Here is a 54,657-nt window from a genome sequence, read left to right as displayed (position 1 = left end):
GCGATGGTCAGATATCCGTGTTCCAACAACGCTTCGACGTTCCAGCTTTCATCGAGTGGCGGAGCATCGGCGGGTTGCGCGGTGCTGTAGCGGAAATACGCAAGGCCCAATGTTCTCAAATCTCTGTAATCGTCTGGAATTTGAGTGAACGCCTTTTCAAGATGCTGCCCATATGTCGCAGGTCCTCCACCAGCACTGGTGTGTGCGGCCTTGGCTTGGGTGAGAAGTTGGTCATACAGTTCACGGCCTTTGCGGGTCAGAGCGATCCCCCGCTGTTCAATCTCACCGAACCGGGCAGTGTGTCGGCCCTGTGCATCGTTCTGATCGGTAAACGCGACTGCCTCTTCCAGCGCTTTGAAGCTGGTCTGACGCAGCAGGATTGGGCAACGCCGCAGCGGCGGGCCCTCGATCAGTGCTTTTGCATCGATGCCGTAGGAAGGCATCAACGCCTGTACGCGGTCGATGTCTAGGGTACGAGGCGTCAAATGGTTTATATGCGGTCCTTTGAACGCGGCGATATCCGCAACGAGTCTGTGCTCCGCATTCAGGCGGGAATACTGCTCACTGGTGACAGTCGACTGACTGTGCCATTTGAAGGTTTGCAGTGCTTGCGCTACGAATTCCCGTACTTGGGGCTCAGTCAGCCCACCGCAGGCTTCGAACGCTGCGACCAACTCCCTTGCGCGGTCAGTAAAAATGTCGCGTTTTTCGATCAACTCGCGCGCAAGCTCCCGGGATTCCGGGTCGCTTATCAGTTCAAGGCGCAGCAACGATGTAAATAATCTGAAGGGGCAGGCATGCAAAGCGGCGTCAGTGACAGGGCGAAATGCAGTCGCATGAACAGGGACGCCCGCAACGCTCAGATCGTAATAGCTAACCGGATGCATACCCATAACTGCCAGCAATCGCCGCATCATGTTGAGTTCCTTGGAACTCCCGAGGCGAATGGCGCCGTGACGCTCGACTGACAAACGACTTAAATGATCATCGTCACTGAGCTGGCTGGCCAACAGAGGCTGTTCGTCCAGCACTTGAGTATTGGTTGCGTTGACCAATTCCAGCAGGTCACCGTAAAGCGGGACCTCCTGCTTATACATATCGGACATCGCCTCGGAAAATTGCAGGCGGATGGAATCAGTGCTCACAAAGGCACTTTTTGTCTCGGACATGGCTAACCTCTAGCGCCTCTACATAGGCTGGGCGATCGTTCAGCAGTTGGAGATAACGGATTAGGAAACGAATCACTCGACTTCAAAAATCGCTTCGATTTCGACACTGATTCCACCGGGCAGAGACGTAGCACCCACGGCAGAACGAGCATGCCCTGGCGTTTGGGGCAGAGCCTTGTTGAACAAAAGGCTGCAGCCGTCTACTACCTTGGGGTGGTCCGTGTACTTGGGTACGCAGTTGACCAGCCCCAATACCTTGACCACGCCCTTGAGCCGATTCAGGTCGCCCAATGCAAGCTTGGCGGTGGCCAGCAATTGCAGGGCAATACGCTGAGCATCCTGAGACGCCTGCTCGGTGGTATATCCGGCACCTACTTTGCCCTTAAGGAGAGTTCCCTGGTCGTCGCGGGGGCCTTGCCCGCTAAGGAACAGCAAACTGCCGGCCAGGTAATAAGGCTTGTAGCTGCCAACGCCTGCGGACAGTACGGGCAACTCAAGTCCTTGTTCTTGCAACAGTTGTTCGATTTTGCTCATAGGTAGTTCCTGCTGACAGGTGTATCGGACCTCAATAGACGACTGATTCCACGATGGGCTGGTTGTTACGAATGCGCTGAAAACCAAGCGGCGAGAGATCCAGCGAGGTGAACTTGCCGTGGGTAATCAATTCGGCGACTCCACGGCCAGTCGCGGGTGAATGCATGACGCCATGCCCGGAAAATCCAGTCGCCAGCACGAAATTCTTCAGAGTGTCGTGGGCACCGACGATTCCGTTGTGGTCCAGGAGATTCATCTCGTAATGACCTGCCCATGCACGGCGCAGACGCAATTGCTCCATTGCCGGAATACGGTGGGCAAGTAACTCCCACAATTTGCCTTCGAGTAGCCCATGTGCGGGTTCGAAATCGTCGTTGGGGTGAGCATCGTCGATCTCGTCCGGTGCGATACCAGCGATGAAACCATCACCCTCAGGACGCACCCACAATCCAGAGTTGTCGAACAGCATCGGGAATCCCTCGCTGGCGACGGGCGAAGTAAAGTGAAAGACCGTACGTTTGCGCGGCTCGACCGGGATTTGCACCCCTGCAAGCCCAGCTACTTGGCCGCCTGCCGGTCCAGCTGCATTGACACACCAGTCGCAGGCAACTCGACTACCGTCAGCGAGCCGAACTCCTACGACTGCGTCTGCTGAAGTCTCAATGCCAGTAACCTCGCCATTGATGTACTCAGCGCCGAGTTTGCGTGCTTGCTTACGCACCAGTTGCAGGAGTGCCCAGGCATCGAACCAGCCTTCGTTGGCACTGCCATAAGTCGCGATGCCTATATCGTCGACGTTCAGCCAGGGATAACGAGCGCGGATATCTTGAGGTGTCAGAATCTCGATACTCGCGCCTTGCTCGCGCTGCATCATCGCGTTTTCACGCTGACTCTGCGCCGCATCATGCGACCCCAGCATCAGATAGCCGCGCTCATCGAAGCCGATGTCGGCGTCGTCACCGAAGTACTGTTGGACGTTCTTGAACACATGAACGCCAAACAGGCTCATTCCAATGTTGAATGGGCAACCAAACTGAGTACGTACTGATGCGGCAGACAGAGCAGTAGAAGAAAACTGGTAGGTGCTGTCCTTCTCGATGATCTTGATCTGTCCTTTGAAACCTTCCTGCCTCAGAAAGTACGCAGCAAAGCTTCCAATGATGGCGCCACCAATGATGACGACCGTTTCTGATACCTGGCTCATCACGTCCTCTCCACACTTCTCTCTATTGAGCCAATAGTGTGCAGCTCGCCTTGTTTTATTGTCTTGCAGAGGCTCCGTCGATAATCACGGTTTACTGCATAGTTTTCGCAGCCAGACGGATATTTGAACGATGATGATTTTTGCGCTATGGGCTTGCACTAGCTCTGTTAATCCACGCACAAACGTTCGCTTTTAGCGCGGAAAAACTACCAGGTGCGCCCCTGAACTGATGAGCCAGATAAGGCGTGGATCCGTCAAAAAAGCGGCAATAGCACTCATTCTGGCGAGCATAACTGTGCAAAAAACCGAGAAAAGCCACCACAGAGGGTGCAAGCCAGCTAGAGGCTAGCTCCGTAGCATTGAGACAGTTGCCCTGAGCCAAAACCCAGGGAAGTTTCAATTCATCAACGGAGATGGCAGGTAATGAAGCATCAAAACAAAGTTGCGCTAGTCACAGGTGCCGCTCAGGGGTTGGGTCTCGCATGTGCCGAACGGTTCCTGGCAGATGGTGCAAAAGTGGTATTGGTGGACGTGCAGGGCGAGAAAGTCAAAGCACAAGCCGAGCGTTTGGGTGAAAAAGCTACCTGGTATGCGGCGGATCTCAGCGAAATTGATAGCGCGATGGCAGCCGCGATTGTCGCTAAAGCAGTCGATCACTTTGGCTCGATTGATATCGTGCTCTGCAACGCGGGCGTCATCCATACCGCCGACTTCGTAGATTTCCCTGAAGATCAGTTTGATCGGATTCAACGCATCAACCTCAAGTCGCCTTTCCTGATCGGGCAAGCAGCGGCACGCGTCATGATCGATCGTGGCATCAAGGGTGCCATCATCAACATGTCGTCCATCAACGCGATCCTCGCCAATCCGAGTGCGGTGGGTTACGCCGTTTCCAAGGGTGAAGCAACTGACGGCCGTTATGGCAGTGGCGCTGATTAAACACGGTATTCGCGTCAACGCTCTGGGCCCAGGCACCATCGGAACCGAACTGGTGATGAACTCGGTCATGGCTAGTGAAGAACAGCGTAAGACAGTCCTGTCACGTACTCCGATTGGCCGACTGGGCGATGCCTCCGAGGTGGCTAGTGTGGCCTCGTTCCTCGCCAGCGATGATGCTTCGTACATAGTTGGGCAGACCATCTATCCCGATGGCGGCCGTCTGATCCTCAACTATACAGTCCCTGTTAACGAGTGATCGGCTTATGCCTAGCCTCAATCTCCAACCGGTGTTGAGCGTTGCAGGAACTCGCGGCATTTTTCTGAATGCCGCGCAGGCGCAGTTCAATGATCAGGTACAGAGCAGAATCCTGTCCATGGCCAGAACGGTCGACACTCATCCGTTTGTGACTGAGACGGTGCCTGGCGTGAACAGTTTGTTGGTGGTTTACGAGCCACGCAACATTAGCGCAGGCGATCTGATGAGAAAGCTCTCTGCGCTATGGGATCAGACCGATTCCGTTAACTCGCCGGGTCGCCTGTTTGAAATCCCCGTTCAGTATGGGGGAGCGAAAGGTTGCGATCTCAAAACCGTCGCCGATTACTGCAGCGTGTCGGTGGAAGAGTTCGTCCGTATTCACAGTGAGGCTGAGTACCAAGTGGCTTGCTTGGGTGCCATGCCAGGTTTTCCGTATCTCACGGGACTCGATGCGCGCATTCAGGTGCCGAGACGTTCATCTCCGAGGCTGAGCCTCGACGGAGGGTCCGTCACCATCGGGGGCAGTCACGCCGGTATCACGCCATGCGCTGCACCGTCTGGATGGCATGTCATTGGCGGTACGGCAACCCGACTGTTTGATCCGAGCGCTGAACAACCGGCTCTGCTGCAACCAGGCGACCGGATTCGTTTTGTCATTGAAGGAATCCAATCGTGATCGAGATCCTTACTACGGGTGCTTTGAATTCGGTTCAGGACACCGGTCGGTTCGGCTATCTGAACCTTGGCGTCGCGCAGTCCGGCGCTATGGATGCTACTGCACTGGCGGTTGGTAACTTGGTGCTGGGCAACGACCCAGCTTGCGCGGCGCTTGAAGTGGCAATGTACCCGTTCAAATTAAGGTTCACCAAGGAGCAGACCTTCGCTGTCGTAGGCGCACATTGCCAGATCACGTTAGGCGAAAGAGTCGTGCCACCTCAATGGGTATGTCATGCCAAAGCCGGCGACACTCTTGTGCTGCAACCACCGAGCGTCGGCGTGCGCAGCTATGTCTGCTTCGCCGGCGGGCTTGATGTTCAGTTGGTCATGGGATCGCGTTCGACTGATTTGAAAAGTGCATTGGGTGGGCTGGAGGGTCGTGGTCTGAGGCGCGGAGACACGATTGATGTGTATCAGTCTGCTGCTTTTGAGTTCAGCGGTGGCGTGTGCGCCCCCACTTCGGTTGTCACAGGGGAAGCTGAAATCCGAGTGACCGCTGCTTCTGAGTACAGCGAGTTCTCAGACGAAGAACTACGACGTTTTTTTACAAGCAAATGGACAGTCACCCAAGAGTCCAACCGGATGGGTATCCGCTTGGCAGGTCCAACAATCGCCCCCCGGCAGAAAATGGAGATGCTTTCACATGGCATCTTGCCTGGAACGGTTCAGGTCCCCCCCGCCGGGCAACCCATCGTGCAAATGGCCGATGCGAACACCTGTGGAGGCTACCCGAAAATCGCCAACGTGATCGACGTTGATATTGCTCGCCTAGCACAGCTTGCCGTGGGATCGACGTTCCGATTCGTCGAAGTCACGCATGACCAAGCGCTGCAGGCGCAAATCCAGCTTGACGATGAACTGTACCGGCTGCGGCGAGTCGTCGGCACTGCGTACAAAAAATTAGTCTAAAAACGAGGAACAAGCCGTGTCGAATTCATTCAAGGTCGATCTCAATACCGATATGGGCGAAGGGTACGGCGCCTACAAGATGGGCGATGACGACGCCATTCTGGATGTCGTGACCTCAGCCAACATCGCCTGCGGTTTTCACGCCGGTGACCCTGAGATTATGGCGCAGACGTTCGCTATGGCCAAAGAGCGAAACGTGGCTGTCGGAGCGCATCCAGGGTTTCCGGATCTGTGGGGGTTCGGCCGGCGAGTGATGGCATTCACGCCAGGGCAGATTGAGCGCCTCGTTGCGTATCAGATTGGTGCGGCGCAAGCGATGTCCGCTCTGGCTGGTCATCCAATTACTCACGTGAAGGCACATGGTGCCCTGAGCAATCTCACCGCACAGGATCCGCAGGTGGCGGCCGCGGTGTGCCGCGCTGTGAAAGCAGTCGATCCCACACTGATCTGTTTGGTCATGGCCGTCGGCGACCACGCGAAGATCGCCCAAGACATGGGGCTGACCACCCGCGCTGAGATCTTCGCTGATCGCGCGTATACCGAAGACGGCCACTTGCAAAATCGCAAGGTGGCGGGCGCGGTCATTCACGACCCGCAGCTCGCAGCAGAGCGTGTTATACGCATGATTCGCGGTGGGGGCGTTGAGACTGTATCGGGGAAAATCTTCAGTTGCCCAGTGGATTCCATTTGCGTCCACAGCGACACGCCTGCGGCAGTAGAGATCGCCCGGACGATCCGTAAGCTTTTGGCGACCGAAGGCATCGAAGTCACCAATTTCAGTTGAATCGTGCTTTATATAAGAACAGGTGCCTGTATGAAGATTGAGTTCATCGAGCGGTTAATCCAGCTCGCGGAGCGTACCGGATTGGGAGAGCTGGAGTACTCCGAAAACGGAGACGTAGTACGGTTCAAACTGGATGCCGATGAGGCCTCACCCTTAGGAAGCGCTCAAGCAATCAGTGACGACGCAGCGACGACGATGGTGCAAACAGCGGCCCAGACTCCTCTTCCAGGAGCCGACGGTCAAACGGTCATCTCAAGTTTGGGCGGGGTGTTCTATCGCGCACCAGCTCCCGGTGAGCAACCGTTCGTTCAGGTCGGCGATTGGGTGGAAGAAGGTCAGACGCTCGCGATCATTGAGGCGATGAAGATGCTCAATCCCATCGAATCTCCCGCACAGGGCCGCGTTTCGGCAATCCTCATTCGCGAGGGCGAAATGGTTGATGCGGGTGCGCCGCTGTTCACGATCAATGAGGAGGCTTGAACATGGCCAGTGCTGCTTTTGACACATTGTTGATAGCAAACCGTGGCGAGATTGCGCTGCGTATTCTGCGTTCGGCCCGGGATCTAGGGTTACGCACAGTGGCTGTTCATTCGGAGGCCGATCGCGACCTATTGCATGTGAATATGGCCGATCAATCCCTGTGCATTGGCCCTGGAGCAGCCAGCTCCAGCTATCTGGATGCCAATCGCATCTTGCGGGCCGCCGAGCTGACCGGGGCCGGGGCAATTCATCCCGGATACGGTTTTCTTTCCGAAAATGCCAACTTTGCTGAGTCAGTTGAAAAGGCCGGATTGATCTTTGTAGGACCAGATTCGGCAGCTATTCGCATCATGGGAGACAAGGTCAGCGCCAAGCAAGCCATGCTTCGAGCGGGAGTTCCCTGTGTACCTGGTTCTCCGGGCGCGCTTCCAGCTGATAAGAAGGAGACCCACGCGCTCGCCAAAGCCTGCGGCTATCCCCTGATCATCAAAGCCTCCGGAGGAGGCGGAGGACGCGGAATGCGTGTGGTGCGCTCTGCCGAGCAGCTTGACGAGGCAGTGGCCGTGACTAAGGAGGAAGCCGGGCGAGCGTTCGGCAATCCTGAGGTCTACCTTGAAAAATTCCTTGAGCATCCCCGTCACATCGAGATCCAGATTCTTGCCGACGGTCACGGTAACGTGGTCTGGCTAGGGGAGCGTGACTGTTCGATGCAGCGGCGTAATCAGAAAGTGATCGAAGAGGCACCTGCGCCAGGTATTGATCGTGACGCGCTTCGGGATCTTGGCAAGCGTTGTGCGAAGGCTTGTTCAATGATCGGCTACCGTGGTGCCGGCACGTTCGAGTTTCTCTATGAAGATGGCGAGTTCTACTTCATTGAAATGAATACCCGTGTGCAGGTCGAACATCCAGTAACCGAGTTGGTGACTGGCGTGGATATCGTCCGCGAGCAACTGCGTATTGCAATGGGTATGACCCTGTCCATCGAGCAGAAAGACGTCAGGATGCGGGGGCACGCTATCGAGTGCCGTATCAACGCAGAAGATCCGTACACCTTCGCCCCCTGTCCGGGCAAAGTTGAGCAATGGATTGCGCCCGCAGGTCCTGGCGTCAGGGTCGATACGCACTTGTATAGCGGTTATACCATCCCGCCTTACTACGATTCGTTGATCGCAAAATGCATCGTGCACGCAGCTTCTCGTGAGGAAGCTATTGCTCGTATGCAGGGCGCGCTCAGCGAGACACGGCTAAGTGGTGTGAAGTCCAACATTCCATTGCATCAAACGCTGATGACGGAGGACGGATTCGTGCAAGGTGGCGCGGACATCCATCACCTTGAGCGTTACCTCAGCCAAAGCGATGAGCGGACCAGGGAGCATGCGAAGTGACACACGAAGAACTTGAAAGGCTGGTGACGTTTGTCGCTTCGACCCAAGTCCGTAACTTTGAGTTCGAACACGGAGGGCAACACTTGAAGTTGAGTGTCGCACCTCGCCCGAAAACGGCCACGAAGGTGGTTGCGTCCTGCGAATCGATCAGAAAGGCGAAAGTGGTCGAGTCACCTGAAATGGGCGTCCTCAGACTGACCCATCCGCAACAGAGCGAGCGTTTTACCGCATTAGGGGCAACCGTCAAGAAAGGACAAATAATCGCATTCGTCCAATACAAAGATACGCTTGAAGGCGTGGTGAGCGAACACGATGGTGTGCTGGCGCGAGCGTACGCAACTGATGGCGCTGTCGTCGGTTATGCCGACATCCTTTTTGAGCTGGAGTGATACATGACACAAACCCAGTTAGCCGAGCCTTTGCAGAGCCCCGCCGAAGCCATACTGAATTCAGCCATGCAACTGATCGCCGAGCTGGGTTTTTCCGCGATGTCGATGCGTTGCCTGGCTCGAAAGCTGGGATTGCAGCCGGGAAGCCTTTATCACCATTTCAAAAGCAAAGCTGAAATGCTTGAGCAGGTCCTTGAAAATATCATCGATCAAAGATTCGAGCGCTGGCAATGCGCCCGACCTAAGGGTGCCACCCCGTCAGACCTGCTTACCGCATTCGTCACGTTTCACGTGAACGATCAACTGACGGTTGGCAGGGTGGAAGGGTTGGTATTATCAGAAATGCGCCACTTGGGTGAAGACCAGCGGGCGCGTCTAGCCCAAGAGCGCGACCGGTATCTACTTGAACTCATAACAATTATTGCTGGGTGCACAGGGCGGAAACATCATGACTCAGATCTAAGGTTGATGGCGACGAGTGTCATCCTGTTACTCGACAGTGCGCCTGAGTTGATAGCGCGCAGCCAGATAACGCTGCACAGTCAAGCCGTGTCCGCTCTTTTGGCGCTTACCTATAGGCTGCTGAGACTGGAGGGTGGGCACTCGCAACGCCTGCGCCTGGTTCCTTGAGCGACTGACTGCCAACTGGTGCCCGATTCCGGCTAAGTACGCCGATTTGCTCATTCGATTTTCAAATAGAGCTATACGAAATATAAGTTGATCAAAAGGGTGATTTGATCGTGATACTTGCCGGGGCGGCGCAATTTGCTGTGTCGGATCTCTGGGGTGAACACGTGCCGACGGTGCCTTTGGTCGTATCAGTTTTAGCCATCAATGCCAGGCATCTGCTCATGGGGGCCACCCTTTATGCTTGCCTAAGAGATCTTTCGCCCGCCCAACGCTAAGGCGTTCTGGTGATTAGCTCCGATGCAAATTGGGCAATGGTGGGCCTGTCCCATGACAACGGATGCCAAGAAGCTGGCTCGGCCTTCATTTCGGCAATGCCCTGCATGATCCAGTGAGCCTTGGTCTCGACATGGTGATGGGCTGCTTTCTACTCGCTATGGTGGTGGGTGGGAAGAAGGGTCTGCGCATGCTGGTCTATGGGCGCGCGGCCTGCTCTTCAATCGGCGCTTACTGGTTTCTTCCAAAGTACAGCCATGTTGTCTCCGGCGCATTGACCGGTGGCATGCTTGGTGCGCTCTGGGGGGAGAAATCCAAATGAAAATCGAGCCAACTGGTAATGGCACGTTGATCGTGATTCTAATCATGGCCTTGGTCCCACTATCTGCGTGCTGCCCAGATGTCGGAGGGGTAATGAATCTACGGCCGTCGATCTAAATCTATTGGTTATTTCCGATGCGTTGATGACAGAGCGCTATGTGAGGCGTGCAGCCCTAAAGGCGCCGATGAGTCAGCCGGCAATGAGCAGCGCCCTATCGCGCTTGCACGTGTTGTTCAAGGATGACTTGTTCATCCGGGTTGGCAGGATGATTGAGCCTACACCGCGCGCAATCGAATTGAGCGTCGGTGTCATCAGGATGCTGCGAGAGATGGAGCGTTTGATGACCTCTGAGGTTCCCTTTGAACCGGCCTTGAGCGATGATCATTTTTTTGGTCGCCTGTCAGATCTGGTCACCTACCTCGTAATGCCACAGCTGGCTGGTGAGTTTCTTGTCCAGGCACCCGGCTTAAAAGTGGATATTACTCACGTCTCCGTCGATCAGACGATTGTGATGCTCGAAAACGACCAGCTCGATTTCGCAATCAGCACGCAACTTAAACTTCCGTCGAATATCAGTGGTGAACCTCTTTTCACCGACCAGATGATTTGCGTTATGCGTAGTGGTCATCCCCCTGGCAGCAGGAGATTTGACGTTGGATGAGTTTCTACGTGCGCATCACGTTCACGTGACGGTTACTCAGCACGACGTGCGTTTTGTCGACAATGTGTTGGCCGAGCGAAGTCTTCGTAGACAAATTACGCTAACCATCCCCCACTGGTTGGCATTACCGGTGATACTCACGGAGACAGACTTGATTTCCGTTGTGTCCGAGCGGCTGGCATGTTGATAACGCCGTGGCCCACAGTTGTTGCCTGCAGGGCAATCATAAGCGGCTTGCTCTCCGATCGCTTTAGCCCCGATGTGCTCTGCACCACCGGACTGCTTATTCTTTCTCCTGGGATGTTCGCGCTTAGCGTTCTTCCGGATCACGTCGCGTTCATCGACGTTGGATGGCGAATGGTGGTTTGTGGAGTTGGTTTTGGGCTCTACCAAGCTCCGAATCTCAGAATGATGATGTTCAGCGCTCCATTACAACGCGGGGTCGCGCTAGCGCAATCGTCGCTCTCTCAAGATTTCTGGGTCAGTGCTTTGGCGCAGTCCTGGTGTCGTTGGCTTTCCACTTATTACCTGAGCGTGGGCCTTTCATTGCGCTGGGGATTGGGGCGGCATTCGCGATGCGGGGCGGAGGCTTCTCGGTAGCTCGGGCCAAAGCTTAATCGAGGTGTAGTTTTTGAATCCATCAGGCGGGGAGTGAATCTTGTGGTACGGCGCAATCATGCGCCGTACTACTTGAAGCGATTACGTGTGGGTCAAGAAAAACTCTCAATCTTGTAGTGATTGACTTCAGACTTTTTCCGTACGAGTGCGATGAGCAACATCGTCCCGGCCACCGCCGCAGTCATCAAGGTCTCATAGCGGTAAGATGGACTCAATACCATATACCCGAGTACTGCACCAATCAGCACGATGACAAACCAGGTTAGCCATGGGTAGAGCCACATTTTGAACGCAGGATCGATTCCCTGCTTAGTCATGATAGAGCGCATACGAAGCTGCGACACCGCGATTACCAGGTACACAATCAACGCAATGGCGCCAGTGGTAGACAGCAGGAAGCCGAAAACCTGGCCAGGCAGCGCGTAGTTAACAAAGCAGCCTATGAAGCCTGCCAGCGTTGATCCCACTACTGCGACGGTAGGTACACCATTGCGGGAAATGTGTTTGGCTTTACGAGGAGCTTCGCCGCGCTCGCCCAGCGAGTAGAGCATACGCGAAGCAGTGTAGAGACCAGAGTTCATGCAACTGGTTACGGCCACCAGCACCACAATGTCGACCATCAATTTGGCGCCAGGTACATTCAGGATCTCGAGAGCTCGCTGGAATGAACCAGCCTGCACGAGAGTAGGATCATCCCACGCCACCAGACAAACGATGAGGAAAATAGACAGCAGGTAGAAAACCGCGATTCGATAGACTACGAAATTGGTTGCCCGCCGGATTTTTTCTTTCGGATTGGCTGTCTCACCGGCTGCAATCGTCACGATTTCAGCCCCGAAGAACGAGAAAATGGTTACAAGAACGCCACCAAGGACAGCGCCAAAACCATTTGGCATGAAGCCACCATGAGCATTCAGATTGCTAACTCCTGAGGCTTGCGCAAGAGGCCAATACCCGCTGATTGCTAAGCCGCAGACGACAATGAAAGCAATGATTGCGACAACTTTTACCAATGAAAACCAATACTCAAACGCGCCGAAGTTTCGAACACTTACCAGGTTGGTTCCGGACAGAGCGGCCATGATCAGGAACGCAAAGAGCCAAGACGGCACCGTTGGAATCCAGGCATGCAGGATATCTGCGCCGGCGATGGCCTCGACCGGAATGACGAGCACCCAGAACCACCAGTACAACCAACCGATTGTAAAGCCAGCCCACGGCCCGATCGCACGGCCCGCGTAAGTTGAAAATGATCCGCTATTAGGGTTAGCGACAGCCATTTCACCGAGCATGCGCATGACAAGAAGCACCAGCACGCCTGCGATGAGGTAAGAAAGAAGAATAGCAGGGCCTGCGGTAGCGATCGCTTTTGAGGAACCGATAAATAATCCGGCACCAATAATGCCCGCGATTGAAATCATTGAGACTTGTCGGGAGGTCAACCCGTGTTTTAAAGCCCGAGGTTCAGGACTTGCCATTTTATCGCTCCTTTCATTGACTTCGAACGGCGGCAGAAGGGTAGTTTAGCTATTGTTATTTTATGGCTTTAGCTGCTACACATTATTTTGGCGTCCACCTCCATATGGAATGCTGCGCCGGCCCTGAGCCCGGGCAGCGAATTGAAGTAGTTGAGTCGTTTTTTCAGGCTGATGCAAATAGACATTCCTGCCCTCACAGAGCGTTGGCTCATAACAATATTCGCCACGAGGTTTGCGAGCGAAGTGGATGTTTGGCAGTGAGAAAGGCGTTTAGCACTACGGATAGATACCGCTTGGCTGGGTCACTGACGTTATTGTTTTTAGATCAGTCGGCGGTCCGAAACCGAGCGTCGCCGTATCCAGATGCTACGTAGGGTTGTGCAGCGTTGGCTTGCATGAAAACAGTATTTAATCACGGCTTTTCTGCATAGCTTGCAGACGGGGCGCAACCCATCAGGCAGCGCACACTTTTAACTTTTGAAATTGTGCAGAAAACCGACGATTTCTTAGGAATTATGGATGATATTCGCAAAGGTAAGCTTAGATGATTTCGACTTTGACTTCAAACTGGTTGTTTTGCTGGGCGTCGAAGTGACTCCCGGCTTCGTGCGCCTCCCAGGCACCGTCAGAGGTGAGCTTAGCTGTCAACCGAACTGAAATGACCTGCATCGTTTCGCGCTGGCTTGCGCTCAAGACATAAGCTTCAGGATTCATAACGCTTACGCTTGTGCTGCCTGACTCGGCAGTGAATGCGATAGATTTCACTGCGCCATCAAAATAATCATTCACTTGAAAATGGAATCTTCCTTCTGATTAATTTGGGAAATTAGCTAAACGAGTCGCACGGCGGCTGACTAAGTAAATCGCATATTTTATGATCGTGATGCCTACTGCATTGTTGACCAGAACAACAGCGGGGGCTTGTACTAACAGGGTGTTCATTATCACTTTTTCAGCCCAGGTCCCATGCCCATCTCGTAAAGTTAAGAAGCGAGGGGGGTATGGCGTCCCTAATACCCTCCATTCTTATCTCCTTGGCAACGCCAAACACTTCATCTCACACTATTTTTTCGATGGCTCAGCCCAATACCCTGGACCGGGTGGAAGAATGCTCGCGTTGCGGAGGGCGTGTGGATCGTTACGGGTTGTGTCACCTGAACGTCCGCTCCGAGCCGATAGCTGACTTGCGAAAATTGCGCGTGAGTGCGCACATGATCACCCCCGTCTCACCCATTTTGAATGCAAATGAAAAACGAATCTTCACTCGATAAATCTACCTACCGCGCGGCATATCGTGTAGCTCAAAACCATGGTGCCGGGCCGCTGTCGGTTGATGGCTACTATCAGACAGTTGAACCTTGCGGTGGCCTCGCTAGTGGCTGGTTATTCCGCTACATGATCCATTACAGTTTGGAAATTTCTGTTGATGAGCAGGCGTCGTTCGCTGGCGCTGCGGGCTGCTTCTTTGCTGACGGTGGTGCAGTACAAGATTTATCGGGCCCGATGTTCATAAACAGGTTGTGCACGCTGGCGTAGCTCGCACCTTTAATTCTGGCGGTTACGGTCTGCCTCCAGAGGCCGCTTTCGACCCAAAGCGGACGTACCCTGGTAATGCCGATAGCTCTATTACGCAAGATCACCGGTGGCTAAGAATCCTTACCAGCTTTGAACCTTCGAATATTAGGTGTTGGTACATACCGCCTCGGGGCACATATACCCACTCCTCAGTTCCAATGAATTTCCGACGATCCAACACCCGCCTGTCTTCAATCATACCGGTCTGCTTCCGGCTAGCCGGAGCACCGCATTTACGGAGTACTTGCTCGGTCGAGTCGCCTTCAGACGCAATGCCGTTCTCACACCGCATTGACGCCTGTGCGCTAAGAGCGGTGAGCGCCATCAGTATTATCAGGCTCATTGCCACGCCCTGTGGACGAGGGTTCTTTCTTTCACTCATCACGTCGTAACTCCGTCATTTTTAGCGTACTTCAGGTAATGCTCGTTCCAGCGAATACGCCAGGATCCATGCGTTAAGATTCAGCGCTAAATAAGGGGGGGCTGGTGAGCGTGGACAGCCTTTCCGTAGTAGCAATATGTCTCGTCTTTGCGACCAGTACAGAAGGCGCCCCAAATGCGGCTTGGGTTTCCTCGAACATTCTTTTCACGTCGGCAGATGACCCGACATCACCTTGAACTGCGATTGCTTTTCCTCCTTTATTCAGAATCTCAGCCACAGTGCGGTCCGCGCCAGACTTGCTTGACGCATAGTTAAAAGTAACGGCGGCACCCGCGGAGGCCAAAGCCTTGGCAATCGCCGCGCCGATACCTTTTGATGCCCCAGTGACGATGGCGACTTTGCCGGTCAGATCGTTCATGTATATCGCTCTCGATAAGATTTAAAAAAGGCTGGTTCCCCAGCCAAAGGGATGAACAAGGTCAGTGCGGATCACACTGCAGTGAAACCACCGTCAACGACGAGATCGGAGCCGGTCATGAAAGAAGCCGAATCGGAAATGAGGAATGCGATGGCCTGGGAGATTTCAGCGGGAGCAGCGGCGCGCTCCATTAGCGTTGTCCCCAGCAGTTGCTTGGCAAGTTGGGGGTCCTTGAAAAAGTCCGCTGCCATAGGGGTCTTGACGACGCCAGGATGCACCGAGTTGACACGAATATTGTCTTTAGCCAAATCTGAAGCGACGGCTTTGGTCAGCATCTTGATCGCGCCCTTACTAGCGCAATAGGCGACTTCACCGTCCAAGTTAGCGACCATTGCCGCGATTGAGCCAGTGTTGACGATGACACCGCCGCCCTGTGCACGCATGACAGGCGCAACCGCTTTGCACCCCAAAAACGTGCCCTTCACGTTGATTGCCATCACTTTGTCGAACTGCTGAGCGCTAATCTCTTCAAGTTGGGTGCGCAGATAGATCCCCGCGTTGTTCACCAGAACGTCGATACGACGATGTTGGCCGAGAACCTGCTTGATGACCCGTCCCCAGTTGGCCTCATCGCTTACGTCCAGTTCTTGGAAATTCGCGACATACCCCATGCCCGTCAGCTCTTGCGCGAGTCTGAAGCCAGCACCGGTCTCCACATCGGTGATCACCAAGTGAGCGCCCAGCTCTGCGAAGAGCCTGGAATGAGATTCGCCTAATCCTTGGGCCCCCCCCCCCCGTGATAACAACTACTTTGCCGTCTAGCCTGTTCATCCGTGCCGCTCCGATTCAAGGTTTTAGATATCCTAATCGGCCTGGCTTTTTGCACCATCCGCCAAATAATCGTTTCATTTGTGCCTGGAGTTCTCGAATGGTCACCATCGTTGAAAAAACTGCGGGGCTAGCTGCTTTTGTGCGCACGGTTGACTCAGGATCATTCAGTGGCGCCGGGAGAATATTGGGCGCAAGCCCGTCCGCAGTGTCCAAAAGCGTGGCTCGGCTGGAGAAGCGACTGGGTGTCAGGTTGCTGCAACGGTCTACGCGAACGCTGAGTCTTACAGCGGAGGGAAGCGTCTATTACGACTTTGTAGCACCTCTGCTTCAAGGTATCGAAAGCGCGGAAGATGTTGTGCAATCCGCCGGGTCAGCCAAAGGGCTTTTGCGAATAACGGTGCCCGTGCTGGTTGGCAGATCGTTGGTTTCAGGCTGGGTCAAAGAGTTCTCTGAAAGGAGCCCAAACATCAAACTTGAAGTCACGGTGACTGACAGAAATGTGGATATGATCCGTGAGGGATATGATTTGGCCATACGCATAGGCAATCTCGACGATACGGGCTTGATCGGGCGGCACCTGGCAGACATTCCGTATCTCTTGGTGGCGTCACCTGCTTATCTGGCCAGTCGGGGGCATCCTGAAAGCGTTGCCGATCTTCAAGACCATGCCTGCCTCAGATACCTGCTTGCAGGGCGCCCTTACGCTTTCATATTTGCGGATGGGCGCAGTTACTTGCCTGATGGCTGCTTTGACACAGATGATGCGGTCACGCTGATTCAAGCTGCCATGGAGGGCGTTGGAATTGTTCAGCTGCCCGCTTTCGCATTGCGCACTGAGATAGAGCGCGGAACGCTTACCCGAGTATTGCCAAACGACCTAATGGCAACCACCTCGATCCATGCCCTGCACGCGTTTGGCAGGCAGGTCCCAATGCGCGTGCGGCTCTTCATCGACTATTTGATGGAAACAAGTGAGCGGCTTCTGTGATCATCAGCGATCAGGAATGTTGAGGCCTGTTACCGAGGACTGTTTCTGGCCGACAGCGGCCTGTCTAGGCGCGCGCACTGCCTTCTGAAACTCGATTACTTATTCCAAGCTTGTCAGGAAGTTGAAGAGATTCGCTGCCTCCGGAGATAGACGCGTGTTGGCAGCAACACCTGCGAACAACGTTCGAGATGCCCAATGATCCTCAAGCGCGACTGCTTTCAAACTCGTCTCAAGAAGCCCATGCCTCACCGACTCCAACGGCAAAATCCCGATACCCAAACCGGCCTCGATCATTCGGCAGATGCCATCGAAGCTGGCTACCTGAATTCTGACTTTCAGCAGTTTCCTTGCATCATGGGCGGCATCGCTGATGCGCCGTAATAGCGAGCTGCCTTGATTCAGCGCGACATAATCGTAATCGAGCGTGTCAGCAAAGCTCAGCTGTGAGCGTTCGGCCAAGGGATGATTGTTTGGCACTAACAGCACTAATTGGTCTGCGCGGTAAGGGCGTACCTCCAGATTTGGAGCCAATACATTGTCAGCGAAGATCCCTATGTCGGCACGACCGTCCTCAACGGCCTGAATCGTCGAGTCGCTTAGCGCTTCCTCCATACCAATGCGCACGTGCGGGTTCGTCGCAAGGAAAGTGTTGAGGTCCTTGGGAAGGAACTGGATCACCGCTGATGTATTGGCGAACAGCCTGACGTGCCCCCGAACGCCATGAGAAAAGTCATTGGCGTCATGTGCCATGCGCTCGACACTTTCGAGGATTAATCGAGCATGTTCGGCCAGGCCTCTTCCTGCGGGGGTCAACTGAAGTCCCCTTGGAAGACGAATGAAAAGAGTGCAGTCCGTAACGCGTTCAAGTTCAGCAAGCCGCTTGCTGGCTGCCGATACGGTCATGTGCGCTCCGTCCGCAGCCTTCGTTAGATTCTGGCTGCTCGCCGCGAGTACCAGAAGTCTCAGAGACGCCAGGTCGAGTTGAAGGAGATTGAGCACACATTGCTCCAAAGGTTTCCATTTTGGAAAGAGTAGTGGAAAACTTTGAAATTCTCACGTGGACCGTTCAGGGGGATGATCCAGACAGAACCTCCAACAAGAACGGAAAACGTCATGAGCCTACCTCTGGATGGCATCAAAGTCGTCGAAATGGGCCAGCTAATCGCTGGACCCTTCGCTGCAAAAATCCTCGCCGAGTTTGGCGCCGAAGTAATCAAAATCGAACCTCCGGTGACGGGCGACCCTCTGCGTAAATGGCGATTACTGCACAATGGCACTTCTGTGTGGTGGGCGGCTCAGTCTCGTAACAAGCAATCCGTAACACTGGATCTTCGTCAGGTCGAGGCGCATGCCGTCGTGAAGCAGCTGGTGAAGGATGCTGACATCCTCATCGAAAACTTTCGTCCGGGAACCTTGGAGAAATGGGGTTTGGGATGGGATGTACTGAGCGATATCAACCCGAAATTGATCATGTTGCGCGTATCAGGCTACGGGCAGACCGGACCTTATCGCGACCTTCCAGGCTTTGGCGTCATAGGCGAGGCCATGGGTGGGCTGCGTCATCTATCTGGTGAACCAGGGCGCACTCCTGTGCGTGTTGGCGTATCGATTGGCGATTCGTTATCGGCGCTGCATGGCGTGATTGGTGTTCTCTTGGCTCTGCGTCACCGGGAGCAGAATCACGGGGCAGGTCAGCAGGTAGACGTGGCGCTCTACGAATCGGTTTTCAACATGATGGAGAGCCTGATTCCTGAACACTCGGTGTTCGGCACAGTGCGCGAGCCAGCTGGCAGCAGCTTGCCGGGAATTGCGCCTACCAACGCGTATCGTTGCCAGGATGGAAAGTACGCGCTGATTGCAGGTAATGGCGACAGCATCTTCAAGCGTTTGATGGAGAAGATCGACCGGCAGGATCTGGCCGACGATCCAGAGCTTCAGCAGAACGACGGTCGTGTACGCCACGTCGCCAGACTGGATGCCGCGATTTCCACCTGGACCGCCGAACGTCCTCTGGACGAGGTATTGGCTGTTCTGAGGGACGCCAACATCCCGTCCGGAAAAATCTACGACGCCGCCGACATCGCTGCCGATCCCCACTACCAGGCCCGCGATATGTTGATCCGCAGCCAACTGGATGACGGTACGCCGGTCACGTTGCCAGGCGTCGTCCCCAAACTGACCGCAACACCAGGTCAGTTACGTTCGACTGCTCCGATGCTGGGTGAGCACACCGACGCCGTTCTCGGTCGTTTGGGCATCGATGTTCCCACGCGTGAGCAATGGCGCCAGCGCGGCCTTATCTGATTAGCGGAGTACCTTGAATGAAACGCCTGTTCATGCAGGAGGTCGCGACCCGTGACGGCTTCCAGAACGAAAAAACCTTCATACAAACCGACGATAAAATCGCGCTCATCAATGAGTTGAGCCAGTGTGGCTACGCCAAGATCGAAGTCACATCGTTCACGTCACCAAAGGCCATCCCGGCGCTGCGCGACGCTGAAGCGGTCATGGCGGGTATCGCTCGCCAACCGGGCGTTGAGTACACGGTGCTCGTGCCAAACGTGACGGGTGCTGAGCGAGCAATGGGCTGCGGCATCGATGAAGCCAATCTGGTGATGTCAGTCAGCGAACCGCACAACCGCTCGAACCTGAGGATGACGCGGGAGCAATCGTTCTCCCAGCTCAAGGATGTGGTGGGGGTAATCGGCACGGGCCCGGTGGCCGTAAACGTCTCCTTGTCGACCGTTTTCGGATGCCCAATGCAGGGCGATGTCACGAGCGCTGACGTGCTTGGCTTCGTCGAGCGTTTCGCTGCGCTGGGGGTGCGAGGGGTGACGCTGTGCGATACCACGGGCATGGCTTATCCGTCCCAGGTTGAAGCGTTGTCTCGGCAAGTCCTGGAGCGCTTTCCCCATCTGCAAGTCACCCTGCATTTTCACAATACCCGTGGCATGGCCCTGGCCAACACGCTGGCCGCACTTGCCGCCGGTGTGGACCGTTTCGATGCTTCGCTGGGCGGTCTGGGCGGCTGCCCCTATGCGCCGGGAGCGAGCGGCAACGTATGCATGGAAGACCTGGTGCACATGCTCGGTCTGATGGATTACGACACCGGCATGAATCTGGACCGGGTACTGGCGGCGTCAGCGCGCCTGCCTGCTTTGATCGGCCACGATACGCCTAGCCAGATCCTCAGGGCCGGCAAGCGCCTGGATCTGCATCCGATTCCGGAGCATGTGCACACGCTCACCCGGCAGGTGACCAACACCGAGTTGGAGCGTGCGCAATGATCGACCGTCTCGACCATCTGGTACTCACCACAATCGACATCAAGGCGTGTAAGGATTTCTACGTTCGGGTGCTAGGAATGCGTGCTGAAACGTTCGGAAATGGCCGGTCTGCATTCCGTTTCGGCAATCAGAAAATCAACGTCCACGAGCGCGGGCGTGAGTTTGAACCCAAGGCACATCTACCTGTGCCGGGTGCGCTGGATCTGTGCTTTATCGCAAGCGTCGGGCTCGATGCCGTGGTTGCGCGACTGGAGTCCGAGGGCTGGCCAATCATCGATGGGCCTGTGCAACGAACGGGCGCGACCGGACCGATTCGCTCTGTGTATGTACGCGATCCTGACCTGAATCTGATCGAAATTTCCGAGCTTCTCGCGCCTGACCGCTGAAGAGACCCATCGCCATGAATATCGTATTTCTTGACGGCGCCAGCCTGCCGTCCCCATTACCACGTCCGCTGGAAGCCACTGCTTGGATCGAGCGTGAAAAAACACCGCTCGATCAGGTGGTTGAAGCGCTGGACGGGGCAGACGTGGCCATCACCAACAAGGTGCGCCTTGACCGAGCTGCGCTGGAGCAACTACCCCAACTCAAACTGATCTGTGTGGCTGCCACCGGCTATGACTGCGTCGACATTGCTGCCTGTCGCGATCAGGGAGTAACCGTGTGCAACGTTCCGGCTTATAGCGCGGTGAGCGTTGCCGAGTCCGTGATTGGTTCTTTGTTTGCGCTGCGCCGCCATCTGCTCGCCTACCAGGCTGCATCTGCGTCCCAATGGCCCGGCTCATCGCACTTCTGTGTTCATGGAGAGCCGATTCAGGATCTGCAAGGTTCGACCCTCGGCATCGTTGGTCGTGGCGATATTGGCAGTCGCGTCGCACGCCTTGCGCGCGCTCTGGAGATCAATGTGTTGTTCGCCGAGCACCGAGGGGCTCAGAAGGTACGGGAAGGCTACAGCGCATTCGACGAAGTACTGGCCAAGTCAGATGCACTGACGCTCCATTGCCCGCTGACGCCGCAAACCCGCTATCTGATTGGCTCTGCGGAAATAGCCCGGATGAAACCCGGTGCAGTCCTTATCAACACTGCGCGTGGCCCGCTGGTCGACGAGAACGCTGTGCTGGCAGGACTCGCCAATGGGCGGTTGGGCGGGGCGGCACTGGACGTGCTCTATGCCGAACCACCTAGCGCAGATCACCCTTTGCTCCACAGCCCACATCCCAATCTGATCGTCACCCCGCACGTGGCCTGGGCAAGCCAGAGCAGCGTTGCACGGCTTAAAAGCGTGCTTGCCGCCAACATCACAGCCTTTGCCAAAGGTGCACCGATCAACGTGGTGACCTGAAACCCCATCATCGAACCCATTAAAAAATAGGTAGAGCCATGACAAAAACAATCAGCTCTTCGATAGACACAGCCGACGTCGCCTTGCCACGTCGTAGACCCTTCTACCGCCATCTTTACGTTCAGGTGCTCGTCGCCATCGTTCTGGGTGTCATCCTGGGGCATTACAGTCCAGGGCTGGGTGAGCAGATGAAGCCGCTGGGTGACACGTTCATCAAGCTGATCAAAATGCTCATTGCGCCGATCATCTTCTGTACGGTGGTCAGCGGGATAGCCAGTATGCAGGACCTCAAGCGCATAGGGCGGATCGGCTTCAAATCCCTCGTGTATTTCGAGGTGCTGACCACCATCGCATTAATCATTGGCCTGATCGGTGTCAATCTGCTCAAGCCGGGAGTGGGTATGCACATTGATCCTGCGACGCTGGATGCATCAGCGATCGCTGGATACGCCAAAGCGGCTCATGACCAGAGCGTCGTTGGGTTTCTGACCCATATCATTCCGAGCACGGTATTCGGGGCGTTCACCGATGGTGACATCCTCCAGGTGCTCTTCATTTCCGTGTTGTTCGCGTTCGGGCTGCAACTCCTGGGGGAGGTGGGCAAGCCATTGCTGAACACCATCGACCTGATTGCCAAAGCGTTTTTCCGGATGCTCAAGATCGTCATGTATCTCGCACCGCTTGGGGCGTTTGGTGGTATGGCATTTACTGTTGGTAAGTATGGTGTCCAGTCGCTGGGAGCCTACGTAAACCTGCTGGTGTGCTACTACATTACAGGCCTGGTGTTCGTCTTTTTGGTCCTGAATATCGTGGCGCGACTGGCCGGCTTCAGCCTCTGGAAATTTCTCAAGTACATCCGCGAAGAGTTGGTTCTGGTGCTGGGTACTTCATCCTCGGAGTCGGCACTTCCGCGTCTGATGGGCAAGTTGGAGAGGCTTGGCTGCGAGAAATCTACCGTGGGCCTGGTGGTGCCCTCCGGCTACTGTTTCAACCTCGACGGCAGCTGTATCAACATGACGGTGCTCGCAATCTTCATCGCCCAGGCGCTGGACATCGACGTATCACTTTATCATCAGGTGACCTTGCTGCTGATCCTGCTATTGACGTCCAAAGGAGCAGCCAGTGTGACCGGTGGGGCTTTCATCACCTTGGCCGCGACGCTGGGCTCAATTGACGTCATTCCTGCTGCCGGACTGGTGTTGGTGCTGGGGGTTTATCGCTTTATTTCGGAAGGCGGCGCGTTGATTAACGTGATTGGCAACGGGGTCGCCACCCTTTTCGTTGCACGCTGGGATGGCGCGTTGAACAGAGAACAACTCGAGCGAGAGCTAGGGTAATTGTTTGCTCTCGGCCCCTTGGCTAGCCGCCACGCCCGGCGTGCTGAGGGGCTGTGAGCATCTGGATGAAGCATTAATGATCGAACAATCGACTTCAGTCGGCGGGCCTCCTCGCGCGAGCGGCTAAAATCGACCCAAAGCGGACACTGCATCTGCGCTCGCCCCATGAGTAAGCCATGCTGTCCGGCGCTCGACTTGAATCAGGTCGAGAATGTGTTCGAGGGTTTTTTCTGGCCCACCTCAAGCACCGTCACGTTGCTCGATTGATTACGTGACGGCGGGGCAATGAACCCCGCTTTCACGCCTATCGATCAGATATCAGATTTCGATCTGCGAATGTCATGGATTCACCCACCAGATCTTAAAGTTTCCCCCTTAGGCCTATTCTCCGGACGAGTCGAGCGTATCACCAAGGCAGTTCGTCACCGTGGCGGTTGATGAAGCGCAGGCCCGGTTCTCCGGCGTTGCGATTGACAACGTCAACGACCAACGGAATGCTCTCGGACACCTCCAGCAGCGCGTCCTGCGAACCCATGTCGGTACGAACCCAACCTGGAGCGACGAGCAGTAGCGCGCGAGTGTCTTCCACATGGCGCGCGTGAAAGCTTTTCATCAACATGTTCAGTGCGGCTTTGCTGGAGCTGTAGAGCTCCCAGAAACCGGTGCTGTCAGCGATACTGCCCAGCTCCGACGACATGGCCGCAACGACGCCGTTACCTTTGACACGGTCATGAAAAAGCTCGATGACGCGCATTGGGCTGAGGGCGTTGGTGAGCAACATATCCAAGTAGTCTTTCTCTGCAACCTGGACAGGCGTAAGTTCGTTGGCTTTGCAGATGCCGGCGTTTACGAAAAGGGTGTCCAGTTCACGCGCATCCAGGCGTCGGCGCAGTGCCTTTACGGAACTCAAGTCAATTATGTCGACTTGCTCGATCTCCAACGCAACGCCAAAGCGTCGCTGCAGTTTGTCCAGACCTTCAGAAGTGCTACGAGTGGTTGCAATGACTTGCCAGCCACGTGTGAGGTACTCCTCGGCGAGCGCCAAACCAAGTCCGCGAGAAGCACCGATCACTAAAGCGGTAGATTTATTGCTCATATTTTTTCTCCTGTATGAGGCCGTCACCCGGCTTGCTGGGCTGTAACGAGTGATTCAAATTACTGATCAAGGAGGATTTGATCGACGGATCAGCCATCAGCTGAGAAGTCACCCAACGTCACTTAGGGTCTGCTCAAGGGCCAATCTTCATCACTATTTGGAATCGCTAGTCGTTTGTAACGTCAGGCCGTGCTCGGTAGTTAAGCCGCGCTATTGGATAGTCATGTTTCGGAAGCAGAAGGATGTAGCTATTTGATGGAGCGCTTTTTTTGATGAAACTTATCTTGATACGCTAAAAAAGCTCTTTCACCCTCGGCCGCCACCAATACGTAAGTTCAAGTTTAGGCAGCACGGCATTAGAACCAAGAGCATCAGCATGAAAGCATCTCTGACAACACGTCTTTCAACCCTACGCGCCCCTTGCGGGGAACACCCTCGAACCGGATCCAGCCCTCATTGAATCCATGAAGCATTTGAATGCGCGGATGAGGATTCTTCATACCCTGAGAGCTGAACACCGCTTCCCAGGTGTTGCTGGGTACTGCTTCCATTCTTACGTCTTTATTCAGCAATTCCGAAAACGCAGCAGCGATGTCATTGGGAGTGACTTGATGCTCAGATTCCAGCTCAACGATTTGCTTGCCCGAAGACTCCTCCTGCAGCAATTCAGCGCTTACCCTGCCTACGTCCGCTGTAGCGACCATTGGAATTGGCTTGTCCAGCGGCTGAAGGAAGCTTGGTATCACGCCCCGGCCCTTGGCGGGCTCGATGTCCCAAAGGCAGTTTTCCATGAACCAGGCAGGGCGCAGGAATGTGACAGACGTGTTCAAAGAGCCCAAGCCCTCCTCGAGGATTTGAAGCTGAGTGAGCAAGTTAGACTGACGCGCTTGAACACCAATGGTTGAAATGCACACCACCTTCCTGGGGTTGGCGTGCTCCAGGGCGGTGCGCAGGTTTTCAACGATGATGCGAGTCTCCGGAAAACCTTCGGAAGGGTCAAAGTTGGGGGGCAGCAAGATGAACACACCCGTGCTGGCATGGAAGGCCCTCGTTAATGCGTTGACGTCGTTAGCATCCGCTATCGCAACTTCACATCCTTGAGTCGCCCATACGTTGCCTTTCTCGGCATCACGAACCACTACTCTGACCCGTTGATCATCGTCAAGAAGAGCGCGAGCAACGTGTGCTCCAACCTGGCCAGACACGCCCATTACCGTATACATATTCGTTCCTCCGCCAAAGCGATCCGTTACCGCCGTGAGAGGAATATTGCCTTGAGCTAATAAATTCGGCTATATCATGGATGGCATTACATACATGACAGAGAATCATTAATGAGCTTCGATGGGCGACTGGCCAGTGGAATGGGAGTGCTGTCTGCAGTGGTCGACAGTGGAAGTTTCGTCAATGCGGCGCGTGCGCTGGACATGACCCAGTCAGGCGTCAGCAGAGCAGTCGCGCGGCTTGAGGCAAGACTCGGTATCCGCCTATTCGACAGAACGACCCGGTCAGTCACGCTCACGGCTGAAGGACGCCAACTCTATGAAGAGATAGCGCCATTGCTTGCCGGACTTGAAGAGGCAGCGACGATGGCATCGGGCAGTGCTACTACAGTGCGGGGGCGACTCAGGGTGAATGTTGATCCGTATTTCTCCAGAGTGATCCTGGCACCGGCTCTTGGAAGCTTCATGGAAACCTACCCTGAAATTGAGCTGGATCTCTTCACTCGGGAACAATTGGGCGACTTGGTGGCAGAGGGTGTCGATCTGGCTGTGCGGTTTGGCGAGCAACCTGACTCTTCACTCATAAGGAGGCTTTTGCTGAAAACGCGCGTCCTCACAGTCGCGTCTCCCGCTTATCTGCAAAAGCACGGTCATCCCCAACACCCGACCGAGCTTGAGCACTCGGCTCATGTCTGCGTGGAGTTCAGAAATCCCCAAACCGGCAAGCCGTTCACCTGGGAGTTTCACAGAGGCGCCGAGCGCTTGACTGTCAAAACGCACGGGAGGTTGATGGTCAACGATGTCGGCACCATGCACCGAATCTGTGAGGAGGGGCAGGGCGTCGCTCAGGTGTTGGAACTCGGCGTAGAGGCTGCACTGCGAGAAGGACGCCTCATCGAACTTTTTGCCGATTGGCCAGATGAATATTTCCCGCTGTACGCGCTCTATCCTTCGCGGCACTTGCCCCCGGCAAAGGTACGTGCATTCCTGGAGTTCGTTGTCGGCATCAGCCAATAACAAAAGTTTCGAACAAACTCGTAGAGGGCTTGATTCGGCCTGTCATGTCGGGGTGAATGACTGCTACCGGTCGAAAGCAGCCTTTTGCCATAGTCGGCAAGTGGTTGTACGGTCAGTCATGCTCGACTGCTTCTGATGCGTTTAAACCAGGGCAATGAGTAATCAAGGCCCGCGAGTCGCTATGTTCAATAGCTGAGAAAAATGGCTGATGGCAATGTTGATGTCATCTATCGTGTCGCCATCCCACTCTTCGACCATCTCCAGCTCGGCCCTGAGGCACATGATGCGTCTTTCGATCTCTGCAATTTCCGCAGCCTCGCATTGTGATGCTATCGCCACCCATCTTTCATCGGGGATCCGCTCTTGGATGGAAAGCCCTGACCGAGCCTCTGCGATCAAGGTTGAAAGTCTGCTCATCGAATTTGAGTCCTGAACGATAAAGAGAGCCATTGGTTTTAATCCTAATAGGTCCGCTTCTGGCCGATAGCTGCCGCCTAGATGATAGTGCGACCCTCCCACCGGAGTTGAATCGACGCGTAGGAAGCGAAGATGCTGAAGGATGCGTACCGGTATTAAGTATGGGCCGATGAGCGCACCTTGGCCCCCTTGGCAGACTTCGAACGGAAAGAACAGGCCTCGCCCGCGTCCGCATTCATGCGTCAACGGCACAACCTTGGCACTATTCATACAAACATCGCTATGCAGCGCTCATTGTGACGGTGTAAGCGCAGATGCGATGTTATTAGTTTGAAGGCAGGCCTAGAATGAGAGCTTTCATGTAGATATCAGCCAGAATGCGTGGATCTGAATTTTCCGAGCTCAAAGCATTTGTCGCGGTCGTCGAGCGGCAGAGTTTCGTTAGAGCAGCAGAATACCTCGGCCTATCGCCTTCAGCGCTCAGCCAGACCATTCGCCAGCTAGAAAGCCGCATTGGCAGCCGCTTGCTCAATCGCACCACTCGCAGCGTCGCACCGTCGGCAAGCGGCGAGCAGCTGTATCAGCGCTTGGCCCCACTGTTTCGCGAGATGGACGTGGCGGTTGCCGAAGCCAGCGAGGCCGCAGGGCGGATGAGTGGTACGCTGCGCATCAACACGCTTGGGATCGGCGCCCGAACCATCATTGCGCCACGCCTCGCACGCTTTCATAAGGCTCACCCCGATATCGTCCTCGACATCGTGGTTGATGATGCGCTGGTCGATATCGTCAGTGGCCGCTTCGATGCAGGCATTCGCGTGGGCGGGCAGGTCGAGAAGGACATGGTCGCCATCCGCCTGACGCCGGACATGAATATGGTCGTGGTGGCGTCCCCCGACTACCTCGCCCTACACGGCACACCCAGTTCACCCGCCGATCTGCACCAGCATGCCTGTATCAACTGGCGGCTGCAGGTGGAAGGTAGGCATTATCGATGGGAGTTTGAGAAGCGTGAGCAGAGCATGGAAGTCGTTGTCGATGGGCCAGTTATCACAAATCATGCCGACATCGGCATTGCCGCCGCGCTGGACGGACTGGGGATTGCCTATCACTTCGAGCGGGATGGTGTGGGCGAGCTACTGGCGCAGGGGCGGCTCATCCAGATACTTGCCGACTGGTCGATTACGCGGCCCGGGCTTTTCTTGTATTACCCGAACAGGCAGCATCAACCTGCCCTCCTAAGTGCCTTCATCGACTGTCTGCTGGATCGAGGCCCCTTCAAACAATCCTGACCAAGCATTTTTCCAACGGCGGGCGGGCCGCTGCATTATGAGCGCGATCCTACATAGCCCACACATTTTATAGATTATTCTCTGATGAAACGGCAGTGTGCATGATGGGGCGTCAGTCAACACTTGAGGCCAAAAATATGCGCACCCTGATGCTTCCCGAACCCATCGCTCAATACTTCGCGTCCGCACACAATCCGGAAGCGTTGGCAAAGTGCTTCAAAGCAGATGCCATCCTGAAGGACGATGGCCACACCTACGAAGGCGTCCAGTCCATCACTGCCTTCCTAGGCGCCGCATCGGTCAAATACAACGCCACGACCGAGCCGTTCGACAAGAGAGACGACGATGGGTACCACGTCGTCCGCGCCAAGGTTACCGGCGACTTCCCCGGCAGCCCTGCCAATCTGACCTACCGCTTCGGCCTCGATCGTGGTCTGATCGATTCGCTGGAGATCAACGCATGAGTTTTGACCTCGAATTGAAAGGCAAGCGCGCTCTGGTCACTGGCGGCACCAAAGGCTTGGGCGCTGCCCTCGTCAAAAGTTTGCAGGATGCTGGCGCAAAGGTGATGACGTCCTCACGCTCGGCCCCGGAGAAGCCGTTGCAGGGTGTGACCTACATAATGACCGACTTGTCGACTGCTGAAGGGGTGGCCGAGCTGGTTGATGCGGTCGAAAAGCGCTGGGGCAGCGTCGACATCCTGATCAATAATCTTGGAGGCTCGACCGCTCCGGTCGGTGGTTTCGCGGTCCTCGATGACGCCGTCTGGTTCAATGAACTGAACCTCAACTTCATGTCTGCGGTACGCCTGGATCGTGCACTGGTGCCGCGAATGCTAGCAAATGGCGCAGGCGTCGTACTGCACGTGAGCTCGATCCAGCGCATCCTTCCACTCTGGACATCGACGACCGCTTACGCCGCGGCCAAGGGGGCCCTGTCGACCTACAGCAAGTCCCTTTCGAAGGAAGTCACGCCGAAGGGGGTGCGCGTGTTGAGTGTCTCCCCGGGCTGGATCGAGACTGAGGCGTCGGTTGAGTTCGCCGAGCGCATGGCGCGCGAGCACGACACGGACTACGAGGGTGGCAAAAAACTGATTATGGACTGGCTCGGCGGAATTGCCGTAGGCCGCCCCGCCAAGCCGCAGGAAGTGGCGGATTTCATTACTTTTCTTGTGTCGCCACGCGCCGCTTCAATAGCAGGCTCGGAACATGTGATCGATGGCGGAACGGTTCCGACCATATAGTCGTCAGCTTCGCAGTAGCGCGACGCCTTGTACGACCTATCCCAAGGTCATGCGTAAATGCTTTGGACATGCTCTCTCGATCAGTGCCTGATCAGGCGCAAGTCGCAACTGTTTTGCATACCGCCATACGCTGCTGATAGTTGAACAGAGCCTCAATCATTCGGCGAAGGCAGCTATCGACCCAATGCGGCCCTCGTAATAGGTCAGCGGTCGACCGGAAGCTAGTAGAACGTGCAAGGGAGGCCGCGCGACAAGTTGCCCGGCCATCTTCAAGAGAGGCAGATTCGAACAGCTAAAGGTGCCTGTAAGGCACCTTTAGGCGAATCGGTATGGGCGCCGGTTCTGCTACACCAAGTCCTCGGGTTGCATCGTCAAAATAATTTTCCCAACATTCTCCGAAGACTCCATCCTGCGATGAGCATCGGCAGCCCGCGACAGCGGGAACGTGCTATCGACGACGGGCTCCAGGCTTCCCGCACCATCAAAGCGATCCAACCAGTGCTCTCGGAACCGACTGATCATGTCGTGCTTCTCGGGCTGGGTGCGCGACTTCATGACGGTGCCGATGATTTGCAGGTGACGATAGAGAATTTGTTCCAGCTCCACGGTTACTTTGCCGCCACCACCGAGGATACCGACTTGGATCATTCGACCGCCATGTGCCAGGGACGCAATATTTCGCGCGAAGTAAGGCTCGCCGACAAAATCAATTACGACATCGACACCACGACCTTTGGTTTTATCAGCAATGACCTGGGCGAAATCCTGTGTTTTGTAGTCAATCGCGACATCGGCGCCCAAATGCTCCACTCGCGATAATTTGCTGCCTTCCGTCGTGGCATACACCGTGGCGCCTGTGGCATAAGCCAACTGCACTGCGGCGGACCCTACGCCACCAGCGGCAGCATGTATCAATACCGAATCACCGGACTTCAACCGAGCAAGGTGCATCATTGCCTCATGAGCGGTAACAAAGACCTCTGGAATTGCCGCTGCGTGGACATAGTCGAGCTGTGCCGGGATTTGCATGGCCATGCGATAGTCGATACGAGCCAGCTCGGCATAGGCACCTCCTCCTACCACACCCATCACACGATCCCCCACTTCAAATCCTGAAACCGCGCTCCCTTTTTCGATGACCTCTCCAGCGATTTCCAATCCGATTATCAATGAGTCGCCGAAGTTTGGATGGCCATAGCCACCAGTCCGATGAGTCAGATCTGCCCGATTCACACCCGCCGCATATACACGCACCAGGAGATCGGGAGGACGTACCTCAGGGTTGGGGGCATCGGCGAGCTCTAAAACTTCCGCCGCGCCGAACTCTCTGATGTTGATAGCTTTCATCCTAGTTTTTCTCCGATTCGGTCAGCGTTGCGTTGGCAATTGCAGATGCGGTGATGGCGCCGGGGAAGCCCACGTAAAAGGCCAAGTGGGTGATCGCAGCAGCAATCTCGTCATGTGTCAGACCATTACCGACTGCCCGCTGCAAGTGCGCAGGCAGCTCTTCCGAGTGACCACCGGCAATCAATGCGGCGACGGTGATCAAGCTGCGGTCGCGGGGAGACAGTGCTGGATCACTCCAGATTTGCGGGTAAAGCGTTGAGTCGACAAATTGCGACAGCTTGGGTGTAAACGCTCGGGCTGCTTCGCGGGGGCTGCTGAAATTGATAGTGGACATGTGACTGCCTCCTTAAACCTGACTGATGAATTTGTTGGTGAGATAGTGCTCAATGCCTTCGACGCCACCCTCTGAACCGTGACCACTTTCTTTCATGCCGCCGAATGGCAGCTCGGTGGCGACGATGCGGTACTGGTTGATCCCGATCATTCCGGCCTCCAACCCGTCAGCGACATCGATTGCAGTTCGAGCGCTGGAGGTAAAGGCGTAGGCAGAGAGTCCATAAGGAAGGCGATTGGCTTCTTTCAGGCCATCAGCCAAGTCATCGAACGGCATCAGTACAGCGATGGGGCCAAAGGGCTCTTCATGCATGACGCGGGCGTTCATAGGGACATCTGCCAGTACGGTTGGCTGAAAGAAAAAGCCTTCACCTGGCAAGGCCTCACCACCTACCAATACCCGTGCACCTTTCTCGACTGCATCGGCTATCAGCTCTTCCATTTTTGCCAGTTGCCTCGGGTTGGCGAGCGGCCCGACTTGAGTCTCAAGATCCAGGCCATTGCCGATTTTCAGGGCTTTAGTGGCACTGACAAATTGATCAACGAACGTTTGATAGGCGCCACGCTGGATCAGAAACCGGGTCGATGAAATGCATACTTGCCCTGTCCCTCGGAACCGATTGGCGACGCCTTCTACTGCGGCTTTTTCAATGTCAGCGTCTTCAAATACGAGCACGGGGCCGTGGCCACCTAGTTCGAGCGTGATGGACTTAACGCCGTCGGCAGCGCGGGCAGATAAAAGTCGTCCGATAGGTACCGAGCCTGTAAAGGTGACCTTGCGAATGATCGATGAAGCGATCAGATGACTGGAAACCTGATCTGGAACACCAAAGACCACTTGCAACACCCCTTTTGGAAGCCCAGCATCATCAAGGGCTCGCGCCAGAGCCAGCGCGGTGGAAGGGCTTTCCTCACCAGGCTTGAGGATGACACTGCAACCAGCAGCCAGCGCTGCTGAGAGTTTTCGAGCGGGTGTAATAGCGGGGAAGTTCCAAGGGGTGAACGCAGCAACAGGGCCGATAGCCTGACGCTTCACCAATTGCAGTACGCCAGGACGGTTTGCAGGCACGACGCGTCCATCGATACGGCGGGCGCTTTCGGCAAACCATTCGAAATACTCGGCGGCACGCAACACTTCGTCCATGCTTTCACCCAGAGGCTTGCCTTCTTCTAGCGTCATCTGCGCGGCAATGTGAGGTGCTCGCTCCAGGATAAGATCGGCTGCACGCTTGAGAGTTTTCGCGCGCTTGTCAGGTGTGGTGTGGCGCCATACTTCGAAGCTCAGTCGAGCGGTTTCCAACGCATGATCCAGGTCACCTGCTGTAGCGAGTGGGACACGTCCGATTTCACGACCGGTTGCCGGATTAACCACCGATGCCGTATTGCGTCCATCGGCATTGAGCCATTTACCGTCGATGAAAAGGTAAAGCGAATCGTAGGGAATATTCATGATTTGGCCTTCATTAGTTGTCAGGGATTCGTATGAAATCAAGCGTCTGAGGAGCAATGCTGCGGAGCCTCAAGCGATCCGTGGAACCAAGTCTATGGAAGGTCTGCCTTCTGATTTAGCCAGCCAAAAGGGAATCATTGTTGTGCACAGAGGTAATATCGAGTCCTGAGGTGAGGGTGTAGCATCTGCGGCAATTTCAATAACGCGCAGTCCTACAGGAGCTCAGGATGGACAAGCTTTCCAACATGTCGGTGTACGTGAAAGTCGTCGAGATGGGCAGCTTTACTGCGGTGGCAAACTATATGGACTCCACGGTAGGAAACGTATCCCGTGCAGTTTCTGCGCTTGAAAGCGTGCTCGATGCCCGCTTGATACAGCGCTCGACTCGACGTCTCGCTGTGACGGATGCAGGGCGCAGGTTTTACGAGCGTTGCATCAAGATTCTGGCAGACCTTGAGAGCGCGGAAGCCGAAGCGAGTAATGCCGCACTGAAACCCAGGGGAACGCTGCGGGTGCATTGCGTACCAGGCCTCGCCCGGCAACTCGTCACCGGCGCGGTACTGGAGTATCGCAAGGAGTTCCCGGAAGTCACGGTCGATCTGATGCTGTCACAACGAATGCCGAACCTCCTTGAAGACCAGTTGGATATTTCGATTTTGATTGCCAGGACGTTGCCCGACTCGGCATATGTCAGCCAGAAGATAGGTGTCAGCCATTGTGTGTTGGTAGCGTCTCCAGACTACCTAGAGGAGCATCCTGCGCCCGCTACACCTGCTGATCTCTGCGATCACCAATGCCTGCTGCTGGGAACTGTGGACTATATGAGAGATGAATGGCAGCTAAAGAGCAACTCAGGAGACGCAACGTTCGCCCCGTCAGGGCCAACCTTCAGCGTAAATGATATGGATGCGATGGCGGTCGCCATACGCGAGGGAGCCGGGATCGGCCTGTTGGCTGGATTTACAGCTATTGAGGATTTGCGCTCTGGAAAGCTAGTGCGGGTTTTGCCCGAATACCATACGTATGAGCGCAACGTATATGCCGTATACACATCTCGGCAATCTGTGGACGCGAAGATTACCCGCTTCATTGATGCGCTGAAGGTACGGGTGGGCAGTAAGCTGGCGAGCACTGCTCAGGAACTCATCAACTGAAAGCTTGGAGGAATGTGAATATTTGCGCCTCGGCGATATAACGCTGCGAGGCGCAACATATGTGCAAAGTCACTGATCAGCCGTTGCTGCAACCATTGCCCATCACTTGATATGCCAGCGTATGCCTTTTGCCCTGAGAGCCTTGATAGGTCATATGCATAGGTACAACTCCGCATACATCCGGTACTTGGTCTTCTGCAATAACTCTGGCGACGTCGAGATGGGTTGCATGGCTGTATTGCTCGACAATGGGCTGTTGTGCTTGAGCGCTGACAGCACCTTCTTGCGCCATTGCCGCAGCGCTGAAGCCCAACAGTGCGATGAGAGTAATAGAAGTTTTCATGATGTATTTCCTCAATGCGAGTCTAAATGCTTAGTTAGAAATTTAGTCGATACGCCGCCACGAGTAGTTGGTCGCAATACCAAGCATGAACTTCCCAGTTGATTTATCTTTTTGACGTCTGGTGAGAAGGCTTCCCAAGTTGAATCGTGTTTTGCGCCTGCAGGACGAACTTTAGGACTGAGGCTGATGCAGAAATAGACGGGAATCCGGTAAAGACTTTTATGCGTTTGGCCCACAATCGGAAAAATGTCGCTGGATCTCTCAGATTGAGAATGGCCCACTCCGGCTTGGCGACTTGAGCCGCAATTGGCCTCATGCGAATTAGAGGAAGCCCTTGGTATTACCCCCGCTAGCCTGCTTGTTGTCACCTCGCATTGACCGTCTGGAGCTGGTCTAGCCTCTTCGTAAGATGCTGGCTCATCAGGTCCCGGCGCATTGCCAGTCAGGTGCAGCGGGCACGCTGGCCAGGTGTCCGCTTCTGGCCGATTGCAGCCTCCAGCACTCTGCTGAGCTGATCTAACCCCTTGTGAATGATCGACGCCGTAGCAGGAAACTTCTAGCCATGCGTTGCCCCTGAAAGGGTGACGGTTCGACTCCGGACGACAAACCAACGACAGCAGGTCAACAGAATGGGCGCTCCCGATCAGCCCATATCGAGACCTCCCATGTCCTCAAACCGTACCGCCGTACCCGCCTCGAAGCTGGCATTTCCGCTGGCATTGGTCGTGGCATTTGCGCTGGCATTGCCCATTCCCGGCTGCAGCGCGGCGCCTTCCAGTCTTTCCTCCACAACTTCCCCCGGCCTCGCGCCTGTGGCGACTGCGCATACCTTCGCTCAGGTGCGAAAAGGCACAGTGACCAGCACGCTGCTGGTTATCGCGCGCACTGATGCCAGCGTAACGGCCATTGATTTGAGTGAACTCGCCGGGCTGTACAGCGCCGATGCCTTCGACGTCATCGACCGCTTCGGTGTTGCGCAACTCGATGCGCTGGCAGGGGAGAAGTCCCGCACGCAGACGCATCCGCTGGGACGACTGCTCGGCGTCGGGCCAAGGGGCGTGGCGCATATCGCTGCGGGCACCAATTACCCGGAACACGGCAAAGAAGTGGGCGTCGACGAAGCATTCCTGTTCCCCAAGATTTCGTCGGCCAGCGGCCCTCGCTCGAAACTAGTCGCGGCACCGGGCGCTTTGATGGATTACGAGGTTGAAGTGTGTGCACGGTTCGATCGAGAGCTGAGGTCGGTCGCCGACTTCGATGAAGCCCGCAAGGGATTCTTTCTTTGCGGCGACTTCAGCGACCGGGCAACGCTGGTCAGGAACATCAACTTGAAAGATGTCACCTCCGGCGACGGCTTCCCTGACGCCAAAAGCGGCAGCGACCGCTTCCCCGTCGGTCCATTTTTGGTGGTGCCCAAAGACTGGAAAGCCTTTTTGGCCGGAGTGGTTATCGAAACCCATGTCGACGGCGAGCGGCGTCAGCACGCGAACGCGGGTGACATGATCAAGGACCTGCGCATGATCGTTCAGGAAACACTCGCTCAGGCGAAGAAGCGCACGTGGTCGTACCAAGGCGGGCGCATCCCTATGGTCGATCGGCCGGCCATCGCTACCGGTACCGCCGTTCTCACCGGCACGGGCGAGGGCGTGGTGTTCAAGGAACCGGGGCCCGATGTCATCAATGCGCTGATAAGCGCAACCGACCGGGCTCAACAAAGAGGTGTGATCGAAAAATACCTGGCGGCCGAAATTGCCAAGGGCATCTACCTGCGCCCTGGCAACGCCGTGCGGTATTCCAGCAATTACCTGGGCTGGATCGATACCGACGTGATCTCGGCGACACCTTCTGCGGCAATCCATCCGGCACTTCCCGGCGACATTCCAACGACATTCGTGGCTCAGAGTTCTTCCTGCATGCGGCCCCTGGCCTTTCCTCAATCGACTCCATGTCAGGAGATGCAATGAAACCTTCGCTGATTTTATCCTTGACCGTCTGTGTTGCTTCCACCGTCGTCAACGCGCAAACCACGCTCACAGAATCCAGCCCGGTTTTCACTGAACAAGCACAGGAGGCGCGCTGGGGCCTCGGACTTGGCGCCGCATTGTCCAGTGGCGTGTACGCCGGTCAGAACGCGCAACTGACGCCGTTTCCGCTGATCAGTTACGAAGGAGAGCGCTTATTCTGGCGCGGCATTGCAGGCGGCGCTCATCTGTTCGAGCGCGACGGGTTTGCTTTCGACGCAACGCTTTCCGCACGCATGGACGGCATTGATCGATCGGACTTCGGCAGGCGCGAGCTGGCCAAGCGTGGGATCGACCGGTCGTTGCTCAAAGACCGTGATGACGGCGTTGACCTGGGTTTGGCCGGCCGCTGGAGCGGCGCGTTCGGTGAGCTTGAGCTCAATATCAAAAGGGACATCAGCAGCGCGAGCGACGGCTACGAGGCAGGCCTGACCTACGGTTACCCGATTCAGTGGGGCCAGAACAGCCTAACGCCCCACATCGGCGTCGCCCATCTTTCGAAAAAGCTGGCGAACTATTATTACGGTACGCTGCCTGGCGAAACCGCTCGCGGTGTCGTCGACTACCGACCCGGCCGCGCGACCCTTCAACGAGTGGGGCTGGATTACGTCCGGCCATTCGCCGAACGCTGGGCGTTCGTCGCCAATGTGTCGTACGCGCACCTGCCCGGTAAAATCACCGACAGCCCGCTGGTGGACAACGACACCGACGGTTCGATGTCCGCGTTCTTCGGGATATCGCGAGGCTTCTGATCCGCACCGCGCCCCGGCCGGTCGAATAGGCGCAGTGGGTGGCCGATGGAAAACAGGCGCGGCTCTTTCCGCTCCAATTATTGAGCGTCAAGCATGGATAACTCGGTCAAGCAGGCCCTGAGCGTTCTGATCATCGAAGACAACGCTGCCCTGGCTGCCAATATCTACGACTACCTGCGGGCCTGCGGGCATCACCCCGACGCCGCCCCCGATGGGGAGACGGGCCTAAGCCTGTTGGCAAGTGAGCGCTATGACGTCATTGTCCTGGACTGGATGATGCCGCGGATGGACGGGATGACGATGTTGGCCAAGCTGCGCACGACATTGAAATCCCGCATCCCGGTGATCGTCATTACGGCCAAGGATCAGGTTGAGAACAAGATTCAGGGGTTCCTGACCGGCGCGGACGATTACATCGTCAAACCGGTGGCCCTTGCTGAGCTCGAGATCAGGCTGCGGGTGGTCACCCAGCGGGTGAACGGCGCGCAACTGGAATCCCAGGTGTTGGAAGTGGCCGACTTGCGCTTCGACCTCGGCACCTTGCGGGTGACCCGGGCCGGCAAGACCATCCCCATGACCCCTGTGAGACGAACACTGCTGGCGTTTCTGATGCGGCGGTCACCCAATCTGGTGCGTCGGGATGAACTAGAATCGCTGATCTGGAATGACCGCGTTCCGGACCATGATGCCTTGCGCTCGCACATGTACATGCTGCGCAAGGCCGTTGATGGCGAGGCTTCACTTAAGCTCATAAAAACAGTGGCAGGCAGCGGTTATCGTCTCCATGCAGCCGATGAATGAGTCAACCCAATGAGGTCAATCCATGGCAGCCAGCAGTCTGAGCCGCAGGATCAGCGCGATCTTTTTCGTCTTCGGCCTGATCCTGGCGGCGGGGCTGACAGTTCAGGGTAACCTGAGCCAACAAATGATCGTGCATCCGGTCTGGCACGAGATTCTGCAATCGAGCACCGACCCCTATGTGTCTGGAGGAGGGCTGATCCCAGGCAAACCTCTTCCCGCTAGCGGCGTGATCCGGGGCTGGCACCTTACCAGCAACGAGGTGCCAGCGGACATGCCCGGCTATTTCGCGCGGCTCGATGCGGGATTTCACGATGAGCATCAACTGGACTTCTACGACAGCGAGCGCAGTTATGCCGTGCTCGTAACGCCGGTGGCAGACGGACGCGTCATCATGTCCGTCGACATCACGGACCTTGAGAGCTATCAGAACATGACTGCGCGAGTGAGCGTGCTCATCGCTCTGCTAAGTGGCGTGATGATTCTGGGGGCGATCCTCTGGATTTACCGCACCATGAAAAGGCCGATGCAGGCGCTCGCGCAGCGAATGGAGCAACTGGACCCGGAACAACCGGCCCAACGACTCGCCACCGACTTCACCTTGAAGGAGCTGCAAGACATAGCGCTTATCGTCAACCGCCATCTGGAGCGGGTAGAGCGCTTTATCGAACGGGAGCGCAGCCTCCTGGACCAGGCCAGCCACGAATTTCGCACGCCTATCGCAGTGATTGCCGGCGCGGTTGACGTGATCAAGTTGTATGAACTGCCACCTGAGGCAGAGCGCCCCCTCGCGCGAATTGAGTCCACGGTCGGCACTCTGAAAGAAATCATGTCGGCGCTGCTCTTTCTGTCCAGAGAGCCAGACCTGACCAGCCCCGTGCAGAGCACTCGGCTGGATACCCTCACTGCCGCGCTGATTGAAGATCATGGGTATTTGCTGCAGGGCTCCGGCGCGGCGTTCGTGATCGATGAGCTCCATCCTGTGGTGCTTGAGTGCCCCGAAGCCATGGTGCGCATTGTCGTCAGCAACCTGTTGCGCAATGCGGCTGAACACAGCCACGAAGGGCCCATCTTGATAAGCCTTGACGCCAACCGGCTCAGCATCGTCAACAGTACCGGCGACTTCGATGCCGCCGAGGCCGCCCGACGTTACACCCGCGCCCTGGGCGATTCGACTAAACAGGGTGGTGGGCAAGGTCTTGGTTTGTTTATCACCCGCCGGATCTGTGAACGGTTTGGCTGGACCATGCTCATTGCTTCGGAGGGTGCGGGTCAAACGGTCGCGAAATTGCGTTTTGCGTAGAGGGTCAATGTAGCTGGAGCCTTCACCGATCGACATCTCCGTGCTACAGACTTATCGCATCGTTAGAGCTGAGTCGAAGCGAGTCAATCATCGCCTGGTCAACAGGTCCTCTAATGGCCCCAAGCTGGGCATCGTCTCTGCATCGCCCCTCTCTGATCCTGATCCGCCAGTTGCAATCAGAGTTCGGTTTCACATTCATTTTTGAGCGATGAACCTCCCCCTGCCGGTTAGGTTATGCGGCGCAGAGGAGGGCGAACTATTGTCAAAGCTCATCGAGCTTTCTGAATGGACGTAACCTTTCGAAGAAGTCGCCTGGCCTATCCCAATTGTTCGTTCAGGGTCTTCGCCCAGTTCTTCCGTCGTGCGCGACAGTGGCGGCAATGGACAGTTTCTCCGCTGCGCAGCCAAAGAAATTTTTCAGCCTCGGACAGATAGCAACGGAGGTGTGGACATTCTGTACCGATCACTCATGTCCTTTCAAAAGCGTCAATACCTGTCAGTCGAGCCGATAGTGCCCAAAGGCGTTCGGCTTGATCAGGGTCGACGGCATAAGGCCGAACGCCGACAAAGGATGGTGGTTCGCTTGCATCCAGCGAAGCGATCTCACAGTCCTCGCAGTAGAGGCCTCCCATGCCATTCAACTGTGGGGCTGTTGCGGCCCAAACTTGGGTTGCCGCACCTTGCTGCGTCGTCTTGAATGTTGGATCGGCAAGGTGGCCGTTGATGTCGAGCCAGCCGGCGGCAATCATCTCATCCTGCGCCAGATGACGCTGAAGTGGAGTGAGAATCTTGCCGGGGTGAAGCGAGAAGGCCCGTACGCCCTCGTCTTGACCGAGTCGATCAAGGTGGACAGCAAACAATGCATTGGCCGTCTTCGACTGCCCGTATGCCAACCACTTGTCGTAGCCCCGCGTAAATTGCACATCGTCCCAACGGATACCCGATTGGTGATGCCCCGCCGATGACACCACTACCACCCTTGCTCGACCCCTGAGCGCAGGCCATAGCAAATTCACGAGGGCGTAGTGCCCCAGATGATTGGTGGCGAACTGTGACTCCCAACCCGCTCCTACCCGCGTTTCTGGGCAAGCCATGACCCCCGCGCTGCCGATCAGGATGTCGACGTGTCGGTCGCTTGCCAGGAAACGCTGAGCGAAGTCACGAATGCTGGTCTGATCGGAAAGATCAAGTCGCTCGATTTCTACATTGGCGATTGCGCTCGTTTTTGCGCGAGCAGCGTCTACATCACGCGCCGCGACAACGACGCGCGCGCCAGCGTTCGCCAGTGCTTTCGTCGTCTCCAGGCCCAGGCCGGAATGCCCCCCGGTGACAATGGCGGTGGTGTTGGATAGATCGCAACCTTCAAGTACCTCTGCGGCGGTGGTTGCCGCGCCGTAACCGGAGTTGATGGGAACCTGTTTGCTGGTCATGGTGAGTCCTCTTTCATTCATGAACTTGTTTGCTGTCGCTCGGCGCTTGATCACGATCCTCAAAACTGTAATCTCGAACTACTTGGGCGACGCGCAGGTGATAGTCATCGAAAACCTGCCTACGGCCTGCTAATTGAGCCGCACGATGCCGCTCAAGGCCGCGCCAACGCTTGATGGCTTCCTCGTCACGCCAAAATGACAGCGAGAGAACCTTTCCCGGTTCACTTAGGCTTTGGAAACGCTCAACCGAGATGAACCCATCCAGCTCTGCTAGCAATGGTTTCAGTTCACCGGCAAGTTCTAGATACCGCTCGTATTGATCCTCATGAGGCCATGCTTCAAAGATAACGGCGATCATTGCTGAGTTCCTGTTCACGATAAAAATGAGGGACGCGACCATTAAGCGAGGGCAAATAACGCCAACGGTAAGGATGAGCAGATAAGGCTGGTTGTAGATGCAGCCATGCCGAAATCGCCTCAGAGGCGATCGCTAATGCAAGTCGTTGGCCGGGACATTGATGTCTTCCTGAGCCGAAGCTGAAGATTCGTCGCTGCGTCCGTTTTACCAAAAGGCTATCGGGGTCTGGGTTCGCGTAGGGATCCCTATTGGCTGAAGCGAGCAACACTAGAACGGTATCACCCGCCTCCAAGACGCAGTCCCCGATGGTGCATCGCTTCGCAACGAATCGCCGGGTGTTTTGCACAGGCGAGTCGTAGCGCGCGACTTCTTCCACGAAGTCTGCAACGAGCGTCAACGTGGGTTGCATGTCTTTAATCAGATCAGGGTCACGATGGAGTGCTACGAGGGTATTGCCGATCAGGCCTGCGGTGGCTTCGCAGGTCTGTGACAAAAGGCCGATCAGGTTAGCAATCAATGCATCATGATCTGTCCAGGCGGAGGCTTCGCACCCGCTCCAGATATGGCTCAAGAAGCGGCTACTTTCATCGCCCTTACTCAGCAGCGCGCTGAATAACTGACTAAGCCGAGTGGCTCCGGAATGAGCTTCGTCGAGTTGAGTGCTGTCGCTTAAGGGTGACAGACAGGCGACAAAATTACGTGTCAGCCTCGCGACTTCCCTTAGCCGGCTGGATGGAAGGCCTATCAAGGCGGCAACGACAGAAACCGGTAACGTGAACATTAACTCATCTAGGTTTTCGACCGGGTTATCGAGGGTCTCGAACACGCGAGACACGACGTTCGCTATGCAATCTGTCTCGACAGAGGCCAAGGCAGGTTCAATAGCCATCCTGGGGCATAGGTGCTTCGGGCCCTCGTTCATGCGCATCAGACGACCGAAAATCACTCCTGCCACACCTTGCGCAATGGCAGGAGGTACCGGCTCGTTTAGCGGACGCACCAGACAGTCAGGATGCCCCAGAATGGCTTCGACAGCTTTGGCACTGCTTGCAATCCATAAACGAAGATCTGCATCGAACAGCAGGCCGTTTTGTCGCCTGAGACCTGAGTAATAAATGTAGGGATCTGAATGGGTAGCGGCTTCAAAAGGTGTCATTCCGGAAGTCCAGTTCACAAAGAACGGCTACTATCGAACATCCTTCATGGTGACGATTCGCTCAGGAACGAAATATGGATGCTCGAAGCACTGACACCGCGATTTCCAGGGTAGCCGGGGCTATTGCCGAATTGGCCAGGACGAAAATGCTCTGTTCGCTGATGGACGGTCACGCCCGTACCAGTACCGAAATGGCCGTCGTCGCCGACGTGAGTGCATCCACGGCGAGCGCGCATTTGGCGAGACTGACAGAGGACGGATTGGTTAGGTTGCACACCCAGGGCAGGCATCGCTACTACAGTCTGGCCGACGCGCAAGTGGCTCAGGCTATCGAGGCGCTCATGGTGATCAGCCAAAACGCAGATACCCGATATGTGTGCACGACCCCAACCCGATTGCAGTTCGCGCGTACCTGTTATGACCACATGGCAGGAACATTGGCTGTGCAACTGCATGACCGTTTCATGGAAGTCGGCTGGTTAACGGTGCCGGCTTCTGGGGAAAGGACATATCAGCTCACGATGAGCGGCGAAAAAGCCATGACCGATCTCGGTATTGATATAGAAAAAGTAAAGGCACTACGCCGTCGTTTCGCGTGCCCTTGTCTGGACTGGAGCATGCGGCGCCCTCATCTCGCCGGAGCGCTCGGAGCGGCTTTTCTGCAGACGGCCATAAGCCGCAAATGGGTCATCCAGGACCTTGACAGTCGGGCACTCGCATTGACATCCAAGGGACGAAAAGAGCTGTCTGGCCGATTCGGGATCATGCTGGAAAGCGAGAATAAAATACAACGAGCAGGTGATGGTTTGGCTGGGCGCACTGTGCGACGAAGCCACGCGCCCTAGTGCGAATTAAGTCACAGCATTGGTATCGCAAGGATCGTCGCTCAGTAGGCGTCCTGCACCGGCAGCACTTGAGCGAGGAAAGGGAGAGTGCATGTGGCCGACCGACCGCTTCGGGTCGACAGCTGTCCGCTGAAGACGCAGGATCGTGACCCGCTGAGCGTTCATTGTACAAACCAACCATAACGACCAAGGGCAGCCCTGGGTCGTTAGCCGCAGTAGGTTGGGAGTTGGCTCTTGGCCGACAGCGAACACTCACCGACCAAGCAACTGCAATCCCGCCCCGTCTGTCGCTCAGGCCACCGGCATGTATAACGCCAAGCGCAACTGAGGTGCATCCGCCGGGTGCATGCTGAGGTATTCGAATGCGCGAAGGATGCCAGACTGGTCGCGCAAGTGTTTGCGCCCTGTGCCTTGGGAGATGATGTCGTGCCGCTGCCACCAAGTGACAAAGCAGGCAGAGGCGTCATTGAGATCGCCGATGAGGGCGTCGAATGCCTTCGAACCGGCGTGCTGGTCATACAGTCTGCGGAATTTGCCCACCATGCGTTGCGCCTCCTCGGCCCAAGTGTCACCGAAAACCTGCTGGGCCGTTTCATCCAGCAGCATATAGCGCAGCAGGTTGGCACACTCTCCTGGCTGACCGCCGAAATCACCAAACACCGCAGCTGCTGCATCGTTCCAGGCCAGCAGGTCCCAGCGCTCGTTGACCACGTAAGAGGGGTATTGCCACTGTTCGACTACGCGTGCCAGCGCAGCAGGTATTCGTTGCGCCGGTACAGCAGGTGCGGAGTGGGGCTGGATGAGCAGTTGCAGATGAGCGTACTCAGCCGGCGCGAGGTGTAGCGCGCGGGCCAACGCATCGAGGGTATGTGTCGACGGCGAACCGACTCGGCCCTGCTCCAAGCGCGTGTACCAATCCACGCTGATACCGGCAAGCTCGGCCACCTCTTCACGGCGCAGCCCGAGCGCGCGGCGTCGCAAGCCAGTGGCCAGGCCTACGGCTTCAGGCGTCAAGCCCTCACGGCGGGAGCGAAGAAACAGGCCCAGTTCTCGGCGTCGGCTCATGGCGGAAATATCGAAGGGGGGAGTGGGCAATCCTAGGTTAGGCGCCGCCCTTGTTACAAGCGCTGCCTCGCGCACACTGGCGCTTTGTGAGAAGGAGATAACCATGCGCGCCGCCATTTTGAAATCCTTGAATCAGCCCCTTTTCGTTGAATCCGTCCCTACACCCACCCGTGGCAGCGGCGAAGTATTGGTGGGCGTCGTGGCCGCTCCGGTACTGGCCTACGCAAACGAAGTGTTCAATGGTGCTCGCCGTTACAACATAGAGCTGCCACTCATACCGGGCTGTGGCGCGATCGGTCAGGTGTTGGAAGTAGGGCCGGACGCGACAAGGCTGCGTTGCGGAGACTGGGTGTTCTGTGATCCTACCGTACGTTCTCGGGATGATGCGCTGATGCCGGATATAGTGCTCCAAGGCTGGAGCGCTCGCGGTGACGGGGGGCTGCATCTGCATCGTTATTACCACGATGGGCCATTCGCAGAAGTCATGCGGGTGCCCACTGAAAACGCCGTACCCATTGGCGATATCCAGACAGAAGCCGCTCCCGCGTGGTGCGCCCTCAATACCTTGCTCATCCCTTATGGAGGCTGGCTGGCAGCAGGCCTGAGACCCGGAGAAACTGCACTGGTCAGTGGCGCGACCGGGCACTTTGGCAGTGCAGCCGTTCTTGTGGCGCTTGCGATGGGGGCTGCACGCGTTGTGACGCCCGGGCGCAATGCCGATACCCTTGCCGACCTGCTACGACGGTTCGGTGATCGGGTAGTGCCCGTGGTGCTCAGCGGCGACGAGGCCCGTGACCGGGATGCGATGCAGGCTGCTGCGCAGGGGCCCATCGATTGCGTCATGGACATACTCCCACCCTCCGTCACAACGTCCACGGTACGTGCGGCGGTCATGGCGGTACGGCCCTATGGCCGAGTTGTTTTGATGGGCGGCGTTGGCATGCTGGGCGGTGATGACCTGGCGTTGCCCTATCCTTGGCTGATGCGCAATAACATCACCCTGACAGGCCAGTGGATGTACCCGCGTAGCGCAGTGGCTACCCTTGTGGGCCTGATCCGCGCACACCTGCTTCCGCTGAGTCACTACGCGGTCAGCACCTTTCCTCTAGCATCAGTCAATGAAGCAGTCGAACATGCCGCGAGTAACGCAGGTGCTTTTCGCATGACCGTGCTTCAACCCTGAGTATTTCGAAAATTCAAACTGCTCTGTGGCTACTCATGCTATGAGCGATTTGAGTCGGCTTTTGGCTCACTCCAATTGCTCATCAGCATAGGGGGAGGCTGCCAACGTCTGCTGTCGATCCGGAGCGGACGGTCAAAGTGAACGGGTGCGCATTGCTTTGACGATCCGTCATCGGTTTTTCAAACGATTTATTTCCCTAGGCACCTCATACTGGCACCTCATCCCCAGGTTTCTTTGAGTACAGTTCGAAACAGCTCCGAAAGTAATGGCTCGACGTCTTTGCGCTCGGTGCGTATAGGCTTAATCGACTCAAGTCGATTCAGTTCACGCTCAATGAATTGTTGGATGGGAGTGATCTGGGGTGATAACCCCATCTCCGGAGACGCGCGCTTGATCGCAAGCAATTCATCAATGGCCTGCTGGAGCCCGGACTCTCGCTCGATGACACCGCGCAGCTTCTCAAACTCTATGGGGGCAGGTGTACCAAACTGCTCAAGCCACCGCACCGATAACAGCGGGCGCAGAACGTAGAAGTATTTTTTCATCGGTACCTGAAGGGCCTGCAAATATCCCCTATAGTTGGTTTTGGCCATGCTGCGATAGTGGTAGATGCCCCTCTCCACCGAATACACCTGCGGCAATAACTCCTTTGCCCGCTCGTGGAAACAGCCAGCATGCTCGTAAATGATGGTCGACTGTATCCACTCCACAAAGCCTGGATTGGACTTCCAGAATAGCCTGAGTGCCTTACGTAGATCCCAGCCATTGATATCCATGTCGTCAATGATCGGATACTCAATGACGTCGCGTTGCTCCTCGAGGCCGACAGAGAGATACCACTCGGGTTTATTTACGTAGATGAAGCGTGCGTCGTAGTCGCTGTTGGGAGAGGCAAAACCCCAGGCACGACTGCCAGACTCAATAGCTAAAAGAACTTTTACGTCATGCTCGTTCTCAGCACGACGTAGCCGGTCTCGAACCTCTTCTTGAACAACGATAGAAACCATGAGCCAACTCTAATTAGACGATGTTTCGAGTGCACGCTACTCATACCGCGGGGGGCTGTCCAGCGTCCGCTTTTGGCCGTTAGCTGCCGCCTGCACGGCAGTGCTACCCTTTCGCCGGAATTCAATCCACGCGTAGGAAGCGAAAATGTTGGAGGATGCATACCGTTATAAAGTGTGGGCCGATGATCGCACCTTGGCCGCGTTGGCAGACTTCGAACACAAAAATCCGGCCTCGCCAGGGTTGGCATTCATGCGCCAACAGCTCAACCATATGGTCATTGTCGAGGAGCTGTTCAAAGCCCGCCTGCTGGGCGAGCGAGCGCCACATCCGGCAACCAATACCGAGGTCGTTCCTGACCTGCGCGTGCTTACGCAGCGCCTGACTGCAAGCAACGCCTGGGCTACCGATTACCTGACGCGCCTTGCCTCGACGGAGCTTTGCAGCCCCTTAAGCTTTGTGTTTGCGGACGGGCAGCACGGGACGATGACGCGCCAGGAAATCTTCTTCCACCTGATCAACCACGGCACCTACCACCGGGGCGCGATTGGCCATGCCCTGGATCTGGGCGGCGGCAAACGTCCGGCCGATACCTATAGCGTGTTCATTCATGGCGCCGAGCCGCAGCGTCGCCAGCGGGCCGGTGGGTAGACGCTTTCTGTTCATGAGCCTTGGAAGGTTGCTGGTGGGGAATTTTTTGGCTTCCCTGCACCGATAAATGAGAGAAGAACTTGTGCAAGCGTTTGAAATTGTCGGCTTGCTGACTGACTTGAAAGCGATTTACCACAATGAGAAGTGCAAGGATTTTGACGGTGGTATCGATGCGACTGTCCAGATTTTAAAAGAAAATCCTGCAAGCAATAGCGACGAATGGGATCAGGCCGCTTCTATTTATCGAACAATGGCCGGATCGAAGTCGGGTTTTTCTGACGTCTATGTCGCTGGAGACGATGCCGAGCAGCGAGTCGCTGCAAACGCTAGGCTGGATTCGATCAGAGAAATGTTGTGGCGGATTTTCACCCGAGCATGATGGCCACCCGTTTCTAAGCGCGAGCAGGTTCGGAAAACAGGGGGGCGATAACGAGTCAAAAACAGCGGGTACGAAATCAATGATTAGTGTCGTTCGACACTTGCCAATCGAGTACCTATGTCCTGCAGAGACGTCGCATGGATGAATAAGCATCGTGCACAGGAGAGGCTCGGACCTTTCCAGTGCTCAGGCGGCTCCCCCAATCATCCCTCTTCTAGCAGTTTGTAATGGTCTACTCGCTCCAAACCCCCATTCAGGCGCAGAGCGGCCTGTCTGGTGCTCAATCCTGCCGCTGAAAAAGCCCGTCGAGGGGATGAGAAGTCTCTTGTGTCCGTCCACGAATGGGGGACGATGGTTCGACGGCGGTCTGTCGTGGCCGACACCACACGACCTGAAGCGGACACCCCATGATGTCCGCCTCGCTGTATGCGCTTACTTGGGCATCAGCACGGTGTCGATGACATGAATGACGCCATTGGCCTGCATGACATCGGTGATGGTGATAGCGGCCTTGCTGCCTTTGGCATCCATCACCCAGAGCTTTCCACCGTGCATCATGACGGTCAGCGGCTCGCCTTGGACGGTTTTGAGCATCACTTTGCCGCCGTGAGCCTGGGCATCTGCCATCAATTGCTTGGCGGTCAGCGTGCCGGGCACTACGTGGTACGTCAGAATCTTGGTCAAGTCAGCCTTGTGTTGCGGCTGCACTAGGGTGTCGACGGTACCGGCAGACAGCTTGTCGAATGCCTCGTTGGTCGGTGCGAAGACCGTGAAAGGCCCTTTGCTGTTGAGTGTGTCGACCAAGCCCGCAGCTTTCACTGCAGCCACCAGTGTGGTGTGGTCGTTGGAGTTCACCGCGTTCTGGACGATGGTCCTGTCCGGATACATCGCGGCACCTCCCACCATCGGCGGGCTGGCGGCGAAGCTCATGGACGCCCCCAGACACAGAACGGCAAGGCTGGTAGCGGCAATGCGGTGCATGATTTTAAGCATGATGCGTCTCCTGGATTCTTCGACCCTTCGGATGAAGGTGAGAGATATACGCAGCAGGCGCCTGAACGGATGCATCACAACGTCGATATTTTTCCTTGGGCGATCACGGGGCCGGTAGGCAGACCGGTTGGCGAGCCGTTCGGCGGCTCCAACGACACCGCCAGCGCCGCCCCCTTGGTGATCGCTCCCACTAGTTCCGCCGGTATGTTCAGTGCGGCGGGCGCGTTCGGCGGCAACAGGCCGAGGGAACGCGGTTTCCCATCTCCCGCGATGATCCAGGCTTGGGCGCTGCGACCCTGCCAGGTCGTGGCTCCCGTGGGTACGAACACCACAGTTTGCGCCCCAGGTTGCACCGTTGCGGCGAACAGCAGGTGGCCGTCGTTCTGTTCCAGGCGGGCGAGCATCGCGGGGGCTGCAGGGTGGCCAGGCTGGACCCAGGGAAGCAGGCTGACCAGCAAGCACGCCGCCAACGCGGCGCAAGCCCATCGCCAGAAACCGGGATTGCGCCATAGCCCTGGCCGTTTTTCCGGCTCGGAGGCACGGGTCGCAAACAGTCGCTGATCGATTGCCTCCCATACAGAGGCGGGGGGCCTGACTTCAGGCAACTGTCCAAGCCAGCCCTCGAAATGAGACTGCCAGGCTGAAATCGCGGCGCGAACCGTGGAATCGCGTGCCGCCAGGGCCTCGACCCGGGCACGCTCCTCGCTGGCAAGCACGCCCAGCACGTATTCCGCTATCAAGGTGTCGCGGTCGTCGGTTGGCGGCAAATCGTTCTCGTTCATAGCCCCAGACACCTCCCCAGGCGCTGCAGTCCACGTCGGATCCAGCTTTTCATGGTGCCCAGCGCGATGCTGTGCCGTTCGGCCAGTTCGGCATAAGAACAGCCCTCGAAAAAGGCGAAGCGGATATAGCGCCGTTGCGCTTCTTCTAACGTCTCCAGGCAGCGGTCGATGGCGCTCCCCTGACGCTCGCGTTCGACACTGTCGACGACCGTGTCCCCGGCGGTTAATTGCGAAAAGGTGCCCAGAGGCTCGTGCACGCGTCGAGCGCGGCGCCGGTCGATGGCTTTGTGTCGAGCGATGCTCGCCATCCAGGTGCTGGCGCTGGCCTGCGTCGGGTCGAAGCTGGAAGCCTTGAGCCACACGCTGACGTACACCTCCTGCAGAACCTCTTCGGCCTCGGCGCGGTTGGCCAGGTAATGCAGGCAGATGCCGAACAACCGAGCGGAGGTGGCGCGATACAGCGTTTCGAACGCCCATCGGCTGCCGCCAGCACAGGCCTTTACCAAAACATTCAGCGCCAGGGGATCGTCGTTCTCCAGGGCATGCGCTGCATCCGAACTGTTGGGCAAAGGGCTGTCTCCTGCGACCTATGCATCCACTCTAGCCTGCTTTGCCAGTGCCGCTGAACAGGGAGGGCGAAAGTTTTTTTCATGCCCTGCATCCAAAGCGCTGGCTGGCGGGTAATGGTAATGGGCGGCCGGTGCTGCCCAGCCAAATGACCTGTCAGGAGCTCTGCCCATGAATATCAACACCACTGCCTGCCTCTTCGCCTGCAGCCTCGCCCTCGGTCTGCAGACTGCGCACGCCCAGTCCACCCTGCCCGATGCCGTCAAGGTTCCCGACGGGCACAGTGTCATGCTGGAAACCGTGGGTGTCGGCGAGATCACCTACCAGTGCCGTGATAAAGCGAACGCCCCCGGTCAGACCGAGTGGACCTTCGTCGGCCCCAAAGCGGTGTTGAACGATCGCGCAGGCAAACCGATAGGCGACTATTTCGGCCCACCGGCGACCTGGCAGGCAAAGGATGGTTCGAAAGTCACCGGCACCCAGTTGGCGGTGGCGAAAGCGGCTGAGGGCGACTTGCCTTACCAGTTGGTCAAGGCCAATCCGGCCGAGGGCAAGGGCGCAATGCAGGGCGTCAGTTACATCCAGCGCTTGGCCACCCGCGGGGGCGTGGCGCCCACGAGCGCATGCACCGCGCAGAACAAGGGCACACAGGAGGTCGTCAACTACCAGGCAGACTATGTGTTCTGGACAGCCAGGTGAATGACGAGTAGGCAGACGCCTTGCCTTTCATCTTCTACGCTCTTGGGCAGCCCCCGGCTGGATGGCCGGGGCACCCTGTCATGTACAAGGACATCGCACACGTTGAATTCGCCCGCCGTTTCCTTTGATTTCCATCGCTGCCTCGAGGCCTGTGCACAGGGCGACCGGAGCGCCCTGCAGGCGCTGTACGATCACGAAGGAGCGCGCATGCTGGGTGTGGCGCGGCGCATCGCCCGGGACGACGCCACCGCCGAAGACATTGTCCACGACGCGATGATCCGTATCTGGACTCGTGCCGCCAGCTACGATCCCGCCCGGGGCTCGGCGCGAGGTTGGATTTACAGCATCACGCGGCATCTGGCACTGAACGCGATACGAGATACGCGGCGGGAAACCCCGTTGGACGGGTCCGGCATCGACAGCCTGGCCACGGTGCCTGGTACCGATGACGACCGAGCGCTGTGGTCCGGGTCAGCGAAGATTTACCGTTGCCTCGAGCAACTGCAACCCGCACCGCAGCGCTGCATCCTGCATGCCTACGTGGACGGCTGCAGCCATGCCGAGATTGCTGGTCTGCTGGGGGCGCCTCTGGGGACCGTGAAGGCCTGGATCACGCGCAGCCTCAAAGCGCTGCGGGAGTGTCTCGAATGAAGTCCGAATCCCTGGAAGCGCTGGATGCACTGGCGGGCGAATATGTATTGGGAACGCTGTCGGCCGAGCAGCATGACGACGTGACCGAACGCCTGCGCACCGATGCTTCGCTGCGCGACGCCGTGGATGCGTGGGAGGCGCGTTTGCTCGAACTCACCTCGCTGGCGGCACCGCTGCCACCCAGCGCCCGTTTGTGGGGCCGTATCCAGCGCAGCCTCGCTGAGCTTGCCACGCCGTCAACGCTGCCACGAGTCCGTGTGTGGCAGCGCTTGGGGCTGTGGCAAGGGCTGAGCGCGGCAGGGCTTGCGGCGAGCCTGGTGCTGGCACTCACACTGCTGACCGCGTCCCCCGTCACCACCCAATATGTCGTGGTGTTGGTCGCCCCCACCAGCCAGGCGCCGGGTTGGGTGGTCCAAGCCAACGATGACCGATCCATCGCGCTCCTTCCGTTGGCTCAGGATTCGGTTCCCGACGGCATGGCGTTGCAGTTCTGGACCAAGGGCGAGCAGTGGCGCGCGCCGGTTTCGCTGGGGCTGGTCAAGCCAGGGACCTCCAACCGCGTTCCGCTGGACAGGCTGCCTCCTCTAGAACCCAACCAGTTGTTCGAGTTGACCTTGGAGAAAGCCGGCGGCTCCCCGACCGGATTGCCCACCGGCCCGATCAAGTTCATTGGTCGGGCGGTAAAAGTGATATGAGGTCTTTTCGGGGCGTGCGTCGGGGCGGGTTCCGATCAGCGAGCCTCCGGAGAGTGCCCGGCAGATTCGAAATCCGTCTGGCTTGCCACGCTTCGCCACGCCGCAGTGTCGGCTTCGAGCGAGGCGATTTTCTTGTCGATGATGTCGAACACCACCGCCCCGACCGGGAGGTGCAGCGGTGGGTGAGGGCTGTCCACCGCCGCCAGGATCACGCGGGCGGCTTTTGCCGGGTCACCGCTTTGCTGCCCGTCTCGAGTCCTGCTGTATTGGCGCTTGGTTCCGGCCGTCTCGGCATAGAAGGGAAGCTCCTGCGCCGCGAGCACCACTGAACGGCCAAGAAACGCCGTACGAAACGGCCCTGGCTTGGCGATGATGACGGCTATGCCCAGCGGGCCCACTTCCTGGGCCAGCGCTTCTGACAGACCTTCCACCGCGAACTTGCTCGCGTTGTAGTAGCCGTACCCCGCCGAGCCGGATACCCCCGCTCCGGATGACAGGTTGACGATCCTCCCGTTGCCTCGCTGGCGCAGGGCGGGCAACGCCGCCTTGGTCACTTCGATCAGGCCGAACACGTTGGTATCGAACAACGCCCGGTATTCGTCAGGCGAGCCTTCTTCGACGGCGCCAATCATGCCGTAGCCCGCATTGTTGACCAGCACGTCCAGGCCGCCGAACGCTTCTTGCGCCACCGCGACCGCGCTCACCGCCGTGTGGGGGACGGTGACGTCAAGATGAGCGACTCGCACGTGTTCGGGGTAGCGCTGCTCAAAGTCTCGAAGCGTCTCGACATTGCGAGCAGTTGCAACCAATCGGTCGCCGCGTTCCAGCACCGCCTGTGCCAGCGCATGGCCGAGGCCATTCGAGCAGCCGGTAATCAACCAGGTCTTCCTCATCGCATGTATCTCCTGCAAACGTGCCGAAGGCGTGTGCATCGGTCTGATGGCACAGGCCGGGGAAAATGAATTGGGCCGGTCGATGACCGACCTTTCAGTGGTTCATGCGGGCTCGGCCGCCTTCACGGCATCGGCGAGCCATCGCGTCACCACCGCAAACGACGCGTCGGAATTACGCTCGTAAATCAAGCCATGCCCGTTACCGCGGATGCCTAACGCAGGCAGGTCCAGGTGATCGACCCTCGCGCCGGCGTTGTGCAGGAACGGCACGATGCTGGACGCAAAGGTGGCGAATACCGACGTTTCGCCTGTCAGCAGTGCGACCGGCAAGCCCTCCAGGGCAGGAATCCTCAGCGTGGACGTGGCCGCTTTCCGGACCTGTTCCGGCGTCTCGTGAGGTGGGTCGAACGTAATGGGCGCTGCCGTCAGGCCCCAATCCAGCGTGCCGATACCTGGTGTTTGGCCAAACACCGGGCCCATCGGCTCAACTGCCACGATCGCAACCACGTGGTCGGGGCGACGGTCGGCCACCAGCCAGCCGAGGGGACCGGAGGCTGAATGGGTGACAACGATGGCCTTGCCGATTTTGTCGAGCAATTGCGCCAACCGGTCAGCGTCCAGGGCCTGGCCAGCCGCCAAGTCGGCCGGCATCGGTCCGTAGGCGGCGATGAACGCATCGAAGGCAGCCTCATCGTCTGGCGCGAACGGCCATTGGGTTTCACCGCCGCCCTCTGGGAAATACACCTCGCGCCCACGTTCGTAGGAAAACGCAGGGCCCATCGGCCCCATGATGTCTGGGTGATAAGGCGAACGACCGTGGCCCGGGCGGTCTACGCGAAACACCACGAAGCCCGCTTCGACGAACCGCTGCGCCCAACCTGGCCGACCGTCGGGTGTGTCCAGCCACTCGGTACTTTGCAGCGTTCCGCCATGAACCAGCACGACAGGGTAGGGCTGAGTGACGAACTCGGGCGCCTCCCAAGCCACGTACATGGGGCCTTTCTGGTAATGCTTGCCGTTTTGGGTGACGCGCGGCCCAGTGATCCAGAAATGGCCACGGCGGGAGCGGGTCACGGCTGCTGTGAGCCATGGTTGCTCGGACGCCTGCGCCGAACGGGTGACGGTTTCCGTGGCGAACGACGACCAGTCCTTGTGCCCTAGCCCATGGGCCAGCGCCGCGGTCATCTTCGAGCGGACCGCATCGGCTCCCGGTAAACCGAGGTCCTTGCGAAGGGCGGCATCGATGGCCAGGTTGATGTCCTTGAGCCCCAAGGCCAGTTTGAAGCCTGGCTCATAGGTGCCGTTGACGATGTTCTGCCCGTAACGCTGATAACTGGGGCTGGGGAACTGGGTCTGGGTCATCAATTCGATGAAAGCGGCCGGGCTCAATCCGTAACGCTCGGCGAGGGCACTCGCCTCACCCAGCGACTGGATCGCATGGGTAATCATCATGTTGCCGGCGATTTTCGCGATGCAGGCCTGAACCGGGTGGGCGCCAAGGCGCCAGGTCTTCTTCCCCAGCACATCGAAGATCGGCTGGACCGTGGCGATCGCTGCAGGCGACCCTGCGGCCATGATGTTCATCTCACCCCGTGCTGCCACGGCCGGCACGCCGAACACGGGCGCGGCGACCAGTGCGACACCCGCGTCAAGATGGAGGGCTTGCAGCTCTTCGATGAGCAGCGGTGAGAGCGTCGACATCACAATGTGAATGCACGCCTTGTCCGCACCATTCAGTGCCCCGGAAGTCAGTAGCACCTCCCTGACGGCGCGATCATCGGCCAGCATGCTGATCGCGACGTCTTCCTGAAACGCGGCCGCCGGTGAATCCAGGGCTATCACGCCTTGCAGGTCGACCAGCGCATCAGCGCTGCGGTTCCAGGCTGACACGCGATGGCCGGCCTCGATGAGCAATGGAATGATGGCGCGGCCCATGCTGCCCGTTCCGATAAAGCCAATGTTCATGTTCAATCCTCCGGTTTGCAGGTTGCGTCACTTGCATGCGATTGAGTATGTGAGTTCGGCGCGGGCTGCGGGACTGCCATCCGTGCAACTTCTGCGTTCATTTTTGTACGAGGGCGCAAGGTCGGTGATGTCGGATGCTTGCGCGTTGAGCGACTTGCGCGATGTCGGATGGGCACCGCCAGTGAAGGCTGGCGGGTGCGAGGAGGGGGGAGGGGCTGAATGTTGTTCAGGTCGACCGGACGGCGGCGACGGCAGGTAAAGCGGCGGGTTGCCGCACCCCATCGGTCCGGTTTACAGCGAGCTGATCCATTGGCGAGGGTCACGCAAACGACGCTTCGCTCTTCGCTTTTGATCTTCCCTACACAAACAGCCCAGTCACCGCCGAACGCGACTTGGGTGCAGGCTGAGCGGAGGTGTCGTGGAGTGGGTTGAGCGGCCGGGAGCCGCGAGAGTCGCCCGTAAGGGGCGAAATCCCAACTCCCAGCCCACGCGCAAACGGATCTGCTCCGATCTCAGCGGCGCCTAAGACAAGGTTAAACGGGTCTCGACACCGAGGGCTGATCCATTGGCGAGGGTGACGCTGATTCACCGTTCCGCTTTTACAGCGGCCCCATTTGTCTTGGCAAATGGGGGAAACCGCTTGCTC

General features: G+C 57.0%; 57 protein-coding genes and 2 pseudogenes (1 of these 59 only partly in view). 33 read left to right on the top strand and 26 right to left on the bottom strand.

From position 1 onward, the window contains the following. The 3 genes from DBP26_RS18450 to DBP26_RS18440 all read right to left on the bottom strand — a co-directional run. Positions 1-1,169, bottom strand: partial view of a VOC family protein gene (locus DBP26_RS18450; RefSeq protein WP_108238980.1) — the 5' portion only. It extends 220 nt beyond the left edge of the window; the window shows 1,169 of its 1,389 coding nt (coding positions 1-1,169); its start codon is at positions 1,167-1,169; the stop codon falls past the left edge of the window. Between the two features lie 72 nt (positions 1,170-1,241). After that, positions 1,242-1,703 (bottom strand): RidA family protein, encoded by a 462-nt coding sequence (locus DBP26_RS18445; RefSeq protein ID WP_108238981.1) that lies wholly within the window; start codon positions 1,701-1,703, stop codon positions 1,242-1,244. Positions 1,704-1,734: 31 nt separating this feature from the next. Beyond that, positions 1,735-2,907: an FAD-binding oxidoreductase gene (locus DBP26_RS18440; protein ID WP_108238982.1), complete on the bottom strand. Its 1,173-nt coding sequence runs from the start codon at positions 2,905-2,907 to the stop codon at positions 1,735-1,737. A 423-nt stretch (positions 2,908-3,330) separates the two neighbouring features. Between DBP26_RS18440 and DBP26_RS18435 the strand changes: the two are divergent. From DBP26_RS18435 to DBP26_RS18390, 10 genes and pseudogenes are all read left to right on the top strand, one after another. Continuing rightward, positions 3,331-4,102, top strand: a pseudogene (locus DBP26_RS18435) (SDR family oxidoreductase). A gap of 7 nt (positions 4,103-4,109) precedes the next feature. Continuing rightward, entirely contained in the window at positions 4,110-4,778 is a 669-nt protein-coding gene (pxpB, locus tag DBP26_RS18430; protein ID WP_108238983.1) for a 5-oxoprolinase subunit PxpB, read from the top strand. After that, a complete protein-coding gene (locus tag DBP26_RS18425; protein ID WP_158541392.1) occupies positions 4,775-5,728 on the top strand; it encodes a biotin-dependent carboxyltransferase family protein in 954 nt (317 codons plus the stop codon). The genes pxpB and DBP26_RS18425 overlap by 4 nt, the downstream gene beginning before the upstream one ends. Positions 5,729-5,744: 16 nt before the next feature. Beyond that, positions 5,745-6,512 carry a 5-oxoprolinase subunit PxpA gene (locus DBP26_RS18420; RefSeq protein WP_108238985.1) on the top strand — a complete coding sequence of 256 codons (768 nt, stop codon included), beginning with the start codon at positions 5,745-5,747 and terminating at the stop codon, positions 6,510-6,512. A 30-nt stretch (positions 6,513-6,542) separates the two neighbouring features. Beyond that, on the top strand, positions 6,543-6,992 hold the full coding sequence (locus DBP26_RS18415) for a biotin/lipoyl-containing protein (protein ID WP_108238986.1): 450 nt from the start codon (positions 6,543-6,545) through the stop codon (positions 6,990-6,992). A 2-nt stretch (positions 6,993-6,994) separates the two neighbouring features. Further along, the gene (gene accC, locus DBP26_RS18410; protein WP_108238987.1) at positions 6,995-8,377 is read left to right on the top strand and encodes an acetyl-CoA carboxylase biotin carboxylase subunit; all 1,383 of its coding nucleotides are present in this window, start codon (positions 6,995-6,997) and stop codon (positions 8,375-8,377) included. Further along, complete coding sequence (locus tag DBP26_RS18405) at positions 8,374-8,766, top strand: hypothetical protein (protein ID WP_108238988.1); 393 nt, start codon at positions 8,374-8,376, stop codon at positions 8,764-8,766. The genes accC and DBP26_RS18405 overlap by 4 nt, the downstream gene beginning before the upstream one ends. A 3-nt stretch (positions 8,767-8,769) precedes the next feature. Then, positions 8,770-9,396 (top strand): TetR/AcrR family transcriptional regulator, encoded by a 627-nt coding sequence (locus DBP26_RS18400; protein WP_108238989.1) that lies wholly within the window; start codon positions 8,770-8,772, stop codon positions 9,394-9,396. A gap of 110 nt (positions 9,397-9,506) precedes the next feature. Beyond that, positions 9,507-9,991, top strand: a pseudogene (locus tag DBP26_RS18395) (AzlC family ABC transporter permease); the annotation flags it as partial. Positions 9,992-10,133: 142 nt separating this feature from the next. After that, positions 10,134-10,652 carry a LysR family transcriptional regulator gene (locus DBP26_RS18390; RefSeq protein ID WP_146749633.1) on the top strand — a complete coding sequence of 173 codons (519 nt, stop codon included), beginning with the start codon at positions 10,134-10,136 and terminating at the stop codon, positions 10,650-10,652. A gap of 710 nt (positions 10,653-11,362) precedes the next feature. Here the strand turns inward: DBP26_RS18390 and DBP26_RS18385 are convergent. Beyond that, entirely contained in the window at positions 11,363-12,748 is a 1,386-nt protein-coding gene (locus DBP26_RS18385; RefSeq protein WP_108238991.1) for an amino acid permease, read from the bottom strand. A gap of 540 nt (positions 12,749-13,288) precedes the next feature. Next, complete coding sequence (locus DBP26_RS18380; protein WP_108238992.1) at positions 13,289-13,537, bottom strand: pyrimidine/purine nucleoside phosphorylase; 249 nt, start codon at positions 13,535-13,537, stop codon at positions 13,289-13,291. A gap of 456 nt (positions 13,538-13,993) precedes the next feature. On the opposite strand from DBP26_RS18380, the gene DBP26_RS26880 reads away from it, so the two are divergent. Next, positions 13,994-14,284 (top strand): hypothetical protein, encoded by a 291-nt coding sequence (locus DBP26_RS26880; protein ID WP_146749634.1) that lies wholly within the window; start codon positions 13,994-13,996, stop codon positions 14,282-14,284. Between the two features lie 100 nt (positions 14,285-14,384). Here DBP26_RS26880 and DBP26_RS18375 read toward each other — a convergent pair whose 3' ends face one another. The 3 genes from DBP26_RS18375 to DBP26_RS18365 all read right to left on the bottom strand — a co-directional run bounded on the left by DBP26_RS18375 (position 14,385) and on the right by DBP26_RS18365 (position 15,929). Further along, positions 14,385-14,615, bottom strand: coding sequence for a DUF2845 domain-containing protein (locus DBP26_RS18375; RefSeq protein ID WP_256600568.1), 231 nt, complete (start codon positions 14,613-14,615; stop codon positions 14,385-14,387). A 163-nt stretch (positions 14,616-14,778) separates the two neighbouring features. Continuing rightward, positions 14,779-15,123 carry an SDR family NAD(P)-dependent oxidoreductase gene (locus DBP26_RS18370; protein ID WP_108238993.1) on the bottom strand — a complete coding sequence of 115 codons (345 nt, stop codon included), beginning with the start codon at positions 15,121-15,123 and terminating at the stop codon, positions 14,779-14,781. 71 nt (positions 15,124-15,194) lie between these two features. Beyond that, positions 15,195-15,929 (bottom strand): glucose 1-dehydrogenase, encoded by a 735-nt coding sequence (locus DBP26_RS18365; RefSeq protein WP_108238994.1) that lies wholly within the window; start codon positions 15,927-15,929, stop codon positions 15,195-15,197. Between the two features lie 122 nt (positions 15,930-16,051). Between DBP26_RS18365 and DBP26_RS18360 the strand changes: the two genes are divergently transcribed. Further along, entirely contained in the window at positions 16,052-16,942 is an 891-nt protein-coding gene (locus DBP26_RS18360; protein WP_108238995.1) for a LysR family transcriptional regulator, read from the top strand. Between the two features lie 99 nt (positions 16,943-17,041). On the opposite strand, the gene DBP26_RS18355 is transcribed toward DBP26_RS18360, so the two are convergent. Continuing rightward, positions 17,042-17,941 (bottom strand): LysR family transcriptional regulator, encoded by a 900-nt coding sequence (locus DBP26_RS18355; protein WP_108238996.1) that lies wholly within the window; start codon positions 17,939-17,941, stop codon positions 17,042-17,044. Between the two features lie 114 nt (positions 17,942-18,055). On the opposite strand from DBP26_RS18355, the gene DBP26_RS18350 reads away from it, so the two are divergent. Genes DBP26_RS18350 through DBP26_RS18330 form a run of 5 tightly spaced genes read left to right on the top strand, consistent with a single transcriptional unit; the run spans position 18,056 to position 22,908 of the window. After that, positions 18,056-19,246, top strand: coding sequence for a CoA transferase (locus DBP26_RS18350; protein WP_108238997.1), 1,191 nt, complete (start codon positions 18,056-18,058; stop codon positions 19,244-19,246). Between the two features lie 17 nt (positions 19,247-19,263). Continuing rightward, positions 19,264-20,229 (top strand): hydroxymethylglutaryl-CoA lyase, encoded by a 966-nt coding sequence (locus tag DBP26_RS18345; RefSeq protein ID WP_108238998.1) that lies wholly within the window; start codon positions 19,264-19,266, stop codon positions 20,227-20,229. Then, a complete protein-coding gene (locus DBP26_RS18340; protein ID WP_108238999.1) occupies positions 20,226-20,615 on the top strand; it encodes a VOC family protein in 390 nt (129 codons plus the stop codon). Before DBP26_RS18345 ends, DBP26_RS18340 begins: the two co-directional genes overlap by 4 nt. A gap of 14 nt (positions 20,616-20,629) precedes the next feature. Then, positions 20,630-21,571 (top strand): D-2-hydroxyacid dehydrogenase, encoded by a 942-nt coding sequence (locus DBP26_RS18335; RefSeq protein ID WP_108239000.1) that lies wholly within the window; start codon positions 20,630-20,632, stop codon positions 21,569-21,571. Between the two features lie 38 nt (positions 21,572-21,609). After that, a complete protein-coding gene (locus DBP26_RS18330) occupies positions 21,610-22,908 on the top strand; it encodes a dicarboxylate/amino acid:cation symporter (RefSeq protein WP_108239001.1) in 1,299 nt (432 codons plus the stop codon). Positions 22,909-23,314: 406 nt separating this feature from the next. On the opposite strand, the gene DBP26_RS18325 is transcribed toward DBP26_RS18330, so the two are convergent. Further along, entirely contained in the window at positions 23,315-24,004 is a 690-nt protein-coding gene (locus tag DBP26_RS18325) for an SDR family NAD(P)-dependent oxidoreductase (protein WP_108239002.1), read from the bottom strand. Positions 24,005-24,375: 371 nt separating this feature from the next. Continuing rightward, entirely contained in the window at positions 24,376-25,227 is an 852-nt protein-coding gene (locus tag DBP26_RS18320) for an NmrA family NAD(P)-binding protein (RefSeq protein WP_108239003.1), read from the bottom strand. A 111-nt stretch (positions 25,228-25,338) separates the two neighbouring features. Here DBP26_RS18320 and DBP26_RS18315 point away from each other — a divergent pair, with 111 nt between their 5' ends. Then, a complete protein-coding gene (locus tag DBP26_RS18315; RefSeq protein WP_108239004.1) occupies positions 25,339-26,244 on the top strand; it encodes a LysR family transcriptional regulator in 906 nt (301 codons plus the stop codon). Positions 26,245-26,406: 162 nt separating this feature from the next. On the opposite strand, the gene DBP26_RS18310 is transcribed toward DBP26_RS18315, so the two are convergent. Then, a complete protein-coding gene (locus DBP26_RS18310; RefSeq protein ID WP_349254553.1) occupies positions 26,407-26,694 on the bottom strand; it encodes a hypothetical protein in 288 nt (95 codons plus the stop codon). 344 nt (positions 26,695-27,038) lie between these two features. Between DBP26_RS18310 and DBP26_RS18305 the strand changes: the two genes are divergently transcribed. From DBP26_RS18305 to DBP26_RS18295, 3 genes are all read left to right on the top strand, one after another. Then, positions 27,039-27,950, top strand: coding sequence for a LysR family transcriptional regulator (locus DBP26_RS18305; protein ID WP_108239005.1), 912 nt, complete (start codon positions 27,039-27,041; stop codon positions 27,948-27,950). A 137-nt stretch (positions 27,951-28,087) separates the two neighbouring features. Next, positions 28,088-28,414: a nuclear transport factor 2 family protein gene (locus DBP26_RS18300; RefSeq protein ID WP_108239006.1), complete on the top strand. Its 327-nt coding sequence runs from the start codon at positions 28,088-28,090 to the stop codon at positions 28,412-28,414. Continuing rightward, positions 28,411-29,193 carry an SDR family oxidoreductase gene (locus DBP26_RS18295; RefSeq protein WP_108239007.1) on the top strand — a complete coding sequence of 261 codons (783 nt, stop codon included), beginning with the start codon at positions 28,411-28,413 and terminating at the stop codon, positions 29,191-29,193. The genes DBP26_RS18300 and DBP26_RS18295 overlap by 4 nt, the downstream gene beginning before the upstream one ends. A 345-nt stretch (positions 29,194-29,538) precedes the next feature. Here DBP26_RS18295 and DBP26_RS18290 read toward each other — a convergent pair whose 3' ends face one another. From DBP26_RS18290 to DBP26_RS18280, 3 genes are read right to left on the bottom strand one after another with little or no spacing between them, the layout of a single operon-like run. Then, on the bottom strand, positions 29,539-30,540 hold the full coding sequence (locus DBP26_RS18290; RefSeq protein WP_108239008.1) for an NAD(P)H-quinone oxidoreductase: 1,002 nt from the start codon (positions 30,538-30,540) through the stop codon (positions 29,539-29,541). A gap of 1 nt (position 30,541) precedes the next feature. After that, entirely contained in the window at positions 30,542-30,874 is a 333-nt protein-coding gene (locus DBP26_RS18285) for a carboxymuconolactone decarboxylase family protein (protein WP_108239009.1), read from the bottom strand. A gap of 12 nt (positions 30,875-30,886) precedes the next feature. After that, entirely contained in the window at positions 30,887-32,323 is a 1,437-nt protein-coding gene (locus tag DBP26_RS18280; RefSeq protein ID WP_108239010.1) for an NAD-dependent succinate-semialdehyde dehydrogenase, read from the bottom strand. A 227-nt stretch (positions 32,324-32,550) separates the two neighbouring features. Here DBP26_RS18280 and DBP26_RS18275 point away from each other — a divergent pair, with 227 nt between their 5' ends. Then, on the top strand, positions 32,551-33,477 hold the full coding sequence (locus DBP26_RS18275) for a LysR family transcriptional regulator (protein ID WP_108239011.1): 927 nt from the start codon (positions 32,551-32,553) through the stop codon (positions 33,475-33,477). A 76-nt stretch (positions 33,478-33,553) separates the two neighbouring features. Here the strand turns inward: DBP26_RS18275 and DBP26_RS18270 are convergent, their stop codons facing one another. Further along, positions 33,554-33,820, bottom strand: coding sequence for a DUF2790 domain-containing protein (locus DBP26_RS18270; protein ID WP_108239012.1), 267 nt, complete (start codon positions 33,818-33,820; stop codon positions 33,554-33,556). Between the two features lie 665 nt (positions 33,821-34,485). Between DBP26_RS18270 and DBP26_RS18265 the strand changes: the two genes are divergently transcribed. The 4 genes from DBP26_RS18265 (at position 34,486) to DBP26_RS18250 (ending at position 38,694) form a co-directional block, all read left to right on the top strand. Then, positions 34,486-35,784 carry a fumarylacetoacetate hydrolase family protein gene (locus DBP26_RS18265; RefSeq protein ID WP_158541393.1) on the top strand — a complete coding sequence of 433 codons (1,299 nt, stop codon included), beginning with the start codon at positions 34,486-34,488 and terminating at the stop codon, positions 35,782-35,784. Further along, positions 35,781-36,593 (top strand): MipA/OmpV family protein, encoded by an 813-nt coding sequence (locus DBP26_RS18260; RefSeq protein WP_108239014.1) that lies wholly within the window; start codon positions 35,781-35,783, stop codon positions 36,591-36,593. Before DBP26_RS18265 ends, DBP26_RS18260 begins: the two co-directional genes overlap by 4 nt. A gap of 93 nt (positions 36,594-36,686) precedes the next feature. Continuing rightward, positions 36,687-37,394 (top strand): response regulator transcription factor, encoded by a 708-nt coding sequence (locus DBP26_RS18255; RefSeq protein ID WP_108239015.1) that lies wholly within the window; start codon positions 36,687-36,689, stop codon positions 37,392-37,394. Between the two features lie 22 nt (positions 37,395-37,416). Then, positions 37,417-38,694 (top strand): HAMP domain-containing sensor histidine kinase, encoded by a 1,278-nt coding sequence (locus DBP26_RS18250; RefSeq protein WP_108239016.1) that lies wholly within the window; start codon positions 37,417-37,419, stop codon positions 38,692-38,694. A 467-nt stretch (positions 38,695-39,161) separates the two neighbouring features. Here DBP26_RS18250 and DBP26_RS18245 read toward each other — a convergent pair whose 3' ends face one another. From DBP26_RS18245 to DBP26_RS18235, 3 genes are read right to left on the bottom strand one after another with little or no spacing between them, the layout of a single operon-like run. Continuing rightward, complete coding sequence (locus DBP26_RS18245) at positions 39,162-40,124, bottom strand: SDR family NAD(P)-dependent oxidoreductase (RefSeq protein WP_108239017.1); 963 nt, start codon at positions 40,122-40,124, stop codon at positions 39,162-39,164. Between the two features lie 13 nt (positions 40,125-40,137). Further along, the gene (locus DBP26_RS18240; RefSeq protein WP_108239018.1) at positions 40,138-40,482 is read right to left on the bottom strand and encodes an antibiotic biosynthesis monooxygenase; all 345 of its coding nucleotides are present in this window, start codon (positions 40,480-40,482) and stop codon (positions 40,138-40,140) included. Further along, entirely contained in the window at positions 40,463-41,638 is a 1,176-nt protein-coding gene (locus tag DBP26_RS18235) for a cytochrome P450 (protein WP_177411088.1), read from the bottom strand. Before DBP26_RS18235 ends, DBP26_RS18240 begins: the two co-directional genes overlap by 20 nt. A 74-nt stretch (positions 41,639-41,712) precedes the next feature. Between DBP26_RS18235 and DBP26_RS18230 the strand changes: the two genes are divergently transcribed. Further along, entirely contained in the window at positions 41,713-42,483 is a 771-nt protein-coding gene (locus DBP26_RS18230; protein ID WP_108239019.1) for a helix-turn-helix domain-containing protein, read from the top strand. A 291-nt stretch (positions 42,484-42,774) separates the two neighbouring features. On the opposite strand, the gene DBP26_RS18225 is transcribed toward DBP26_RS18230, so the two are convergent. Then, positions 42,775-43,548 carry a helix-turn-helix transcriptional regulator gene (locus DBP26_RS18225; RefSeq protein ID WP_158541394.1) on the bottom strand — a complete coding sequence of 258 codons (774 nt, stop codon included), beginning with the start codon at positions 43,546-43,548 and terminating at the stop codon, positions 42,775-42,777. 103 nt (positions 43,549-43,651) lie between these two features. Between DBP26_RS18225 and DBP26_RS18220 the strand changes: the two genes are divergently transcribed. Beyond that, a complete protein-coding gene (locus DBP26_RS18220; protein WP_108239021.1) occupies positions 43,652-44,731 on the top strand; it encodes a zinc-binding alcohol dehydrogenase family protein in 1,080 nt (359 codons plus the stop codon). Positions 44,732-44,949: 218 nt separating this feature from the next. Here the strand turns inward: DBP26_RS18220 and DBP26_RS18215 are convergent, their stop codons facing one another. After that, the gene (locus DBP26_RS18215) at positions 44,950-45,738 is read right to left on the bottom strand and encodes a nucleotidyltransferase domain-containing protein (protein WP_108239022.1); all 789 of its coding nucleotides are present in this window, start codon (positions 45,736-45,738) and stop codon (positions 44,950-44,952) included. Between the two features lie 145 nt (positions 45,739-45,883). Between DBP26_RS18215 and DBP26_RS18210 the strand changes: the two genes are divergently transcribed. Together DBP26_RS18210 and DBP26_RS18205 are read left to right on the top strand one after the other, a co-directional pair. Further along, positions 45,884-46,387, top strand: coding sequence for a DinB family protein (locus tag DBP26_RS18210; RefSeq protein ID WP_108239023.1), 504 nt, complete (start codon positions 45,884-45,886; stop codon positions 46,385-46,387). A gap of 67 nt (positions 46,388-46,454) precedes the next feature. Then, complete coding sequence (locus DBP26_RS18205) at positions 46,455-46,766, top strand: hypothetical protein (RefSeq protein WP_256600536.1); 312 nt, start codon at positions 46,455-46,457, stop codon at positions 46,764-46,766. Between the two features lie 432 nt (positions 46,767-47,198). Here the strand turns inward: DBP26_RS18205 and DBP26_RS18200 are convergent, their stop codons facing one another. From DBP26_RS18200 to DBP26_RS18190, 3 genes are all read right to left on the bottom strand, one after another. Then, positions 47,199-47,696 (bottom strand): fasciclin domain-containing protein, encoded by a 498-nt coding sequence (locus DBP26_RS18200; RefSeq protein WP_108239036.1) that lies wholly within the window; start codon positions 47,694-47,696, stop codon positions 47,199-47,201. A gap of 137 nt (positions 47,697-47,833) precedes the next feature. Continuing rightward, positions 47,834-48,541: an anti-sigma factor gene (locus tag DBP26_RS18195; protein ID WP_108239025.1), complete on the bottom strand. Its 708-nt coding sequence runs from the start codon at positions 48,539-48,541 to the stop codon at positions 47,834-47,836. Then, on the bottom strand, positions 48,538-49,110 hold the full coding sequence (locus DBP26_RS18190; RefSeq protein ID WP_218565084.1) for a sigma-70 family RNA polymerase sigma factor: 573 nt from the start codon (positions 49,108-49,110) through the stop codon (positions 48,538-48,540). The genes DBP26_RS18195 and DBP26_RS18190 overlap by 4 nt, the downstream gene beginning before the upstream one ends. Before the next feature lie 169 nt (positions 49,111-49,279). On the opposite strand from DBP26_RS18190, the gene DBP26_RS18185 reads away from it, so the two are divergent. The 3 genes from DBP26_RS18185 to DBP26_RS18175 all read left to right on the top strand — a co-directional run bounded on the left by DBP26_RS18185 (position 49,280) and on the right by DBP26_RS18175 (position 51,153). Next, positions 49,280-49,807, top strand: coding sequence for a DUF3455 domain-containing protein (locus DBP26_RS18185; protein WP_108239026.1), 528 nt, complete (start codon positions 49,280-49,282; stop codon positions 49,805-49,807). 102 nt (positions 49,808-49,909) lie between these two features. Then, a complete protein-coding gene (locus DBP26_RS18180) occupies positions 49,910-50,458 on the top strand; it encodes a sigma-70 family RNA polymerase sigma factor (RefSeq protein ID WP_108239027.1) in 549 nt (182 codons plus the stop codon). Then, positions 50,455-51,153, top strand: coding sequence for an anti-sigma factor (locus DBP26_RS18175; protein ID WP_108239028.1), 699 nt, complete (start codon positions 50,455-50,457; stop codon positions 51,151-51,153). Before DBP26_RS18180 ends, DBP26_RS18175 begins: the two co-directional genes overlap by 4 nt. Positions 51,154-51,188: 35 nt before the next feature. Here the strand turns inward: DBP26_RS18175 and DBP26_RS18170 are convergent, their stop codons facing one another. Then, positions 51,189-52,046: an oxidoreductase gene (locus tag DBP26_RS18170; protein WP_108239029.1), complete on the bottom strand. Its 858-nt coding sequence runs from the start codon at positions 52,044-52,046 to the stop codon at positions 51,189-51,191. 102 nt (positions 52,047-52,148) lie between these two features. Beyond that, positions 52,149-54,011, bottom strand: a complete 1,863-nt coding sequence (locus DBP26_RS27125; RefSeq protein ID WP_218565085.1) for an alpha/beta fold hydrolase — start codon at positions 54,009-54,011, stop codon at positions 52,149-52,151. Positions 54,012-54,657: the final 646 nt, after the last annotated feature.

Origin of the sequence: Pseudomonas sp. RIT409 (genome assembly GCF_003052515.2) — a bacterium.
Lineage (GTDB): Bacteria > Pseudomonadota > Gammaproteobacteria > Pseudomonadales > Pseudomonadaceae > Aquipseudomonas.
Note: the sequence above shows the minus strand (reverse complement) of the source record. Positions and strands in the feature narration are given on the sequence as shown.

What these genes read in the sequence shown, in the direction of transcription:
- DBP26_RS18445 (WP_108238981.1), bottom strand. Translation starts at nt 1,703, where the DNA reads ATGAGCAAAATCGAACAACTGTTGCAAGAACAAGGACTTGAGTTGCCC.
- DBP26_RS18440 (WP_108238982.1), bottom strand. Translation starts at nt 2,907, where the DNA reads ATGAGCCAGGTATCAGAAACGGTCGTCATCATTGGTGGCGCCATCATT.
- pxpB (WP_108238983.1), top strand. Translation starts at nt 4,110, where the DNA reads ATGCCTAGCCTCAATCTCCAACCGGTGTTGAGCGTTGCAGGAACTCGC.
- DBP26_RS18415 (WP_108238986.1), top strand. Translation starts at nt 6,543, where the DNA reads ATGAAGATTGAGTTCATCGAGCGGTTAATCCAGCTCGCGGAGCGTACC.
- accC (WP_108238987.1), top strand. Translation starts at nt 6,995, where the DNA reads ATGGCCAGTGCTGCTTTTGACACATTGTTGATAGCAAACCGTGGCGAG.
- DBP26_RS18400 (WP_108238989.1), top strand. Translation starts at nt 8,770, where the DNA reads ATGACACAAACCCAGTTAGCCGAGCCTTTGCAGAGCCCCGCCGAAGCC.
- DBP26_RS18390 (WP_146749633.1), top strand. Translation starts at nt 10,134, where the DNA reads ATGACAGAGCGCTATGTGAGGCGTGCAGCCCTAAAGGCGCCGATGAGT.
- DBP26_RS18385 (WP_108238991.1), bottom strand. Translation starts at nt 12,748, where the DNA reads ATGGCAAGTCCTGAACCTCGGGCTTTAAAACACGGGTTGACCTCCCGA.
- DBP26_RS26880 (WP_146749634.1), top strand. Translation starts at nt 13,994, where the DNA reads ATGAAAAACGAATCTTCACTCGATAAATCTACCTACCGCGCGGCATAT.
- DBP26_RS18375 (WP_256600568.1), bottom strand. Translation starts at nt 14,615, where the DNA reads ATGCGGTGTGAGAACGGCATTGCGTCTGAAGGCGACTCGACCGAGCAA.
- DBP26_RS18370 (WP_108238993.1), bottom strand. Translation starts at nt 15,123, where the DNA reads ATGAACGATCTGACCGGCAAAGTCGCCATCGTCACTGGGGCATCAAAA.
- DBP26_RS18360 (WP_108238995.1), top strand. Translation starts at nt 16,052, where the DNA reads ATGGTCACCATCGTTGAAAAAACTGCGGGGCTAGCTGCTTTTGTGCGC.
- DBP26_RS18350 (WP_108238997.1), top strand. Translation starts at nt 18,056, where the DNA reads ATGAGCCTACCTCTGGATGGCATCAAAGTCGTCGAAATGGGCCAGCTA.
- DBP26_RS18345 (WP_108238998.1), top strand. Translation starts at nt 19,264, where the DNA reads ATGAAACGCCTGTTCATGCAGGAGGTCGCGACCCGTGACGGCTTCCAG.
- DBP26_RS18340 (WP_108238999.1), top strand. Translation starts at nt 20,226, where the DNA reads ATGATCGACCGTCTCGACCATCTGGTACTCACCACAATCGACATCAAG.
- DBP26_RS18335 (WP_108239000.1), top strand. Translation starts at nt 20,630, where the DNA reads ATGAATATCGTATTTCTTGACGGCGCCAGCCTGCCGTCCCCATTACCA.
- DBP26_RS18330 (WP_108239001.1), top strand. Translation starts at nt 21,610, where the DNA reads ATGACAAAAACAATCAGCTCTTCGATAGACACAGCCGACGTCGCCTTG.
- DBP26_RS18325 (WP_108239002.1), bottom strand. Translation starts at nt 24,004, where the DNA reads ATGAGCAATAAATCTACCGCTTTAGTGATCGGTGCTTCTCGCGGACTT.
- DBP26_RS18320 (WP_108239003.1), bottom strand. Translation starts at nt 25,227, where the DNA reads ATGTATACGGTAATGGGCGTGTCTGGCCAGGTTGGAGCACACGTTGCT.
- DBP26_RS18315 (WP_108239004.1), top strand. Translation starts at nt 25,339, where the DNA reads ATGAGCTTCGATGGGCGACTGGCCAGTGGAATGGGAGTGCTGTCTGCA.
- DBP26_RS18310 (WP_349254553.1), bottom strand. Translation starts at nt 26,694, where the DNA reads ATGGCTCTCTTTATCGTTCAGGACTCAAATTCGATGAGCAGACTTTCA.
- DBP26_RS18305 (WP_108239005.1), top strand. Translation starts at nt 27,039, where the DNA reads ATGCGTGGATCTGAATTTTCCGAGCTCAAAGCATTTGTCGCGGTCGTC.
- DBP26_RS18300 (WP_108239006.1), top strand. Translation starts at nt 28,088, where the DNA reads ATGCGCACCCTGATGCTTCCCGAACCCATCGCTCAATACTTCGCGTCC.
- DBP26_RS18295 (WP_108239007.1), top strand. Translation starts at nt 28,411, where the DNA reads ATGAGTTTTGACCTCGAATTGAAAGGCAAGCGCGCTCTGGTCACTGGC.
- DBP26_RS18290 (WP_108239008.1), bottom strand. Translation starts at nt 30,540, where the DNA reads ATGAAAGCTATCAACATCAGAGAGTTCGGCGCGGCGGAAGTTTTAGAG.
- DBP26_RS18285 (WP_108239009.1), bottom strand. Translation starts at nt 30,874, where the DNA reads ATGTCCACTATCAATTTCAGCAGCCCCCGCGAAGCAGCCCGAGCGTTT.
- DBP26_RS18280 (WP_108239010.1), bottom strand. Translation starts at nt 32,323, where the DNA reads ATGAATATTCCCTACGATTCGCTTTACCTTTTCATCGACGGTAAATGG.
- DBP26_RS18275 (WP_108239011.1), top strand. Translation starts at nt 32,551, where the DNA reads ATGGACAAGCTTTCCAACATGTCGGTGTACGTGAAAGTCGTCGAGATG.
- DBP26_RS18270 (WP_108239012.1), bottom strand. Translation starts at nt 33,820, where the DNA reads ATGAAAACTTCTATTACTCTCATCGCACTGTTGGGCTTCAGCGCTGCG.
- DBP26_RS18265 (WP_158541393.1), top strand. Translation starts at nt 34,486, where the DNA reads ATGTCCTCAAACCGTACCGCCGTACCCGCCTCGAAGCTGGCATTTCCG.
- DBP26_RS18260 (WP_108239014.1), top strand. Translation starts at nt 35,781, where the DNA reads ATGAAACCTTCGCTGATTTTATCCTTGACCGTCTGTGTTGCTTCCACC.
- DBP26_RS18255 (WP_108239015.1), top strand. Translation starts at nt 36,687, where the DNA reads ATGGATAACTCGGTCAAGCAGGCCCTGAGCGTTCTGATCATCGAAGAC.
- DBP26_RS18250 (WP_108239016.1), top strand. Translation starts at nt 37,417, where the DNA reads ATGGCAGCCAGCAGTCTGAGCCGCAGGATCAGCGCGATCTTTTTCGTC.
- DBP26_RS18245 (WP_108239017.1), bottom strand. Translation starts at nt 40,124, where the DNA reads ATGACCAGCAAACAGGTTCCCATCAACTCCGGTTACGGCGCGGCAACC.
- DBP26_RS18240 (WP_108239018.1), bottom strand. Translation starts at nt 40,482, where the DNA reads ATGATCGCCGTTATCTTTGAAGCATGGCCTCATGAGGATCAATACGAG.
- DBP26_RS18235 (WP_177411088.1), bottom strand. Translation starts at nt 41,638, where the DNA reads ATGACACCTTTTGAAGCCGCTACCCATTCAGATCCCTACATTTATTAC.
- DBP26_RS18230 (WP_108239019.1), top strand. Translation starts at nt 41,713, where the DNA reads ATGGATGCTCGAAGCACTGACACCGCGATTTCCAGGGTAGCCGGGGCT.
- DBP26_RS18225 (WP_158541394.1), bottom strand. Translation starts at nt 43,548, where the DNA reads ATGAGCCGACGCCGAGAACTGGGCCTGTTTCTTCGCTCCCGCCGTGAG.
- DBP26_RS18220 (WP_108239021.1), top strand. Translation starts at nt 43,652, where the DNA reads ATGCGCGCCGCCATTTTGAAATCCTTGAATCAGCCCCTTTTCGTTGAA.
- DBP26_RS18215 (WP_108239022.1), bottom strand. Translation starts at nt 45,738, where the DNA reads ATGGTTTCTATCGTTGTTCAAGAAGAGGTTCGAGACCGGCTACGTCGT.
- DBP26_RS18210 (WP_108239023.1), top strand. Translation starts at nt 45,884, where the DNA reads ATGTTGGAGGATGCATACCGTTATAAAGTGTGGGCCGATGATCGCACC.
- DBP26_RS18205 (WP_256600536.1), top strand. Translation starts at nt 46,455, where the DNA reads ATGAGAGAAGAACTTGTGCAAGCGTTTGAAATTGTCGGCTTGCTGACT.
- DBP26_RS18200 (WP_108239036.1), bottom strand. Translation starts at nt 47,696, where the DNA reads ATGAGCTTCGCCGCCAGCCCGCCGATGGTGGGAGGTGCCGCGATGTAT.
- DBP26_RS18195 (WP_108239025.1), bottom strand. Translation starts at nt 48,541, where the DNA reads ATGAACGAGAACGATTTGCCGCCAACCGACGACCGCGACACCTTGATA.
- DBP26_RS18185 (WP_108239026.1), top strand. Translation starts at nt 49,280, where the DNA reads ATGAATATCAACACCACTGCCTGCCTCTTCGCCTGCAGCCTCGCCCTC.
- DBP26_RS18175 (WP_108239028.1), top strand. Translation starts at nt 50,455, where the DNA reads ATGAAGTCCGAATCCCTGGAAGCGCTGGATGCACTGGCGGGCGAATAT.
- DBP26_RS18170 (WP_108239029.1), bottom strand. Translation starts at nt 52,046, where the DNA reads ATGAGGAAGACCTGGTTGATTACCGGCTGCTCGAATGGCCTCGGCCAT.
- DBP26_RS27125 (WP_218565085.1), bottom strand. Translation starts at nt 54,011, where the DNA reads ATGAACATTGGCTTTATCGGAACGGGCAGCATGGGCCGCGCCATCATT.